This is a genomic window from Skermanella rosea, from assembly GCF_016806835.2.
Lineage (GTDB): Bacteria > Pseudomonadota > Alphaproteobacteria > Azospirillales > Azospirillaceae > Skermanella > Skermanella rosea.
Window position 1 is genome coordinate 173,625 of the sequence record NZ_CP086111.1, and the last position, 55,358, is coordinate 228,982.

Below are 55,358 nucleotides of genomic sequence, written 5' to 3' on the forward strand. Positions count from 1 at the left end.
CGGCCGACAATTCCCTGCGCATCGAGTCGCGATCCTCCCGCCCCGAGGGCGCCTTCGTCGCCGTGGAATATGACGGAGCCTGGTACTATGTTCGCAACGACGATTTCATGTCGAAACGGGTCTTCGGCCTGCTGATGCTGCTGGCGGCGGTCATGCAGACATCGGGGACTTCGCCCCTTCCCGTCATCACCATCCCGTCGGGCTGAGAGACCGGGATCCCGGAGGATTGACGACCGTGACCGCCGAGGAACTGCGCGCGCGGGTGCTCCACCTGGACCACGACGTGCTGATCCTGGACAAGCCCGCCGGGCTGCTGGTCCATCCCGGCCCGCGCGGGCAGGGCAGCCTGGGCGACTTCCTGCCCGACCTGTGGTTCGAGATGGCCCGGCCGCCGGCGCTCGCCCACCGGCTGGACCGCGACACCAGCGGCTGCCTGGTCCTGGGGCGCCACCAGAAGGCGCTGATGAAGCTGGGGCGGCTGTTCGCGCGCGGGCTGGTCGGCAAGACCTACTGGGCGGTCGTGCGCGGGCGGCCGCCGGCCGACCGGGGGCGCATCGACCTGCCCCTGCTGAAGGTGCTGCCCGAGACGGGCGGCTGGAGGATCAGGCCCGACCCGGCCGGGCTGCCCGCGGTGACCGAGTACCGCGTGATCGGCGTCGCACCGGGGATGAGCTGGCTGGAACTGAACCCCCTGACCGGCCGCACCCACCAGCTCCGCATCCATTGCGCGTCGCTCGGCACGCCGATCCTGGGAGACCCGTTCTATGGCGCCGAGGCGGAGTGCTGCGCCGGCCCGCTGCGGCTGCTCGCCCGCTCGGTCACCCTGCCGCTGCATCCGGGAGTGCCGCCGATCTCCGCCGTGGCGCCGCCGCCGGCCCATATGCGCGACGATTTGGCTGCCTGCGGTTATCTTTGACAACGATCTCATTCACGATTAGTTAACCGGTGCTTCCTCACCAATTCCATAAATCGGCGGGCGCGCCCGGAGCAGAACATGAATGTCAGGACTGTTCGCCGACGCCCGACGATGCCTGAAGAGAACATACCCGAGAATTCTCCCGCGATCCCGGCCCGGCCGGCCGGGCAGTCCCTGAAGGTGGTCTTCTTCGTCTCGGAGGACTGGTGGTTCTGCCTGCACTGGCTGAACCTCGCGGTCCGGCTCAAGGAGCGAGGGTACGGGATCACGGTGATCTGCAATGTCGGGACCGACCGCGCGCGGATCGAGCAGGCGGGCTTCGAAGTCGTCCCGCTGCGGCTCGACCGCTCCGGCCTGAACGTCCTGAACGACGTCCGGATCGCGTCGGCCCTGGTGGCCTATCTGAGGCGGGAGCGGCCCCACCTGATCCACTGCGTCGGCATGAAGCCGATCCTGATCGGCACCCTGGCCGCCCGTTTGGTCGGCGGCATCCGCATCCTCGACCATTTCGCCGGGCTTGGATACCTGTTCTCCTCCAGCCACCTGAAGGCGCGGCTGCTGCGGCCGCTGGTGATGCTGGGCATGCGGGCCGCCTTCGCCGGGCACGACGTCCACTTGGTGACCATGAACGGGACGGACCGCGACGTGCTGATGGGCTGGAAGCTCCGCCGGCCCGACCATGTCCACGTGATCGGCGGCACCGGCCTGGATCTCGACCGCTACCCGGTGCTGCCTTTCCCGGCCGGCCCCGTGACGATCGCGATCACCACGCGGATGATCGAGGACAAGGGCCTGGCCCCGCTGGTCGAGGCGTTCCGCAAGGTGCGCGCGGCGGTGCCGGACGCGGAGCTGCTGCTGGTGGGCCGGCAGGACGGCCGCAACCCGACGGCCATCCCCGAGGAACAGCTCGAGGCCTGGAACCGGGAACCCGGCATCACCTGGCTCGGCCATGTCGACCGGATCGCCGAGGAGGTCTGGGCCAGGGCCCATGTCGCCGTGCTGCCGTCCCGCCGCGAGGGGCTGCCGGTCAGCCTGCTGGAAGCGGCGGCGTGCGGGCGCCCGATGGTCGCGACCGACGTTCCGGGCTGCCGCGACGTCGTCCTGGACGGGGTCAACGGACTGACCGTGCCGCTGGGCGACACGGCGGCCCTGGCCAGCGCCCTGGAACGGCTGGCGTCCTCCGACGAGCTTCGCCGGCGCTACGGCGCCGCCGCGCGCGAGCTGGTCGAGACGCGGTTCTCCCTGGCGGTCATCGGCGACCGCGTCGCCGGCCTCTACCGCCGCCTCGTGGACGCCCCCGGCGCGGAGGAAGCGGGCAGGTGAGGGAGGCCGGCATGAGCTTCGCCGTCACGCGGCTGCTGATCCTCCAGCAGCTCGTCCTGATGATCCCGAAGGGATTGAAGGAGACCGTGCGGGCGGTGCTGTTCCCCCCGCGCGAGCCGCTGGCGGCGCCCGTGGAATGGCTCGACGCCCCGCCGGTGCGCCGCCAGGAGCGCCAGCCGCTCGTGTCGGTCGTGATCCCCTGCTACAATTACGGCCGCTTCCTGGACGAGGCGATCGCCAGCGTGCGCGCCCAGACCCTGCGCGACATGGAGATCATCGTGGTCGACGACGGATCGACCGACGGCGTCACCCACGAGGTGCTGAAGGCGCTGGAGGAGGCCGGCGACGTCATCCTGGTGCGGCAGGAGAACCAGGGGGCGCCGGCCGCCCGCAACACCGGCTTGCGGCTGGCCCGCGGGCTCTATGTCTGCTGCCTGGACGCCGACGACACGATGGAGCCCACATACCTGGAGAAATGCGTCCTCCTGATGGAAGGCAACGCGGGCGTGTCGCTGGCCTATTCCTGGCTGCGCGTCACCGGCAGCGAGGAGCGGATCTGGAAATCCGAATCGCTCGATATCGACCGCCTGCGCTACTACAACCATGTCAGCATCTCCGCCGTGTTCCGCCGCGAGGTCGGGCTGTCGGGCGGCGGCTTCTGCGCCGCCATGCGCGAAGGCTACGAGGACTGGGAGTTCTGGCTGCGGCTGGGGGCGGAGGGGCACCGCGGCGAGGTGATCCCCGAGCCGCTGGTCAATTACCGCAGGCATCCGGCCGCCTTCATGAACCGGGCGCGCAAGCGGCACGCCGAGCTGTTCGACCATATCTACCGGCGCAACCGCGAAGTGTTCGAGGATGCCGGCGTCCGCCGGACCATCCGCAGCGGCTACCGCGACCGCCCGGTCGTCGATCCGTTCGCCAACCTGGACGACCGCCGCCAGTACGACCAGGACAGGCCGATGGTGGTGCTTGTCCTGTCCGGCGACGCTCCGCCGGAGCCGGCGGAACGGATCTCCCGCACGTTGGGCGACGGCGCCTCGCTCTGCCTGGTGCGAACCGGCCAGGCCGCCGAATCCGGCCGGTCTCCCGCCCGGGCGGACGGCTACACGCTCGGCCATATCCTGGCCGCCGGCTTCCACGGTCCCTTCATCCGCCACCTGGCCGTGACGAGGCCGGTAAGGGCCGTCCTCTGGCTCGATCCCGGGCCGGAGCCGGTCGGATGGGGCGAGCTTTCGATGCTTCCGGAAAAGCCGCTGCTCGGCGTCGTCACCCTGTCAGGCGAGGCCCAGCCGCGCGGTCCCGGCCTGCGTTTGGTGCTCCGGCCCGACGGCAGCCTCGACGGCGCCGAATCCCTGGTCGCGGCGCTGCGCGCCTGATCCTGTTTCCGGTCGGGCCGGTGCAGACGGGAGGTGGGGATCGTGTCCGCAGTGGTCCGGCACCGCATTTGCCGGATCAACCGAGCGGCGCTTTTCCGGCAGAGCACTTACCCTTCTATCGTCATGACCGGGCTTGACCCGGTCATCGCTTGCAGACTCCATCAGCGCCGCCGTGCAGGGAGATACCCGGATCAAGTCCGGGCATGAGGAAAAAGGGGCGCGTCTGTACATAGCTCATCTTTTTGAGCAGTGAACAACAAGCGGGCCGGACAGCCATGGTCCGATGGACAACGTTCCGGGCAGTGCTACCACTCCGTGCAGGATCATACCCCTTTTGAGAGAATCCATGGCACCTGCAACTAGCTCGCGGGTTAGCTTAAAAAATAATTAAAATGCTTCATGTTCTCCCCGCATTTTCGGATTAGAGCTGGTACAAAGATGGTGCGAACGGATAGGCGATCCCGACCGTTCGATCGGTGAATACAGGACGAGCAAACCAGCCTACCAGCAACAATGGACGCAGCCGAGAAGCAAGTATCAGCCGGCACGTCGACATTACAGCAACCCAAAGGACAGTAGAGTGTCAAACCTGTCATCTGCGGCCCGCGGCGCCGCCACGCCCGGACTTCGTCCGAATTCGGAAGGTCAGACCGGCAAGAGCTTCGCGGCGTTCAAGCGCTGCCTGACGGCGCTGCCACAGGTCCAGCCGGCCTTGACCGAGATCATCGGCTTCAAGGTGCGCCGGATAGACGGGCTGCAGGACCTGGAGTCGCTTCGCTGGAGTTCGGAGACGCTGCTGCTGAGCGTGCGCTCCCTCGACCGGCTCCAGGACATCATTTCGAGCGGCAACGCCGGGTTGATGCGCGGCATCCATACGCTGGGCGTCTTCATGCCGAGCCAACTCGGCCGGGTGCGCGAGTTCGTCACCCTGCTCGACGGCTGGCTGGTCTGGAGCGGCTCGGCCGACGACCTGCGCGCCAAGCTGAACCTGGCCGCCGCCGGCTACGCGATCGTCGCTCCGGCCATGATCTCGGTCATGGCCGCCGACCAGCACCGGCTGAGCCTGCTGGACACCCTGGGCGCGGCGCACCTGGCGCTGCTGCCGCTCCTTGAGCAGGGCATGACCGACGAGGAGATCTCCGGCGCCATCGGCGCCACCCTGCCGACCACCAAGCTCCTGGTGCGCCAGCTGCTGGCGCGGCTGCAATGCCGCAACCGAACCGAGGCCGCGATCTTCGCCTGGCGCCATGGACCCGCCCTGGCGCAGCGCCGGGCCGCCCTGGAGGGCGGCGACCAGAACGCGTGAAGGAGTATCCAATGCCTACCGAGTCCCGGACCGTTTCCAACACGAAAGAGTCCCTTCTGCTGGACCAGGCGCTTGATGCGGTCAACCGGCGCATCGCGGTCCACCAGCCCGCGAGCTTCGCCCAGATCCCGCACCAGCCCGGTCCCGCCCGATCCGGTTTCGCCCGTGCCATCGGCCGGGCACGCGAGCGCGGGGCCGATTTCCGCGCCGAGTACCACCGGCTGTCGATCGAGGCGATGGCCGCGATCGGCGAGCCCGCGGATCCCGCCGACATGCGGAAGCCCGAGCCCGATTCGGCCGCCGATCCGCCCCGCGCACGGTCCGCGGCGGAGACGCCGGCTCCGGCCCCGGCGCCTGCTCCGCCTCCGCCCCCGCCGGCTCCGCCCCCGCCGGCTCCGCCCCAGGACGGCGCGCTGGAGACGACGAAGCTGTTCCTGCAGTTCCTGGACAGCCGCGAGAAGCAGCTTCTCGACCTCATGCGCGCCATGGTGCTTCGTGACCAGCCGCAGGACCGGAACGACCACGAAGCCCGGATCAACGGACAGATCGACCGGCTCGGCAAGGCGGTGACCGACCTGACACAGGTGATCGGCGCCGGCCAGCCCAGGTTCCCCAGGAGCATCTCGTGAACCCAATCCTCCGCCGCATCGCCAGCGCCTCGGCCATCACCGCCGCCCTGCTGACTTCCGCCTGCGTCACCAACCCCGACCCGTATCCGGCCGCCGCGGTTTCCGGCGACGTCGGCCGATGGGTGCCGATCGAGCCGGGCCGCGCCCGCGTGGCGCTCGCCGCCCCGGCTTCCCCGGACGCCCCGGCGTCCCCGGATGCCCTGGCGGCCCGCGAGTTCCGGACCTCCCAGGGCGAGCTGGTCCAGACGCTGACGCTCCCGAACAACACCGCGGTGCCGGGAGACAACGAGCTGGTCGCGGCCTTCGACTACGGCCCGGCCAGCATCTTCCAGGCCGACGTGCATGCCGCCAAGGTCGGCCGCTACGCCATGGAACCGGCGTCGCTGAACCGCCTGATCGGCGAGATGCTGCCGCGCGCCGTCCTCCAGGGCGAACCGCAGATCCGCAAGAACGGCTACGGGCTCTACGGGTACGTCTCGGCGGACTATCCGGGGCAGGCGAAATGCGTCCTGGCCTGGCAGGTGCTCGACGGCGCCGACCTGCGCCAGGTCGGCGGCGGGGCGCCGCGCCGCGCCGGCATCCAGATGCGGGTGTGCGACGCCCGGGCCCAGCCGGCCGAACTGATCGCGGCCTTCGATTCCCTTCGCCTCGACCTGTGAGCCGGGACACCTGACATGAACCATCTCATCTCCACCGCGGCGGCAGCCAAGAAGACAAGGCCCGCCGGAGCCGGCGCGGTCCGCCGGGCACCCGCGCCGCACCGGCGCACGCCGCTGGCCCTGACCTTGCTGTGGACCGTCCACGCCGCGGCCCTGGTCTGGTTCGCCGCCCAGGACGTCGGGCTCGAAGGCCAGTACCTGCTCGGCGCCGCGGCGCTGGCCGGGCTCGCCGTGCTGCATCTGTTCAAGCCGGTCGGCGCGGTCCGCGTCCTGCTGGTCCTCCTGGTCGCCTTCGTGTCGATCCGGTACTTCACCTGGCGCACGCTCTACACCATCCCGCCGGTCGACAGCTCCGGCTTCGTCGCCGGCCTGCTGCTGTACCTGGCCGAATTGCAGGGCATGGTCGTCTACATGCTCGGCCTGTTCGTCAATATCCGGCCGCTGAACCGGGCCGACGCGCCGCTGCCGCAGGACCCGGACCGGCTGCCGACCGTCGATATCCTGGTGCCGAGCTACAACGAGGAGCCGGAGCTGCTGCGCGTCACCCTGATGGCGGCGACCCAAGTGGCCTATCCGGCGGAAAAGCTGGCGATCCACCTGCTGGACGACGGCGGCACCGTGCAGAAGCGCTCCGACGCGGACCCACGCAAGGCGGCCGAAGCGCTGGACCGCCACGAGACCCTAAAGGCCCTGTGCGACGAGCTGGGCGTCAACTACCTGACCCGGGAGCGCAACAACTCGGCCAAGGCCGGAAACATCAACGCGGCGCTGGCCCATACGTCGGGCGACCTGATCCTGATCCTGGACGCCGACCACGTGCCGACCCAGGACATCCTACAGCGCACGGTCGGGCATTTCCTGAAGGACCCGGACCTGTTCCTGGTGCAGACGCCGCACTTCTTCATCAATCCCGACCCGGTCGAGCACAATCTCGGCACCTTCGGTTCCGAGCCCGGCGAGAACGAGATGTTCTACGGCGTGATCCAGAAGGGCCTGGACAGCTGGAACGCCTCCTTCTTCTGCGGTTCGGCCGCCGTGCTGCGCCGGTCGCACCTGATGTCGGTCGGCGGCATCGCCGGCACCTCGATCACCGAGGACGCGGAGACGGCGCTGGACCTGCACGCGAGGGGCTACAAGAGCATCTATGTCGACCGCCCGATGGTGGCCGGCCTGTCGCCCGAGACCTTCTCGTCCTTCGTCGTGCAGCGGACCCGCTGGGCCCAGGGCATGTTCCAGATCCTGCTGCTCAAGAACCCGGCCTTCAAGCGGGGCCTGACGCTGGCCCAGCGCCTGTGCTACCTCAGCAGCTCGACCTTCTGGCTGTTCCCGTTCGCCCGGCTGGTCTTCCTGGTGGCGCCGCTGTTCTACCTGGTCTTCGGCCTGAAGGTGTTCGAGGCGAACCTGGAGGAATTCTACGCCTTCGCGGTCTTCCACGTGGTCTGCTCGCTGACCATGAGCAACTACCTGTTCGGCAGGCACCGCCGGCCCTTCGTCTCCGACCTCTACGAACTGCTCCAGGCGGTGTTCACCTTCGGCGCCCTGCTCTCGGTCCTGGTCAATCCGCGGAAGCCGACCTTCAAGGTGACGCCCAAGGCCGAGACGGTGGACCAGGACTTCGTCTCCCAGCTGGCCAAGCCCTTCGCCGTGATCCTCGCGATCCTGCTCGGCACCACCGCGATCGGCGTCTACCGCTGGATCCACTTCCCGCTGGAGCGGGAGCACCTGATGATCGTCATGGTCTGGCACCTGGTCAACATCGTGCTGGCGACCGGCGCCTTCGGCGTCATGTACGAGCGGGCCCGCCACCAGGTGGCCGGCGCCATCCCCCGGTCCAAGCCGCTGAACCTGATCACCCCCGAGGGCGCGGTCCGGGCGACCCTGGTCGAGACCACGATCGAGACCGGCCGCATCCTGGTCGAGGGCATCCAGGCCCAGGCCCTGGCGCTCGCCGGCGGCAAGGCGGCGGTACAGCTGGTCGTGCCGGGCCGCGACGAGCTGAGCAGCATCCCCGTGATGGTCGTGGGCAGCGCGCCGGCCGCGGGGCACGGCCTGGTCCTGGACGTCCGCTACATGCCGCGCGACGCCGAGGACGACGGCGACCTGGTCCGCCTGTGCTATGGCGACAGCGCGGTCTGGGTCGCGTTCCAGGAGGGCCGCCGGAAGAGGGTCCCGATCCTGGTGGGCGTGCTGCGCCTGTTCCTGCGCGGTCTCAAGCGGTCGCTGGCGATGGCGGGTGCCGCCCGGCCCTCCTCCCGCCGGGCCCAGGCCCTGGGCGCCGCTTCCTTCGAACAGCAGGCCGGTCGCTGACCAGCCGAATACTCCCGGGGCCGAAGGCTCCGGGGAAGTATCTCCAGAGGAATGAGATCATGGTGAACAGACTGTACACCGCCAAGATGGCCCTGATGATCGGTCTGGGCGCCGTCCTGTATCCGAGCGCCGCCGGGGCCGCCGCCACCGCCGCCAACGCACCCGCCGCCGTCACCGAACCGGCCGCAGCCGGTACCGACCTGAGGGTGATCCCGCTGCGGGCGGTGGACAACCAGGGCGGCCAGCTCGAACTGCGCGGCCAGGCCGGTCAGCTCCAGTTCCGCGTGCCGGTCGAGGCCGGTGTCGACGTGCGCGACGCCCGGCTGCGGCTGGTCTACCAGACCGCCGACGCCGTCGTGTCCGAACGTTCCAGGATGTGGGTCTACCTGAACCAACAGGGCATCGCCCAGCTGCCGCTGACCGGCGGCGACGACGCGCTGCGGGCCGACATCGTCCTGCCGCCTGAGCTCCTGGTGCCCGGGCAGAACCAGCTGTCCCTGTGGGTCCAGCAGGAGAACAGCCGGGGGTGCGACGCCGACAGCTCGGCGGCGCTGTGGACCCGGCTCGATCCGGCCAACTCCTACATCGCGCTGGAGACGCTCCATGACGGACGCGACCGCACCCTTGCCGGGCTGACCGACCCGGCCTCCTTCTTCGGGGCCGGCGCCGAGCGGATCGAACTGCTGACCCCCGCCGGACGGACCGGGGCCACGCTGAAGGCCGGCGCCCTGGTCGCCCAGGGTTTCTCCCTGCGGATGCCGGACAGCGGCATCGCGGTGCGCCACCGGACGGCGGAAGCCGGAACGCTGGCCGGCCGCGACGGCAAGGTGCTGATCGGCACCGTCGAGGCGCTGCGCGGCCTTATGGCCGCCTTCGGCGACCTGGAGATGGCCGGCATCGGCGACCTGGACATGGTCGCCGGGCCCCATGTCGCCCTGCGCGGCATGCCGGGAGCCGGTCCGCTGCTGATCGTCACCGGGCGGAACGATGCCGAGGTCCTGGCGGCGGCAAGCGCGTTCGCCGACCCGTCGGCGGTCCTGCCCGCCGCGGCGGACTGGGAAGCCGCGGCGGTCCGGCAGCCCGAGCGGCGCGCCCGCCCGCTGCAGGAGCCCGGCCGCAGCTACCGCTTCCGGGAACTGCAGACGGTTTCCGGCGGGATCAGCAACGGCACCGAGGCGCGCACCGGCCTGGAGCTGAACCTGCCGGCCGACACGCTGCCGGCCGGCGGCCGGAAGATCCTGCTGGAGCTGGACTACACCTACGCGCCGAACCTGTCGCCCAATTCCGTCGTGAACGTGCTGGTCAACGGCCGTTACGCCTCCATGGTCGCCCTGAACGATCCGCACGGCGCGACCGTCACGAAGCAGCGGGTCCTGCTGCCCATCGACCGGCTGCGGCCGGGCACCAACACGATCGCCTTCGAGCCGATGATCGGCAGCGACGGGTCCTCCGGGTGCCTGGTCCGCCCGGGCGCCGGAAGGAGCGTCGCGATCTCCGGCGAGTCGGTGGTCACGATCCCGGACATGCCGCGGGTGGCCTCGCTGCCGGACCTGCAGCTCTTCGCGTCGGGCGGCTTTCCCTATACCGGGGTCTCGGATGCCCGTTCCGGCCCCCGCCGGGAGTTCGACGTGGTGCTGACCGCCGAAGACGACGCCACCATCGGCGGCGCCTGGACGCTGCTGGCCAAGCTGGCGCGGACGGCGGGCCATCCGATCGACAATTTCGCCATCGGGTCGACCTCCCGGTACGCGGGCGACGTGCTGATGGTCGGCCCGGCCGGCGCCCTGGACGGCCGGATCGCGTCGGGCCTGCCGGCGGCCGCCGGCACGGTCCGCGACGCCCTGCTCCCGGCGCTCTCGCCGTTCGAACCGGCGTCGCCGTTCCTCACGGGGCTTTCCTCCGGCCCGGGCGGCGTCCCGGTCACCGCCTCCCCCGGGGCGTCCCGGGGAACCATGACCGCTTCCATGGCGGATTTCCGGGTGGTGGAGCAGGCGATCGACTGGACCGCCGAGATGTCCCGGGAGTTCCGCGAGGCCCTGTGGCCGGATCGCTACGGACGGACCGCGTCGAGCCTGTCGGCGATCGACGAGGGCAGCGCGCTGATGACCGCCTTCGAGAACCCGCTACGGCCGGAGGGCACCGTGACCCTGGTCACCGCGGCGTCCGGCGCGGCGGTGGAGGAGGGTATCGCGGCCCTGGTCCGGCCGGCCCTGTGGGACCGGCTGTCGGGCGGCACCGTCGCCTGGAACCCCGGCACCCTGGCGATGCAGTCCTGGGCGGCCGAGGAGAGCTATCGCGTCGGCACCCTCCCGGACAGCTGGGGCCAGCGCATCCTGTTCGTCAACGCCCTGTTCGCCCGCAACCCGGTGGCCTGGACCTTCCTGGCGCTGGCCGGCCTGCTGGTGATGACGGTCCTGACCCAGGCCGCGCTCAGCCGGCGGCAGGACTCCTGAGCCATGCGGAAGATCCTCCTCATCCTGGCGCTGCTGGGCGCCACCCTCGGGGGCGCCGGCGCCGCATCGGCCGGCTCTCCCCTCCACCGGTCCGAGTGGCAGGCCTTCGCGACCCGCTTCGTCCTGCCGGAAGGGCGGGTGGCCGATACCGGCAACAAGGGCATCAGCCACAGCGAGGGCCAGGGCTACGGCATGATCATGGCCACCGCCTATGGCGACCGGGAGACCTTCGAGCGGCTGTGGCGGTGGACGGCGGCGAACCTGCAGGTCCGCGGCGACCACCTGTTCGCCTGGAAATGGGAGACGGGACCGGCCAGGGCGACCGACCTGAACAGTGCGTCCGACGGCGACATCCTGATCGCCTGGGGCCTGCTGCGGGCGGCCGACCTGTGGCAGGACGAAGGCTACGGCGCGGCGGCGCTGGCGATCCTGGACGACGTCCGGGACCGGCTGGTGGTCGAGACCTCCCTCGGCAAGGTCCTGCTGCCCGGCCCGGAGGGCTTCGTCCGGGACGGGTCGGTGGTGCTCAACCCGTCCTACTGGGTTTTCCCGGCGCTGGACGCGTTCGCCCGCCGCCATGACCGGGACCTGTGGCGCGCCGTGTCGGACAGCGGCCGGGCCCTGGTCGCTCGGGCCCGGTTCGGCGAGGCCGGGCTGCCGCCCGACTGGGTCGAGCTGGCTGGCACCGAGCTGCGGCTTCCGTCTGGGTTCGAGACCGTCTTCGGCTTCAACGCGATCCGCGTGCCGCTCTACGCGATCTGGGGCGGCCTGGACGACGCCGACGCGCTGAACCGGCCCGTCGTCTCCTGGTGGAGCGGCCATGACGGCGCCCCCTTCATCCCGGCGACGGTCGACCTCGCCACCGGTGCCAAGGCGCCCTACGGCCTGTCCGGCGGCGGCCGGGCGGTGAGCGTGCTGACCCGGTTCGGCGGCGAGGCGCTGCCCATGCTGCCGAGCGTCGGCGATACCGACGACTATTACTCCGCCACCCTCATTCTGCTCACGAAAATCGCTTTCTCCGAAAGGTTCATGTGATGAGCTCCCTCGCTCCGCGGACCGCGTCCGCCCTGGCGGCCCTGCTGCTGGCCGCCGCCCCCGCCGTCTTCCCCGCCTCGGCCGAGGCCCAGCTGGACAACCGCTACCGCGCCATGCGCCAGGGCGTGACCGTCGACCTGACGGTCGAGCGCGCCGGTCCCGCGGACGGGGCGCTCCAGGGGCAGGAGGCCGGCGCCGACGTGGATGTCTCGCTGCTGCGGGCCTACGCCACGCGCTTCGATTACCAGCGGGTGGACGACGAGATCCGCCGCCTGAAGGCGCTGCATCCGGGCTGGTCGCCGCCCACCGACCTGTTCGCCCCGAAGGCGGCGGCGGTGGACGAGCGCGGGCTGTGGGCCAGCTGGGAGCGCGGCGACCTGGCGGCGGTGGACCGCGAGACCGCGATCCTGCGCAGCCTCAATCCCGGCTGGACGCCGCCGGCCCGCCTGACCGAGCTGGTGGACGCCCGGCGCACCCGCGACGCGGTCGCGGCCGCAAGCGGCGCCGGCGACTGGGGCGCCATCGTGGAGCTGGCCGCCGGCAAGCCCGAGCTGTTCACCTGCCGCCACGTCGAGAACCTGTGGGACCTGGCGGAGGCCCAGTTCAAGGCCGGCGACGCCAAGGCGGCCTATGTCACCTACGGCGGCGCCCTGGCGACGTGCCCGACCGCCGACCTGCGCCTGTCCACCCTTCAGAAGGCGCTCGCCAACCGGGACACGGCGGCCTTGAAGGCGCTGATCGAGCAGGAGGCGGAACTGCCGAAATCGGCCGAGCAGCAGGTCCGCTTCGCCGCCATCCAGAAGGATTTCGGCGGGGCCGGCAATGCGGGCGGTGCCGGCGCCCGGACGGCGGCGGCGCAGGACAGGCTGGGCGAGGCGCTGGGCCGGCTGGCCAAGGGGCGCTCGGACGCGGCCGAACTGGACTGGATCGGCCGGACCGCCCGCGACCGGCGCGATGCGCGCGCCGCCCAGGCGATCGGCTGGCATCACTTCAACGCGAAGAGATGGGACGAGGCCGGAACCTGGTTCAAGACGGCGCTGGACTGGAAACCTTCGGGCAAGGACGGGGCAAAGGCGGCGGAAGGGCTGGTCTATACCTACCAGAAGCTCGGCCGCGCCGAGGAGGCCCGGACGCTCGCCGCGGCCTGGGCCGGCAAGGCGCCGAAGCTGAAGCAGGTCCTGGAGGGCGGAGGCGTTTCCGGCGCCGCGGCGGCCTTCAAGGCGGGCGACTACGCGACCGTGCTGAGCCTGACCGAACCCGGCCGCGGCCCGGAGGCAGCGACCGGCCAGAGCCTGCGCGGCTGGACCCTGATGAAGCTTGACCGGCATGCCGAGGCGGCCCGCGCCTTCGAGGCCGCCCTGAAGCAGGCCGGCTCCGATCCGGCCCGGGCGTCCGACGCGGCCCAGGGACTGGCGCTGGCGAAGAACGCCCAGGGCCTGTCGCGCGAGGCCCGCGCGGTGGTCGAGGCCCATGCGGTGGCGCCGGAGAAGTCCGCCCGGATCGAGGCCGGCATCGTGAGCCAGGACGCCCTGGCGGCGTTCAACCGGGGACAGTATGGCGAGACGCTGCGGCTGGTCGCGCAGGTGAAGCGCCTCGCCCCCGAGGACCGGTCGCTCGCCATGATAGAGGCGTGGAGCCTCTATAAGAGCAACCGCTTCGCCGAGGCCGAGACCGCCTTCCGCCGCCTTGCCGACGTCTACGGCAGCGCCGAGGCGAAGGAGGGGTTGCGGCTGGCGACCGCGCAGGTCAACCGGCGCTGGGATTGAACGGAGGGAGGGCGGATCAGGCGGGCTCGGCGTACTCGACCTGATCCGCATCGACGGCGTGGACCTGCCCGGACGGGTCCTCGACCAGGGCCCATCCTTCGAACAGTTCGACCAGGACGACGGGAGTGGGGACGTTCGGCACCCACACGAGCTTCCGGTCGGACGCGCCGGCCGTGGAGGCGGTGGTCGAAGGGCCGGGTTTCTTCATAAGCGTAGCATACATTCGGAATGTGCCTGAAAAATGTGCCGCAGCCCCTTCCTAACAAACTCATTCGGGGAACGTTCACCCTTTCAGATATGTTCAGCCTACCGACTTGTTTTTGTCACATAGCCATCAGGATACCCGGCCCTATGGCGAAGGTGCATCCCGCCTGTCCCGATGCGCCGGTGCATGGCGGAGGCGGATGGGAATCGAACCCACCGCACGCTTGGGGCGTGCCGCTGGTTTTGAAGACCAGGAGGGCCACCAGACCCTTGTCGCCTCCGGTGTGGCATGTGCCAATCAGCACATGCGAACCGGTTCAACGATTTCAAGGGTTTGTTGGTTCGACGTCATATCGCCGGTTAGTGAACAGGATGATGTCCCCGTTGGGCGGACGCCTGTACGGGGCATGCCGCTGGCGAAAGCGGATGGCCCTCGCTACTCGGATACCAGCCTGAAAACGAACTGGTCCATGAGATGGACCAGATTGTGAGGACCAAAAGCCTTGTAGCGCATGTCGCGGATCAGGGTCTGGAGCACGGACTTGCCATCCGATCCGAGCCTCTGGTTCAGGTACCTGTCGACCGCGGCGTCGAACCTGGCTCTGTCGTAGACGTACGGCCTGTCCATGCCCTGCGAGGCATCGTAGACGAAGATCGACTTGCCTTGTGCGAAATCCGCTAGGCACTCGAACGCGAGAAGGATGGCTACGCGCTCGTTTATATCGACGATTTCTTTGGAAGAGGGTACCGCGTGCCCAGACGACCGCGCTGCTCTTATGTCGGCTTCCCGGTAGGCTGCGGACACCGGCTTGACCTTCCTGATCCAGAACATCAGGTAGGCGATCAGACGGGCCGGACGAACACCCTTGGTTTCGTCCAGCTTGATCCGGTCAAAGTCCCGAAACCAGTTCACGGCGATGTCGAGGAAGAGTTGCCTGGACAGATCGGCCCGAATGTCCATGCGCTCTCTAAGCAGTTTGCCCGTGGCGCGCTGGAGATTTATCGCGAGATCCATGGCTTTCGCCGGGTCCGAGCAGAGCGGAGACGTCATTCCGGCAAACCGATCAGTCGAGCAGGCTGTTTATTTTTTCTGCGACGGTGAGGTTTCCCGCAGCGACACGCCTGGTGACATCGACGATGCTATCGACCGCCACGCCAGCGTTCTCGTTGCTGTTCTGGGAGGTGGCGTTGAGTTCCATCACCCGGATGCACTCGTCACGCTCGGCCTGATCGGGATCCCATGGCTCCATACCATTATCGATCAAAGCGAAATCCCTGCTGCCGGGCTTGTCCACGACTGGCACGGTCATTCCACCACCTTCATCCCGTTCGAGCGTACTTGGAAGCGTGTCTCTTTCGGGAATATCAATATTGACGTGCATGAGGACGGGTTCCCGTTCGGAGCCTGTCGCACAAGATGCCGGATACTGCTTACCACCGCGGGCATTTGCAAGACAATCTTTGATAAAAAAGAGCGATCCTGTCGTCGACATGCGCCCTGATGCTTATCCGGTGGACTCGTGAGAATCGGGTTGTCCGCGCAGGTTCGATGATCAAGACAAGCGAGGGTGGTCCTGCGGCCGGGGAAATCCCGGCCGCCGGGTCAGGAGGCTTCCAGGCTCTTGGACGCGATCTCGAACACGTCGCGGGACAGGCCGGGGGTGCCGACGATGCGTTCCAGCTCGGCGCGCATCAGGGCTTGGCACTGGGGGTCGTACTTGCGCCAGCGGGCGAACATCTTGACCATGCGCGACGCCACCTGCGGGTTGAGACGGTTCAGCGCCAGGACTTGGTCGGCCAGGAACCGGTAGCCGCCGCCGCCCGCGTCGTGGAAGCGCACCGGGTTGCCGCCGGCGAAGCCGCCGATCAGGGCGTAGACCTTGTTCGGGTTGCGGATCTCGAAGGCGGGGTGGGCGAGCAGGGCCGTGACCTCGTCCAGCGTCTCCGGCCGTTCCGACATGGCCTGGATCGAGAACCATTTGTCCACCACCAGCGGCTCGTCCTTCCACAGGTCGTAGAAGCGCCGGAGCGCCGCCTCCCGCTGAGGCAGGCGGGTGTCCGCCAGCAGGCCCAGCGCCGCGATCACGTCGGTCATGGCCTGGGCGTTGTGGAACTGGCCGACGCAGAGCTCGACCGCTTCGGCGTCCTCAAGCGCCATCAGGTATCCCAGTGCCAGGTTCTTCAAGGCGCGCCGGCCGATCGCGGCGGCGTCGATCGAGAAGGGCTCGTTGCCGCCCATCGCGCGGTACGTGGCGAGCAGGTCGTCGCGCAGCCGCCCGGCGATGGCGCGCCTGGCGAAGGTCCGCACCTCGTGGATGCCGTCGACGTCGATCACCGGCATCTGCTGGCCGAGATATCCCTCGGACGGCAGGGTCAGGGCCTGCGCCGCGAAGGCGGGGTCGAGGTCCGGGTCCCTGATGATCCGGGAGAAGGCGTCGATGAAGCCGGGCGACAGCTCCAGCGGCCGGTTCTCCGCCCGGTCGGCGACCAGGTCGAGCAGCAGCCGGGTCGCCAGGGTCTGGCCCGCCTCCCAGCGGTTGAAGGCGTCGCCGTCATGCGCCATCAGAAAGGTCAGGTCGTCGTCGGTATAGGGGGCGCGCAGCTTGACCGGGGCGGAGAATCCCCGCAGCAGCGACGGCACCGGCTGCCGCGGCACGTCGACGAATTCGAACACCTGCTCGGGCTCGGTCACGTCGAGCACGCGCGAGGTGCCGGCGGGTCCCGGCTCGCCCGCGAGGCGGAGGGGGATGTCGGCGCCCGACGGATCGAGCAGGCCGAGGGCCAGCGGGATATGGAACGGCAGCTTGGTCGGCTGGCCCGGCGTGGGCGGGCAGGACTGCCGCACCGTCAGGCGGTAGGTGCGCGCGGCGGCGTCGTACTCCCCGGTCACGGCAAGCTCCGGCGTCCCGGCCTGCGAGTACCAGCGGCGGAACTGCCCCAGGTCCTTGCCGGTTGCGTCCTCCATCGCGGCGACGAAGTCGTCGCAGGTGACGGCCTGCCCGTCGTGGCGCTGGAAATAGAGGTCCATGCCCTTGCGGAAGCCATCGGCCCCCAGCAGCGTGTGGATCATGCGCACGACCTCGGCGCCCTTCTCGTAGACCGTGGTCGTGTAGAAATTGTTGATCTCGATATAGCTGTCGGGGCGCACCGGGTGCGCCATGGGGCCGCTGTCCTCGGGGAACTGGGCGGCGCGCAGGCGCTGCACGTCGGCGATCCGCTTGACCGGGCGGGAATGCATGTCGGACGAGAATTCCTGGTCCCGGAACACGGTCAGCCCTTCCTTGAGGCTGAGCTGGAACCAGTCGCGGCAGGTCACCCGGTTGCCGGTCCAATTGTGGAAATACTCGTGCGCCACCACCGCCTCGACGCCCAGGAAGTCGGTATCGGTCGCGGTCTCCGGCTTGGCCAGCACGTACTTGGTGTTGAAGACGTTGAGGCCCTTGTTCTCCATGGCCCCCATGTTGAAGTCGCCGACCGCGACGATCATGAAGATGTCCAGGTCGTATTCCAGCCCGAACACCTCCTCGTCCCAGGCCATCGACTTCTTCAGCGAGGCCATGGCGTGGCCGCACTTGTCCTGGTTGCCCGGCTCGACATAGATCCGCAGGGTCACGGTCCGGCCGGAGCGGGTGACGTAGGTGTCCTCCACATGGACCAGCACGCCGGCGACCAGGGCGAACAGGTAGGAAGGCTTGGCGAAGGGGTCCTCCCAGGTGACGGTGTGCCGCCCGTCCCCTTCCATCTTCGAGGAGGCCACCAGGTTGCCGTTGGACAGCATCACCGGATACTTCAGCGCGTCGGCGGTGATGGTGGTGCGGTAGCGCGCCATCACGTCGGGACGGTCGAGGAAATAGGTTATCTTGCGGAAGCCCTCGGCCTCGCACTGGGTGCAGAAATTGCCGCTGGTCCGGTACAGGCCGGACAGGGAGGTGTTCTCCTGCGGCTTGAGCTCGGTCACCACTTCGAGGGAGAAGGCTTCCGGCGGGCCGGGGATGGTCAGGCTCTCCGGTCCGACCGAGTATTCCGGCGGGTCCAGCGTCCGCCCGTCGAGCGCCACCGAGACCAGCCGCATGTCCTGGCCGTCCAGCACCAGCGTGCCGGCGGGGGAGGCGGCATTGGGATTGGCCCGTATCGCCAGCCTGGAACGGACCCGGGTCACCTCCTCGCCGAGGTCGAAGGCGAGATCGACGGTATCGATCAGGTAGGGCGGCGGGGCGTAGTCCTTCAGGTGGATGGCCTGGGGAGTGCTCTTGTCCATGGGGGTCTCGCGCTTGCTTCCGGTACGGCGGGCCGTAGGGGCATCCTAACAGGGCGGACGGCCTATTGTCGCATGCCGACTGGGCGAAGGGCCGCGCTATCCCGAAAGCCGTGCTTTCCGTAACCGCGCCGGCGATGTATAAACGGGGTTGTGGTTACCACCATCGGATGGAAGATTTTCGGGCCATGACCGCGGCTGACCAGCTTTCGCAGGCGACCGGCACGACGCCGGCGGCGGACCCTGATTCCGATGATCGAAGCCAGACCTTCCAGTTCGAGCACAAGGTATTCTCGATGGACGGGGGGTATTTCTCCTATGTCAAGAACACCCAGGAGGCGGCGTTCCACATCCCGCTCGGCGACCTCAAGGGGTCGATCGCGATCCCGGTGCTGCGGTCGGAGTTCGACCTGAACGCGGACACCAAGGACGGCAAGCTGCTGGGCATCGTCGAGAAGGCGCTGCGCTACGTGCGCGAGATCCGGCCGAACGACTCGATCCCGCACGAACTGCTGGACGGCACCGCCTCCTGGACGGTCGAGGAGAAGCACCGGACCATCGCGCGCAACCGGCTGACCATGCAGCTGGTGTCGTGGCTGAGCGGCGGCGAGACGCAGGTGGTCGACCTGACCCAGTTGGAGCAGCTGTCCGAGGACCCGCAGACCAAGGCCCGCGTGCAGGAGGCCTTCTCCCGCGCGGCCGAGAAGTTGGGCATCGGCACCGACCGCAAGCAGGAAGTCGTCGACATGATCGACAAGCTGGCCCGCGAGCTGTCCTACATCGAGGCGCTGCGCGACCGGTACACCCGGGTGCAGTATATCGGCGCGCAGCTGGGCATCCTGTCGAAGCTCTACAAGCGCGAACCCGGCGTGCGGAACGAGATCTTCCGCATGCAGGTGCTGATCCGGGCGCCGCTGGCCGATTTCGACAGCATGTTCACCCAGGCCGACGCGCAGACCGGCGAGATCCTGGCCGTGCTGCGCAACATCGGCGCCCAGACCAAGTTCATCCGCGAGATGCGCGACGAACTGCATCACCGGCTGATGCTGTGGGACGAGATGATCAATCCGTGGGCCGCCGTGACGGTCGAGCGGTCTCCCGAGATCGAGGCGCTGCTGAAGGACACCTACCGGTTCCTGGCGCGCAACTTCTCGATCAGCAACGACTGGCCGCTGGCCGGGCGGCGGGGCCGCTGACGGACCCTTCCGTCCGCAAAAAGGTGTTATACGGCCCGGAAGCGGGCTTGATATGCGGCCCGGATCGGCGCATTATACTGCCCATGTTCGGACCGCATAGGACGGCCCGCCCGGTTCGAGAGTTCCGCCAGCATGCAGTTCCGCGAGCGCCGCCGCGTCATCCAGGTCATCCGCACCACCTATGACCCCGCCGTCAAGCGCGGCCGGTCCGAGGTGGTCGGCAAGATCGACAAGGACGCCCCGGTCATCCCGGAGAAACTGCGCAAGGCCTGTACCCAGGCCGAAGTGGCGGAAATCGAAACCTGGCTTGCCGAACGGGAAACCGCCTTGCGGACCGAAACGATCCGGGACGACACCGGCACCCTCGCGGAGCGGATGCGCCGAGCGGCCGACTACTTCCGGCATCACGCCACCGGTTCCGAGGGCGATGAGCAGGCCGCCGTCCATGCGGCGGACATCTGGCTCGCCTGGGAGGACCTGAAGAAAGCCATGCGCAAAGCGGGATACACAGAATCCAGGCTGGCGGAAGAACAAAAAGAACGGAGTTCGCCATGACCACCCAGCAATTCGCATCCGAGGTTCTCACTTCCGTGCGCGACTGCCGCCGCGGCTTCGGCCGGGTGGAACTCGGCCTCGAGATCGCCCTGGCGCTGAGCGCCGGCCTGCTGCTCCTGGTGCTGTTCGCGGGGGCGTGACGGGAACCGGCCGTTCCCGGCGCGGATTCCTTACGGGTCCGTGTCCGGGACGAGCCGGTCGAGATGCTGCCGGATATGGGCCGCTTCCGCCGCGGTGTTGGCCAGCGCGATCGCCCGGTCCAGGGCGCAGCGGGCATCGTCGGCGCGGCCGAGCTGCATCAGGAGCGCGCCCTTGACCCCGAAGAAATGGAAATAGCCGGATAGGCGGGATTCCAGCGGCTCGATCAGAGCGAGGGCAACCTCCGGCCCCCGGGTCTTGGCGACCGCGACGGCCCGGTTGAGCGTCACGACCGGCGACGGCTGGAGCCGCTCGAGCGTGGCGTAGAGCCGGTCGATCTGCGCCCAATCCGTTTCCTCCGGCCGGGACGCCCGGGCATGGAGCGCCGCGACGGCGGCCTGGACCTGGTAAGGGCCGGTCCGCCGGTGGCGCATCGCCTTGTCGATCAGGGCCAGCCCCTCGGCGATCATCTCCCGGTTCCAGAGCGCGCGATCCTGGTCCTCCAGCAGCACGACGGCGCCCGCGGCGTCGAAGCGCGCGGGGGTGCGGGCATGCTGGAGCAGCAGCAGGGCGGTCAGCCCCATGATCTCGGGCTCGGCGGGAAACAGCCGCAGCAGCAGCCGGGCGAGCCGGATCGCCTCGTCGCACAGGGGCGCCCGCCGGGGCGTTTCGCCGGCGGCGGAATACCCTTCGTTGAACACCAGGTAGATCATGGCGGAGACGGCGGCGAGCCGTTCCGCGCGCTCGACCGGACCCGGCGCCTCGAAGGGCACGTCGGCGCCGGCGATGCGGGCCTTGGCCCGGGTGATCCGCTGCTCCATGGCGCTCTCGCCGACCAGGAAGGCTCGGGCGATCCGCCTGACCGGCAGGCCGGAAACGATGCGGAGCGCCAGCGCGATCTGCTGGGTGGCGGGCAGGCCGGGATGGCAGCAGATGAACAGGAGCCTGAGGATGTCGTCGCGGTAGTGCGAGCCGTCCAGGCGCTCGGCCATGGCGGCTTCGGAGTCCTCCAGGTCCGATATCAGCTCGTCGGGCGGCAGCGGCTGCTGCCTCGCCCGGTGGCGCACCTGGTCGATCGCGGCGTTCCGCCCGACGAGGATCAGCCAGGCCGCGGGGTCGCGCGGCGGACCTTTGCGCGGCCAGTTCCCCAGCGCGCGCAGGCAGGCTTCCTGGAAAGCCTCCTCGGCGGCGTCGAGGTCGCGGAAATAGCGGAGCAGCGCCCCGAGCGCCTGGGGGCGCGCCGCGGTCAGCGCCGCGTCGATCCAGGCGAGGTCCGTCACGCCCCGAGGTCTCCCGGCCGGAAGACGGCGAGCGGGCGGAGCTCGTAGGCGCCGGACGAGCTGCTGGCGCGCGCCAGGTCGCCGGCGGTCTCGATCGCCTGGTCCAGCGTCTCGCATTCGACGATGTAGAAGCCCAGGAGCTGTTCCTTGGTCTCGGCGAAGGGGCCGTCGATCACGAGGGGTTCGGCGCCCTTGCGGACGGTCGTCGCCGCCGTCGTGGGCAGCAGGCGCGCGACCGGCCCCAGCCGCCCCTCGGCTGCGAGCTTCCGCTGGACCGCTCCGAGCCGGGCCATGGCGGCGTCGTCCTGCTCCTTCGTCCAGGAACAGACGACGTCTTCGGAATCGTAGCAAAGGATGGCGTAGAGCATCTCGGGTCCTTTCATGGTCCTGCAACCGAGGACGGACGAGTATGCCCTCGGCCGACAGGGAGCGGCGAAAAAACGCACGACCCTGCTTTATCGGCCAATACGCGAGCAGTGGTAGGTACACGGTGGCTTGAGGTTGCATTTAGTGCCGGGATAATGCCGGGAATCACGCATCTGTGTGGACCTGATCGGCGGTCGCGTGTAAAATAACGACGAATCTTGGAGTTGAAGATGAGCGACGGCGATAGGGTCACACGTCTGGCTGTCAGCACCTTAAGCCTCGGGCAGAAGGTCGACATGATTTTGGACGTCCAGGCGGAGCACACCAGGAAGCTGGACGACCACACCACAAAGCTGGATGAGCACAGCAGGAAGCTGGACGACCACGGCAGAAAGCTGGATGAGCACACCAGGATATTGGATGAGCATACCAGGATATTGGATGAGCACACGAGAACCTTGAACGAGCACACCAGGATCCTGGGGGAGCACACCAGGACCCTGGGAGAGCATGGCGAGATGCTGGCGACCCATACCAGGCAACTGACCAATCTCGAGAACGGGCAGGCCACGCTGATCGACAACCAGTTCCAGATGAACCGGAGCCTCGATGCGATCCTGGCCCATCTCGGCATACCGAAGCCGGCTTGAAATCCCCCTGAAGCCCCGGAGCCGTCCGGTCGCCTTCAACCGCTTCGGGTGAAGCCGTCGACCGACCGCTCGATGTCCTGGATCGTGTAGGGCTTCCGGATCCGTGGATAGTCCGCCAGATGGGCCGGAACGCTGAGGCCTCGGTCATATCCGGAGGCGAAGACCAGGGCAATGCCCCGGGCGTCCAGGATCTCCGCGATGGGATAGACCAGTTCGCCGGCCACGTTGATGTCGAGGATGGCGCCGTCCAGCGGCTCCTCGCGGGCCAGGGTCAGGCCGCGGGCGACCTTGGCGACCGGGCCGACCACTTCGCAGCCGATCGACATCAGCATATCCTCGAGATCCATGGCCACCAGGGTCTCGTCCTCCACCACGAGGATGCGGCGCGCGGCTTTCGGGGCGTGGGGCGGTGTCGTCGCGGAGATCGGCATGGCCCGGGTTGATGAGGGTGCTGAACACTCACATAACCTTAGCCTACCGTGAGGTCAGGGGAAAGGGAGCACCCGCTCCGCCGGAAGGCGGACTGTCACCCGCGTGCCGGCATCCAGGTGACTGTCGACCGACAGGAGGCCGCCGTGCAGGTCGACCAGGGTTCGCACGATCGACAGCCCCAGCCCGGACCCGCTCTCGCCCGTCCTGCCCGCGTTGCTCGCCTGGCTGAACGGTTCCAGGACGGTGGCCAGTTCCGCCGACGGGATGCCGATACCGGTGTCGGCGACCACGAGCGCCAGCCCGCCGAACCCGTCGGGGGCGGCCGACAGCTCGACGCACCCGCCCGGGGGCGTGTACTTGACCGCGTTGCCCAGCAGGTTGACCAGGACCTGGGTCAGCGCCATCTCGTCGCCCCGGACCCGCATGTGCCGGTCCATCCTGACGGTCAGGGAAATGCCTTTCCTGGACGGCCGGTCGCCGAGCAGCTGGACGGCACCGCTCGCCAGGGCCGGCAGGTCGATCTCCTTCTCGGTGAGCACGTAGCGGCCGGTCTCGGTCTTGGCGAACTCGAGGATGCCGTCGATCAGGCTGAGCAGGTGACGTCCGCTGGTTTCGATGTCGCGGCAATAATCATGGTAGCGGGGCGAGCCCAAGGGGCCGAAATACTCCGCCCGCATCACGTCGGCGAAGCCGATCACGGCTGTCAGCGGGGTGCGCAGCTCGTGGCTGACCAGGGCGAGGAAATCGGACTTCGCGCGGCTCGCCGCTTCCGCTTCGGCGCGGGCGTGTTCCAGCGCGTCGCGGGCTTCGGCAAGCTCCCGCTCCCGCGCGCGGCGCGCGGTCACGTCGACGCCGATCCCCCAGCCGCCGGGATAGTCGGCGATGGGAAAATCACGCGCGATGCAGGAGATCGCGATGGTGCGCACCTGCCCGTCCTTGCAGGTGATCTGCCGCTCCCAGTCGCGGCAGCACAGGTCGGCGCGGCGGAAGGTGGCCGCCGTCGCCCGGCGGTAGTCGGGATCGGGCAGCAGCTGCGACAGGAGCTGGGGGTTGCCGATCGCCTCCGCGGCGCTGTAGCCGGTGATCCGCTCCGCCTCCCGGTTCCAGAGGGCGAGCCGTCCCTCCTCGTCCAAGGCTGCCACCAGCACCGGCATGTTCTCCAGCATGACCAGGAGACGCGCCTGATCCTGGCGCAGGACGACTTCGGCGCGCGCGGCGGACCCGATATGCCGGATCAGCGCGTGGAGCAGCAGCGACGTGATCAGGATGAAGGTCAGGCCCTTGACGGTCTGCGACAGGGACAGGACCAGGGACGCGGCGTTCCCGAACAACAGGTTCAGCAGGGCGTCGGACAGCAGGATCCAGAAGGCGGCGGCGAGCGCGTAGGCGATGGTCACCTTGAGCGCCCGGCGCCGTCCGGCCCGTTCAAGCGCCGGGCCATCCATCCGGTCGCAGGCGGGATCGCCGAGACCGCCGCGGGGACGGGTGGAAGCGAAAAGGGAACGACTTACGCTGATCATATCCCGGTATGCATACCCCATGACCTTCTGGTAATAGGATAATACATATACTTTAGGGCATAGACACCATCGAGGAACTCCTTCGCTTCGGGCCGGCATCGGACGACGGCATCCGCGCATGAAAAAACCCGGGCTCGAAAGCCCGGGTTTCCTCAACAACCGTCGGCGTCGGGGACGCCCGATGCGGCTTGTTTATTCGCGGTTGCCGAAGAGCGACAGCAGCATCGTGAAGAGGTTGATGAAGTTCAGGTACAGCGACAGGGCGCCCATCAGGGCCATCTTGCCGAGCGACTCGGAGCCGTAGCCTTCGCTGTACTCTTCCTTGATGCGCTGCGTGTCATAGGCGGTCAGGCCGGTGAAGACCAGGACGCCGATGACCGACACGGCGAACTGCAGGGCGGTCGAACCGATGAAGATGTTGACCACGCTGGCGATGATGATGCCGATCAGGCCCATCATCAGGAACGAGCCCATGCCCGACAGGTCGCGCTTGGTCGTGTAGCCCCACAGGCTCATGCCGCCGAAGGTCGCCGCCGTGATGAAGAACACCCGCGCGATGCTGGCGCCGGTGAACACCAGGAAGATCGACGAGAGCGACAGGCCCATGACCGCGGCGAAGGCCCAGAAGGTCATCTGCGCCGTCGACATCGACATGGAGTGGATCTTCGCCGACAGGAAGAACACGAAGCCGAGCGGGGCCAGCATGACCACCCACTTCAGCGGCGAGCCGTAGAGCGCCTGCGCGAAGGCCGGGTTGGAGGCAGCCAGCATGGCCGTCGCGAAGGCCACCACGCCGGTCACGCCGAGGCCAACCATCATATAGTTGTACACGCTCAGCATGTGCTGACGCAGGCCTTCGTCGTACTGGGCCTGATCGACCGCGCGGCCGGGGGTCGCGTACCGATTGAACATGCCGTTTGCCATGTGATCCTCAATCCGAAAGGTAGATGTCACTTGAGCAAGGATATTGGGGAGCGGCCCGCTCAATTCAACAAAAATCGGATTCTTCGAAAGTTCCTGCCCGAGCGTGCAACCCTTTGACCTGCATCGCTTAAACTGGCTCGGCCTGCGCTACGCGCGAGCCGTTTCTTTAATCCCGGAATTTTTACGGGGACGCGCGTTTTCCGCCGTCAATCGTTCCGCAGCAGCGGTGCGGCCGGCTGGCCGAGCGCGCGCCAGGTGCCGACGAAGCCGAAGGCCAGCGTGATCGCGGTGCAGAGCGCCGCCGTGACCAGCACGGCCGACGGCAGGAAGGTCCATTCCCAGTCCATCACCTGGGTCAGCACCGCCCAGGCGGTGACGGTCCCGATGGCGCCCGCGATCGCCGCGGTGATCAGGCCCAGCAGGCCGTACTCGACCAGGAAGGCCTTCAGCACGTCGGCGCGGGTAGCCCCCAGCACCTTCAGCACGACCGAGTCGTAGACCCGGCGCCGGTGCCCTGCGGCCACGGCGCCGGCGAGCACCAGGGTGCCGGCCAGCAGGGTGATCGCGGCGGTGACCCGGACGGCGGTGCCGATGTTGCCGAGCAGCTCGTTGACCGTGTCGAGCGCGTCCTTGACCCGGACCGACGTGATGTTGGCGAAGCGATCGGTCACCGCCCGCTGGATCAGCGGCTCCGCCTGCGGCGTGGCGCGGACGGTGGCCAGGAAGGTCTGGGGGGCGCCGTCCAGGATGCCGGGGGAGAAGATCATCGTGAAATTGATGTTCATGGTGGAGAAGTCGATCGCCCGGATGCTTGCGACTTCCGCCGTCAGGTCGCGGCCCAGCACGTTGACGGTGATCGTGTCGCCGAGCTTGAGGCCGAACGCCTCGGCGATGTCGGAATAGATCGAGATCAGCGGCTTGCCCCGGTAATCCTCCGGCCACCATTGGCCGGCGATGATTTCCGCGTCGACCGGCGGGCGCGCCGAGTAGGTGATGCCGCGGTCGCCGCGCAGCACCCAGGAATGCTCCGGGTTGACGATCGCCTGCTCGGCGTCCACGCCCTTGGCCTTGGTGATCCGGCCGCGCAGCATCGGCACTTCCCGCAGGTCGGTGGCGCCGGGCACGCCCAGCACGGTCGCGTTGAACGCTTCCCGCTGGTTCGGCTGGATGTCGATGAAGAAGTAGGCCGGGGCGTCCTTCGGGATGCTCTCGTTCACGCGGGCGGAGAAGTTGCCTTCGATCAGGGCGATGGCGACCAGGACGGTCAGCCCCAGGCCCAGCGACAGCACGACGCTGCCGGTCGGGTTGCCCGGCCGGTGCAGGTTGGCGAGCGCCAGCCGGAAACCCGGATGGCGCGGCCGGCCGGCCCGCGCCGCCGCCCAGGTGACGCCCTGGGCCGCCGCCCGGAACGCCAGCAGGGTCACGAAGGCACCGCCGACGAACCAGGCGGCGAACAGCTTCTCCTGCGCGGTCAGGATCGCGAGCGCCGCCAGCGCCAGCCCGGACAGCACGCCGGCCACCAGGTAGGCCCCGCGCGGACGTCCGCCCGCGGGAGAGACCACGTCGCGGAACAGCGCGCCGGCCGGCACCTCGCGCGCCCGGCCCAGCGGCCATAGGGAGAAGGTCAGGGCGGTCAGGAAGCCGAAGGCGGCGGCGATGGCGAGGCCGCCGGGATAGACCCCGATGCGGGCGGTGATCGGCAGCACGTCGGCCAGCACGGCCGCCGCGACCAGGGGCGCCACGGCGCCGATGACCAGGCCGAGCGCGATCCCGAGCGAGGCGAGGACCAGGATCTGGAGCAGGTAGGCCTGGAACACCAGCGGTCCCGGCGCGCCGACGCATTTCAGCGTCGCGATGGTCGCGACCTTGCCGTCGAGATAGCTGCGCACGGCGTTGCCGACGCCGACGCCGCCGACCAGCAATGCCGTCAGCCCGACCAGCGTCAGGAACAGCGTCAGGCGGGTGATGAAGCGCTCGATCTGCGGGGCCGCGTTGGTGAAGTCGCGCACCCGCCAGCTCTGCTCGGGGAAACGGGCCTGGAGGTCCGCCTGCCATGCCTGGAGGTCGGTGCCGGGGGCCAAGCCGATCCGGTAATGCCAGTAGATCATGCTGCCCGGCTGGATCAGGCCGGTGCTCTCCAGCGCGTCCAGATCGATCAGCAGGCGCGGGCCCAGGGTGAAGCCTCCTCCGCCGGCCCGGTCGGGCTCCCGCAGGATGGTGCCGCGGATCCGGAAGGATGTCTCGCCGACCCGCACCGTGTCGCCGACGGCGACGTCCAGGCGCTGGCTCACGGTCTCCTCGACCACGGCGCCCCAGACGCCGTCCCGCCGGCCGATCGCGTCCGGCAGGCTGCCGCCTTCGCGCAAGGTGAAGTCGCCGTAGAGCGGATAGGTGTCGTCCACCGCCTTCAGCTCCACCAGGGTGGAGCGGGCGCCGTCCTCGCGGCGCGCCATGGCCCGGGCTTCGGCCGAGGCCGAGACGCGGCCCTGGCCGTCCAGGTAGGACCGCTCGGCCTCGCCGATGGGGGTGTAGAGGACGCGCAGCGCCACGTCGCCGCCGAGGATCGCCCTGCCGTCGGCGCGCAGCCCCTCGATGATGCCGCCGGACAGCGACTGGACGGTCGCGATGGCCGCGACGCCCAGGGTCAGGCAGGCCAGGAAGATCCGGAAGCCCTTCAGCCCGCCGCGCAGTTCCCGCCGCGCGATGGTCCAGGCGACGGACAGGGAAGACAGGGACATGGCGTTCATCTCGGGTGCCGGGGCGGGTGTCGGGGGCGGATAGGCGGGCGCCGGGGGTCAGATGCCCGAGGCGCGGACGGGGCGGAGCTCGGCCTTGGCGTCGCCGGCGCTCTCGATCCTGCCGTCGGCGACCCGGATCGCCCGGTCGCAGCGGGCGGCGAGGCCGGTGTCGTGGGTGATCAGCACCAGGGTGGCGCCCCGGTTGGCGGCGAGGTCGAACATCAGCCTGATGACCTGGGCGCCGGTCTCGCCGTCCAGGTTGCCGGTCGGCTCGTCCGCCAGCAGCAGCGACGGTTCGGCGGCGAAGGCGCGGGCGAGCGCCACGCGCTGCTGCTCGCCGCCGGAAAGCTGGCCGGGATAATGGGTCACGCGGTGCTTCAGGCCCACCGATTCCAGCCCGGCGCGGGCCCGGTCGAAGGCGTCGGACATCCCGGCGAACTCCAGCGGGATCGCCACGTTCTCCAGCGCGGTCATGGTCGGGATCAGGTGGAACGCCTGGAAGACGATGCCGACATGGTCGCGCCGGAAGCGGGCCAGCCTGTCCTCGTCCAGGGTCCCGAGGTCGTTCCCGGCGACCCTGACCAGGCCGCTGGTCGGCCGCTCCAGCCCCGCCATGATCATCATCATGGTCGACTTGCCCGAGCCCGAAGGACCCACGACGCTGACCGTCTCGCCGCGCCTGACGGTAACATCTATGCCTCGCAGGATGTTGACGGGACCGGCGGCACTGTCCAGCTTTAGGTGGACGTCGGCCAGCTCGACGATCAGGTCATCCCGAGAAGCAGCATCGGACTTCGCCATGGGTCTTCCAGACATTCGTGACAGCTCAAGCGGATATGGCATGCGCCACCGGCTTTTCAACGCAGGTGCGAAAGCCGCCGCCGCGGCGGGACTGGCGCTGCTGGCCCTGGTCGCGGTGCCGGAGGGGCGCCTTGCGGCGGCCGCGGAGCCGGTCAGGATCCTGGCGCTGGGCGACAGCCTGACCGCCGGCTACGGTCTTCCCGAGCAGGACGGCTTCACCGCGCGGCTCCAGCGGGCGCTGCGCGACAAGGGTTACCAAGCGGACGTCATCAATGCCGGGGTGTCGGGCGACACGACGGCCGGCGGACGGGCGCGGCTGGAATGGGCCCTGGCCGACCAGCCCCAGGCCGTGGTGGTGGCGCTGGGCGCCAACGACGGGCTGCGCGGCATTGATCCGGCCTCCACCCGCGAGAACCTGGACGCCATCCTGGCCACCCTGAAGGAGCGCGAGGTCCCGACCCTGCTCGCCGGGATGTACGCGCCGCCCAACCTGGGGCGCGACTATGGCGAGCGATTCAACGCGATTTACCCGGAGCTCGCGGCGAAATACGATGTTCCCCTCTATCCTTTCTTCCTGGAAGGGGTGGCGCTCGACCGGAAGCTGAATCAGGAGGACGGCATGCATCCCAATGCCCAGGGCGTGGCGATCATGGTGGACGGCATCCTGCCCCATCTGACCGGGCTGCTCGACGATCTCCCGCGGCGGGACGTGAAGGGATGAGCGGGATGGAAGCCCCCACGGGGGCGCGTTTCGCCGCGGCCTCCGCCACCGGCGAGGATTGGCGCACGACGGTCAAGGCCTGCCTGGACAAGCTGGGGCCGGTCGAAGGCTGCAATCTGGGCTTCCTGTACATATCGGACGCGCTGGCGGCCGACGCGGTCAGCATCGTGACGCTGATGCGCGGCGTCACCGGCATCAAGGACTGGGTCGGCACGGTCGGGATCGGCGTCTGCGCCACGGGCGAGGAGCTGTTCGACCGGCCGGCCATCGCGGTGATGACGGCCCAGCTTCCGCCCGGCAGCTTCCACCTGCCGGCGCCGATCACCGAGAGCATAGAGGGGTTCGAGCCCGAGACGGCGGAGTGGCTGAAGACCCACGCCCCGGTCCTGGGGCTGGTCCACGGCGACCCGCGCAATCCGCAGACCCACGAGATCATCCCCGAGCTGTCCGACGCGCTGGGAGGGTTCCTGGTCGGCGGGCTGACCTCGTCGCGGACCAACTACGGCCAGTTCGGCGGCCGGCCCGGCACGGCGCCGGTGATCGAGGGGGGCGTGTCGGGCGTGCTGTTCTCCGACCAGGTGCCGGTGGCGACCGGCCTGACCCAGGGCTGCACGCCGATCGGGCCGATCCGCAAGATCACCCGCGCCCAGAACAATATCATCGTCGAGATCGACGGAAGGCCCGCGCTGGAGGTCTTCAAGGAGGACATCGGCGAGCTGCTGGCGCGCGACCTGCGCCGCGTCGCCGGCTACATCTTCGCGGCCCTGCCGATCACCGGGTCCGACACCGGCGACTACCTGGTGCGCAACCTGGTCGGCATCGACCCCAACCACGGGCTGATCGCGATCGGCGACATGGTCGAGCCGGGCCGAAGCATCATGTTCGCGCGGCGCGACCGGGCGAGCGCCGAGGCCGACCTGGAGCGCATGCTGACGATGCTGAAGAAGCGGCTGAAGGGGCCGCCGCGCGGCGGCATCTACGTGTCGTGCCTGGCGCGCGGGCCGGCGCTGTTCGGCGAGGACAGCGAGGAGCTGAAGGCGATCCGGGACCAGCTGGGCGATTTCCCGCTGGTGGGATTTTTCGCCAATGGGGAGATTTCCCACAACAGGCTCTACGGCTATACCGGCGTGCTCACGCTCTTCCTCTGAGACGTCCCGCCGGGGCCGCGAACCTTCAAGTCCGGAAATCAAGGCCGGAAGCCAAGGATAGACATGGAATACCGTCGTTTGGGCCGCACCGACGTGCAGGTCAGCGCGATCTGCCTGGGCACGATGACCTGGGGCCGCCAGAACACCGAGGCCGAGGGCCACGCCCAGATGGACTACGCGCTGGAGCGCGGCGTCAATTTCTGGGACACGGCGGAGATGTACGCGATCCCGCCGATCGAGGAAAGCTACGGCTCGACCGAGCGGATCATCGGTTCCTGGTTCGCCAGCCGGGGCGGGCGCGACAAGGTGGTGCTGGCGAGCAAGGCGATCGGCCGCTCGCCCGGCGGCTTCGCCTGGGTCCGCGGCGGCAAGGCCCGGCTGGACCGGGAGAACCTGGTGCGCGCGGTCGAGGACAGCCTGACCCGGCTGCGCACCGACTATATCGACCTGTACCAGCTCCACTGGCCCGACCGGACCACCGCCCGCTTCGGCGCCCGCGGCTGGAAAGGCGGCGCCAACGAGGGTGCCACGCCCATCGAGGAGACCTTGCGGGCGCTGGACGAACTGGTCCGTTCGGGCAAGATCCGGCATGTCGGCCTGTCCAACGAGACGCCCTGGGGCACCATGGCCTTCCTGCGGCTGGCCGACGAGCTGGGGCTGCCGCGGGTGGTCAGTGTCCAGAACGCCTATAACCTGCTGAACCGGACCTACGAGGACGGGCTGGCCGAGGTGTCGATCCGCGAACAGTGCGGGCTGCTGGCCTATTCGCCGCTGGCGGCGGCGACGCTGACCGGCAAGTACCTGGACGGCCGGATCCCGCCGGGGACCCGGCGCGCGCTGGACCACCGCAAGTCGCGCTACGACACGGTCAACGCCGACGCGGCGGTGCGGGCCTATCTGGACGTGGCGAAGCGCCACGGGCTGGACCCGGCGCAGATGGCGCTGGCCTTCGTCACCCGGCAGCCCTTCGTGACGTCGAACATCATCGGCGCGACGTCGATGGAGCACCTGAAGACGAACATCGATTCGATCGGGATCACGCTGGACGAAGAGGTGTTGAAGGATATCGAGGAGGTCAACGCCCGATTCCCGAACCCCTGTCCCTGATCCCGGTACCCAAGACGCCTTGCCATGATCCGTCTGCCATGATCCGTCTGCCATGATCCGTCTGCCATGATCCGTCTGCCATGATCCGCCTGTTCGTCGCCCTTGAACTGCCCGAAGCCGTCCGCGAGCGATTGGCCGGCCTGGGCGGCGGCGTGCCCGGCGCCCGCTGGACCGAGCCGGAGAACCTGCACCTGACCGTCCGCTTCATCGGCGAGGTGGAGAACGGCCTGCTGCCCGACATCGACGCGGCCCTGGGAAGCGTCTCGGCGCCGGCCTTCGACCTCGTCCTGGACGGGGTCGGGCAGTTCGGCAGCGGCAGCCGGTCGCGCGTGCTGTGGGCCGGGGTGGAGCGCAACGACGCGCTGGTCCACCTGAACCAGAAGGTCGAATCGGCGCTGGTCCGGGCCGGGCTGCCGCGCGAGGAGCGGCGCTACAGCCCGCACGTGACCCTGGCCCGCCTGCGCGACGCGCCCCAGGAGCGGGTCGGACGCTTCATCCAGGACCGCGGGCTGTTCCGCGCCGGTCCGATCCGGGTGGAGCACTTCACCCTGTTCGAGAGCCGTCCGGGCAGCGGCGGACCGGTCTATGACCCGTTGAGGGAGTACCCGCTGGGGTGAGGCGAAAGGGACGCTTTACAAAATGCGGGAGCCTTGGTAACAGACCGGTCATGAACCGTTCGCGCGCCATCAAGACTACCATCTCCAAAACGACCCGCTGCGGCGGGCCGTCGGTCGGTGGTATGCGTTTGATCGGTTAGAGACGCTTCATCCACCACGAAGGCCCCGCCGGACACGGACGGGGCCTCGTCGTATCGGGGGTTCGTCCTGCGCTCAGTACGGGCATGCAACAGGACGGAACTTGATCCCATGAGCACCTCATCGAACCACTCCCCCCGCCGTGTCGCCATCGTCGGCGCCACCGGCGCCGTCGGCCGCGAAATGGTCAGCGTGCTTCACCGCCGCGCCTTCCCGGTGGGCGAGCTCGGCCTGTTCGCCTCGGAGCGCAGCGCCGGCCGCACCTTGGAAACCCCGTTCGGCGTCAAGACGCTGGCCGCCTTCGACGCCGACGTGGTCAAGGGCTATGACATCGTCCTGATGGCGGTGTCCGGCGACTTCGCCAAGGAGCACGCCCCGACGCTGGCGTCGGCCGGCGCCGTCGTGATCGACAATTCCTCGGCCTTCCGCTACGACCCCGAGATCCCGCTGATCGTGCCGGAGATCAATGCCGGGGCGCTCGGCACCAGCCGGCTGATCGCCAACCCCAACTGCACCACGGCCATCCTGGTGCTGGCCCTGGGTCCGCTCCACCAGGCGTTCGGCCTGAAGCGCGTGATCGTCTCGACCTACCAGGCGACCAGCGGCGCCGGGGCGGAGGGCATGGCCGAGCTGGAGGAGCAGACCCGCAACCAGCTCTCCGGCCGCCCGGTCACCAACAGCTTCTTCCGGCACCCCATCCCGTTCAACGTCATCCCCCAGATCGACGCCTTCCAGGACAACGGCTACACCAAGGAAGAGATGAAGGTGACGTGGGAGAGCCGGAAGATCCTGGGCATCCCGGATCTGCCGGCGAGCTGCACGGCGGTGCGCATCCCGACATACCGCGCCCATTCCGAGAGCGTCACCATCGAGACCCTGCGCCCGGTGACCGCCGACGCCGCCCGCGAGGTGCTGGCCGAGGCCCCCGGCGTCAAGCTGGCCGACGATCCGGCCAACGGCGTCTACCCGATGCCGCTGACCGCGACCGGCGAATTCGACGTCGAGGTCGGCCGCATCCGCGCCAACCCCGTGTTCGGCGAAAACGGCCTGGACTTCTTCGTCTGCGGCGACCAGTTGCTCAAGGGCGCGGCGCTGAACGCGGTGCAGATCGCGGAGCTGACGCTCTGAGCGGACGGCGGCGGAACATGGAGTGAGCGAGGCGGGTGGCCGGGAGGTCACCCGCCTTCTTCATGACCGGGCCATGCGGAACCTCGTCCCCGGGGATCGCTCCCGGACCGGAAATGCCAGCGGCGGAATGCCGCAGTCTGCTGCTGTGCCCCGAAAGCCCCACAAATGCGGTGGGTCTTTCGCGAACACGCTGAAAGGCCTATGATAAGGCCACCTTCCGCCTTGACTTTCGGACCGCGCTCCTCACTTAATCAGTACCAGATTGGTACGGATTGGGGCGCCGATATGATCAAGCTCAGCAAGATGACGGACTACGCGGTGGTCGTGATGGCGCGGATGGCGCGCGACGGCGCCTGCGTCCAGACCGTCCCGCAACTTGCCGAGCGCACAGGCGTACCGGCTCCCACCGTCGCCAAGCTCATGAAACTTCTCGCCCCCGCCGGCCTGATGGAATCCCATCGCGGGGCCGCCGGCGGCTACCGGCTGACCCGTGCTGCCGAGGGAATCTCGATCGCCGAGATCATCAGCGCGGTGGACGGTCCGATCGCCCTGACCGCCTGCGTCGACGGCGCGGAGGGGCATTGCGACGTCGAGAGCCTGTGCCCCATGCGCGGCAACTGGGACAAGGTCAACCGCGCGGTACGCCGCGCGCTGGAAGAGGTTTCGCTGGCGGACATGACGGCGGTGCCGACATTCCTGCCGCTCCCCGAGGTGGGGCCTGACATGACAATGAATAACCGTCGGACCGGACGGACTATGAGGGAAATAGGAGAGAAGCATGGCTGCGACGCTTGAGACTGTCGAACAGGTCCGGGCCGTTACGGAACAGAAGTACAAGTACGGGTTCTTCACGGACATCGAGTCGGAGACCGCTCCGAAGGGCCTGAGCGAGGACATCGTCCGGTTCATCTCGGCGCGCAAGAACGAGCCGGAATGGCTGCTGGAATGGCGACTGAAGGCCTATCGCCACTGGCTGACCATGGAGGAGCCGGACTGGGCCAAGCTGGGCTATCCGGCGATCGACTACCAGGACGCCTACTATTATTCGGCGCCCAAGGTGGCGTCCAAGCCCAAGAGTCTGGACGAGGTCGACCCGGAGCTTCTGCGGACCTACGAGAAGCTGGGCATCCCGCTGAAGGAGCAGGCGATCCTGGCCGGCGTCGAGGGCGCCGGGGACAGCCCGTCCGTGGCGGTCGACGCCGTGTTCGACAGCGTGTCGGTGGCGACGACCTTCAAGAAGAAGCTGGAAGAGAAGGGCATCATCTTCTGCCCGATCTCCGAGGCGGTGCAGAACCACCCGGAGCTGGTCAAGAAGTACATGGGTTCGGTGGTGCCGTACTCGGACAACTTCTTCGCGACGCTGAACTCGGCCGTCTTCACCGACGGGTCGTTCGTCTACATCCCCAAGGGCGTCCGCTGCCCGATGGAGCTGTCCACGTATTTCCGGATCAACGCCAAGAACACCGGCCAGTTCGAGCGGACGCTGATCATCGCCGACGAGGGCAGCTACGTCAGCTACCTGGAAGGCTGCACGGCGCCCCAGCGCGACGAGAACCAGCTGCACGCCGCCGTGGTCGAGCTGATCACCCATGACGACGCGCAGATCAAGTACTCGACCGTCCAGAACTGGTATCCGGGCGACGAGAACGGCAAGGGCGGCATCTACAACTTCGTGACCAAGCGCGGCGCCTGCCGCGGCAAGAACTCGAAGATCTCGTGGACGCAGGTCGAGACCGGTTCGGCGATCACCTGGAAGTATCCGAGCTGCATCCTGCAGGGCGACAATTCGGTCGGCGAGTTCTATTCGGTCGCGATCACCAACAACCGCCAGCAGGCCGATACCGGGACCAAGATGATCCATATCGGCAAGAACACGAAGTCCACCATCGTGTCGAAGGGCATCTCGGCCGGCCGGGCGCAGAACACCTATCGCGGTCTGGTCAAGATCCTGCCCAAGGCGGAGGGTGCGCGGAACTTCACCCAGTGCGACAGCCTGCTGATCGGCGACAAGTGCGGCGCCCACACGGTCCCGTACATCGAGAGCCGGAACCGCAGCGCCCGCGTCGAGCACGAGGCGACCACGGCGAAGATCAGCGAGGACCAGATGTTCTACTGCCAGCAGCGCGGCCTGTCCTCCGAGGACGCCGTGTCGCTGATCGTCAACGGCTTCTGCAAGGAGGTCCTGAAGGAGCTCCCGATGGAGTTCGCGGTCGAGGCGCAGAAGCTGGTCGGCATCAGCCTGGAAGGCAGCGTGGGATAACCGGCCATGACAGGGCAGCCCGCATCCAAGCCCGAAACCAAGTATGAGACGGACTATGTGGCGTGGACGCGCGAGCAGGCCGAAATGCTCCGCTCCCGCCGCTGGGACAGCCTCGATCTTGACCATCTGATCGAGGAGATCGAAGACTTGGGCGGAAGCGATCTGGCCGCGGTGGAAAGCCATCTCGTGCGGGTGGTCGAACACCTGCTGAAGCTGGAGCATTCGCCGGCCCGGAACCCGCGCGACGGTTGGGAAGACAGCGTCGATACCCACCGCGCGCTGACGGAACGGCGGATCGCCCGGAGCAAGTCCCTGGTCCGGCGGATCGATCTGGACGGCATCTATCGTACCGCCCGCCGGCTGGCGGCGAAGAGCCTCCAGCGCCACGACGGCATCGATCCGGCCGTCCTGCCGATGGAGTCCCCCTACACGCTCGACCAGATCCTCGACCCGGACTGGCTGCCCGAGAATACCGCCTTCCCCGAGCGCGCCTGACGGCGCCGCCACCAACCCAATCCGATACGGAACCGCAACGATGCTCGAAATCAAGAATCTCCACGTCAACGTCGCCGACAAGCCGATCCTGAAGGGCCTGGACCTGACCATCGGCGCCGGCGAGGTCCATGCCATCATGGGGCCGAACGGCGCCGGCAAGAGCACGCTGGGCTACGCGCTGGCGGGCCGCGACGGCTATGAGGTCACCGAGGGCAGCGTGACCTACAAGGGGCGGGACCTGCTGGAGATGGAGCCGGACGAGCGCGCCGCCTCGGGCGTGTTCCTGGCCTTCCAGTACCCGGTCGAGATCCCCGGCGTGTCCAACACCACCTTCCTGAAGTCGGCGGTCAACTCCATCCGCAAGGCGCGCGGGGAGAAGGAGCTGGACGCCATGGAGTTCCTGAAGCTGATCAGGGCCAAGACCAAGCAGCTCGGCATGACCGACGAGATGCTGAAGCGCGCGGTCAACGTGGGCTTCTCCGGCGGCGAGAAGAAGCGCAACGAGGTGCTTCAGATGGCCGTGCTGGACCCGGCGTTCTGCGTGCTGGACGAGACCGACAGCGGGCTCGACATCGACGCGCTGCGCATCGTGGCCGACGGCGTCAACGCGCTGCGCGGCCCGGAGCGCGGCATCCTGGTGATCACCCACTATCAGCGCCTGCTGGACTACATCGTTCCGGACAAGGTCCACGTGCTGGCCAACGGCCGCATCGTGCGCACCGGCGACAAGAGCCTGGCGCTGGAGCTGGAAGAGAAGGGCTACGCCGAGTTCGGCGTGGACGAGGCCGCCTGATGGCGAAGAATTCGATGACGACCGATACCAACACGATCCAGCCCTATCTGGACCACCATGGCCGGGTGGCGGCCGCCCTTCCCGGCGGCGAGCTGCCGTGGCTGGCCGGGCTGCGCGAGACAGGCCTCGCCCGGTTCAGCCGGCAGGGTTTCCCGACCGCCCGGGTCGAGGCGTGGCGCTACACCAGCCTGCGCCCGCTGGAAAAGGTCGCGTTCGAGCCGGCGTCCGCCGCGGGAGGTGCCTTGTCGATCGACGTGCTGCCGACCGTCATGCCGGCCGGGCAGGCGTCGCACCGGCTGGTGTTCGTGGACGGCGCGTTCCGCGCGGACCTCTCCTCCGTCGGCGCGTTGCCGGAGGGGGCCGTCGTGACCTCCCTGAGGCAGGCGCTGACCGGGCATGCCGCCTTGCTGGAGCGCTACCTGGGCCATGTCGGCGTGACCGACGCCAACCCGTTCCAGGCGCTGAACACCGCGTTCCTGGCCGATGGGCTGGTCGTCCACCTGCCCAAGGGCGTCGCGGTGAGCGAGCCGATCGAGGCCGTGTTCGTCGGCAGCGGCGGCGGTGCGGGAACCGGCAAGCCGACCATGCATCATCCGCGCATCCTGGTGGTGGCCGAGGCCAACGCCGAGGCGACGCTGGTCGAGCACCATGTCGGGCAGGGGGACGGCGTCTATTTCGCCAACCTCGTGACCGAGATCGTGGCCGGCGAGGGCGCCCGGCTGCATCATTACAAGGTGCAGCGGGAAAGCCGCGAAGCTTTCCACATGGCGACGGTCACCGCCGACCTGGCCAAGGACGCCAGCTACGACAATTTCGTGCTGACCATGGGCGGACGGCTGTCACGCAATGAAATCAAGCCTGTGTTGAACGGCACGGGCGTCGAATGCCGGCTGTCGGGTTCCTACATGGTGAACGGTCAGCAGCACTGTGACACCACCACGGTGATCGACCACGCCCAGCCCCACTGCACCAGCCGCGAAGTCTACAAGGGCGTCATCGACGGCAATGCCAAGGCGGTGTTCCAGGGCAAGATCATCGTGCGACCGGACGCGCAGAAGACCGACGGCTACCAGCTGAACCGGGCGCTGCTGCTGTCCGACACGGCCGAGATCGACAGCAAGCCCGAACTGGAGATCTATGCCGACGACGTGAAGTGCAGCCACGGCGCCACCGCCGGCGAACTGGACGACGATCAGCTGTTCTATCTGCGCGCCCGCGGCATCGACCTCGAGAGCGCCCGGAACCTGCTGATCTCCGCCTTCCTGGCGGACGCGATCGAGGAGGTCCGGATCGACACGGTGCGCGAGGCATTCCAGGGCATGGTTACCGGCTGGCTGAAGACCCAGCGAGTCTGAGGCTTCCAGGGATCAGGAAACGACATGAACGAGATCACCAAGGTGCGGCAGGGTTTCGATAGCGGAACGGCGACGGGATACGATGTGGAGGAGGTCCGCAAGGACTTCCCCATCCTGTCGCGCACCATCTACGACAAGCCGCTGGTCTATCTGGACAGTGCCGCCAGCGCCCAGAAACCGCGCCGGGTGATCGACGCCATGGTTTCCTGCATGACGGAGGAATACTCCAACGTGCACCGGGGCGTCCACTGGCTGAGCGCCACCGCGACCACGCGGTTCGAGGCGGCCCGGAAGACCGTGCAGCGTTTCATCAACGCCCGCGAGGACCGCGAGGTGGTCTTCACCCGCAGCGCCACCGAGGCGATCAACCTGGTGGCGTCGAGCTGGGGGCGGACCAACCTGCGGGAAGGCGACGAGGTCGTCATTTCGCAGATGGAACATCACGCCAACATCGTGCCGTGGCAGATGCTCCGGACCGAGAAGGGCATCGTCCTGAAGATCGTGCCGATCGACGAGGCCGGCACCCTGCTGATGGACGAGTACGAGAAGCTGCTGGGGCCGAAGACGAAGCTGGTCGCCATCAGCCACATGTCCAACGCGCTCGGCACCATCAACCCGGTCAAGGACATCGTCCGGATCGCCCATGGCAAGGGCATCCCGGTGCTGGTCGACGGCTGCCAGGGCATCACCCACCTGGGCGTGGACGTCCAGGACCTGGACGCCGACTTCTACGTCTTCTCCGGCCACAAGCTGTACGGGCCGACCGGGATCGGCGTGCTCTACGGCAAGGCGGAGATGCTGGAAGCCATGCCGCCCTACCAGGGCGGCGGCGACATGATCGCCCGCGTCACCTTCGAGGAGACGACCTTCAAGGGCATCCCGCACCGTTTCGAAGCCGGAACGCCGGCGATCGTCGAGGTGATCGGGCTGGGCGCCGCGCTGGAGTACCTGATGGAGCTGGGGCTGGACAGGATCGCCGCGCACGAGCGCGACCTGCTGGCCTACGCGACGGCGCAGCTGTCGGAGATCCCGGGGCTGCGGATCTACGGCACCTCGCCCGACAAGGCGAGCATCCTGTCCTTCACGCTGGGCGACGCCCATCCGCACGACATCGGAACGATCGTCGACCGGGCCGGCGTCGCGGTCCGGGCGGGGCACCATTGCGCCCAGCCGCTGATGGATTTCTACAATGTGCCGGCGACGGCGCGGGCTTCCTTCGCGCTCTATAACACCTTCGACGAGGTGGACGCGCTGGCGGCGTCGCTCCGCCGGGTCCAGGAGATCTTCGGGTGATGACGGGAGCGACGATGGACGACCTGCGGGACCTGTACCAGGAAGTCATCCTGGACCACGGCAAGAACCCCCGGAACTTCCGCCACCCGGAGGACAGCAACCGGGAGGCGCGCGGCGACAACCCGATGTGCGGCGACAAGGTCACCGTCTACCTGAAGGTCACCCCCGACGGCATCGTCGAGGACGCGGCCTTCGAGGGGCGGGGCTGCGCCATCTCCACCGCCTCGGCCTCGATGATGACCGAGCTGGTCGCCGGCCGGACCGAGGCGGAGGTGAAGGCCCTGTTCGAGCGCTTCCACGAGATGTGCACCAAGGACGACCACGAGCACGTCCATGGCGGCGGCGTGGACGGGGAGGCCCTGGAGCGGCTCCAGGTGCTGGCGGGGGTCCGCCAGTTCCCGATGCGGGTCAAGTGCGCCACCCTGGCGTGGCACACCCTGGACGCGGCCCTGGCGGGCGGCGCCAAGGCTTCTACTGAATGAACGGGCGGCAGGTTCGAGGAGGCGATGAAATGCCAGACGATGTGAGCGGCCAGGTGCTGGAGCAGACCGGCGTGGTGGACAACGAGACCCTGATGGACCAGGTGATCGACGCGATCAAGACCGTCTACGACCCGGAGATCCCGGTGAACATCTGGGAACTGGGGCTGGTCTACCGGGTCAACGTGGACGCGGAGAAGAATGTCGAGGTCGACATGACCCTGACGGCGCCGTCCTGCCCGGTGGCCGGCGAGATGCCGATGCAGGTGCAGCAGGTCATCGAGAATCTCGACGCCGTGAAGTCATGCCGCGTCGAACTGGTCTGGGAACCGTCCTGGCATCCCGGCATGATGTCGGAAGAGGCCAAGGTGGCCCTGGATATGTTCTGATGCCGCGGATCGGCACTGGAATCGGCACCGGACAGAGCATGCAGAAGTCGGAGTAGAACGAGATGGCACTTCCCAAGGCAATGACGATCACCGACGCCGCCGCCGAGCGGGTCAAGCAGATCATGGCGAAGTCGGACAAGCCGGCCCTGGGGCTGCGCGTCGGCGTCAAGTCGCGCGGCTGCTCCGGACTCAGCTACACCGTCGAATACGCCGAGGAGATCAAGAAGTTCGAGGAGGTCGTCGAGGACAAGGGCGTCAAGATCCTGATCGATCCGGCCGCCACCATGTTCCTGATCGGCACCGAGATGGACTATGTGGACGACAAGATCCAGTCGGGCTTCGTCTTCAAGAACCCCAACGAGAAGGCCCGCTGCGGCTGCGGCGAGAGCTTCAGCGTCTGACCGGTCCGATGATCAGAAGGTCGGCGGCGTGTTGACCCATAGCACCCGGGTGGTCGTATCCCCCGGGTTGCGGTAGCCGTGGCTGAGGTCGGACCGGAACACGAACGAGTCGCCGGCCGACAGGCTGTGGACCTGCCCGCCGACGGTCAGCTCCAGCGCGCCTTCCAGGACATACCCGACTTCCTCGCCGTCGTGCTCGATCTCGCCGTCGCTGCCGCTGCCCGGATCGATGATGTGGATGTTCGCCTGGAGCAGGTGGCCCTCCGCATAGGGTATCAGCCGTTCCAGGCGGATGCCGGGGGCGTTGCGGAGCGGGTCGGTGGTGATGACCGGGCGCTCGCCGGCCCGCGCCACCGGGCCGGCGGAGTCGCCCGCATCGGCGAACAGATAGGCCACGTTGGTCTCCAACGCGGCCACCAGCTTGTGGAGCATGACGAAGGACGGCTTCGCCTTGTCATGCTCCAGCTTCGAGATCAGGCTTTCCGAGCAGCCGACCCGCCGCGCCACGTCGCTCATCCGCAAGCCCCTGACGAGGCGGGCATGGCGCAGCTTGACCCCGATCCGGATGTCGGGAGAGTCGGTTCCGGAGGCATGTTTGGCACCGGTCAAGATCGTGTCGCCTTCGGCAGCGGGAACAGCGTCCTCTCTACACCGTCTCAGCCCGGAAGGTTGAGAGGTTTCGACACGGGACGCCACGCCGCTCAGGCGTCGTACACGGCGAAATGCGCGTCGGTCGGCGAGCAGGCGGTGCCGTTGATCGGCAGGATGTCTTGCGGGCAGGCCGAGAACGCGATCACCAGGTCCATCTCGGCACGCAGCACCACGTAGCCGCCCTTGACCGGAGCGGGCGGCGCCTGGAACGACAGGGTGTCGTCGGCGGCCACGGGGATGTTCATGAACAGGTTCAGCGGACTCGGCGTCTCCGGCGGGGTCAGGCCCAGTTCGGACAGGCCCGACGCGAGATTGTCGGTGCAGTTGTCGTGATGGCCCTCGCAGCCCAGCATCTCGTACCGGTAGCGGTCGCAGGCGGCGATCAGCATGTCGTGGATGCCGCCGGAGGTATCCTCCACCAGCGTCAGGATCGGCCGCCGCCGGTTGGTCAGCAGCGCGTCGCCGACCTTGGGGATGATCTTCAGCATATGGGCGCGGGTATGCTCGTTCGACATGAACTCCGACATGTCGTCGCGCCGGAACGCCCAGGTGTCGACGACCTGCTCGCCGTGGGTGTTGACGACCTTGACCAGCTGCCCCTTGGCGACGAAGGCGGCCTTGCCCTTGCGGGCGGGAATGGTCACGAGCTGTTCAGCGGGCATTGATCTGGTTTCCTTCTCGAAGATGTTGGTCCGCCGCGCCCGACATGAGCGTGGCGAAGCCGGCGTTGCGCTGCCTCCAGGTCTCCAGGAACTGGCGAAGCCGGGGATGGGAGGGGGCTCCGAACAGGGACGAGGGCGGCCCCTGCTCGACGATGCGGCCGGCGTCCATGAACACGACCCGGTCGGCCACCTCGGCGGCGAAGCCCATCTCGTGGGTCACGACCACCATGGTCATGCCCTCCGCCGCGAGGCCGCGCATGACCTGGAGCACTTCGCCGACCAGTTCCGGGTCGAGCGCCGAGGTCGGCTCGTCGAACAGCATGATGGAGGGCTGCATCGCCAGCGCGCGGGCGATCGCGACCCGCTGCTGCTGCCCGCCGGACAGGCGGGCGGGATACTGCCCGGCCTTGTCGGACAGGCCGACCTTGGCCAGCATCTCCGCCCCGAGCGCGTCGGCCGCGGCTTTCGGCATCTGCTTGACCAGGCGCAGCGCGGCGGTGACGTTCTCCAGCGCGGTCATGTGGGGCCACAGGTTGAAGTGCTGGAACACCATGCCGACGCCGCGCCGGGTCTCGTCCACGACCACGTCGCGGTCGCGCACGCGCTTTCCCCCGGCGTCCTGCGAATAGCCCAGCAGTCGCCCGTTGATGACCACCTCGCCGCCGTCATACTCCTCCAGGAAGTTCATGCAGCGGAGCAGGGTGCTCTTGCCCGATCCGGACGGGCCGATGATGCAGATCACCTCGGAACGGTGGACGTCCAGGTCGATCCCGTCGATCACGGTATGGTCGCCGAAGCTCTTGCGCACGCCGCGCAGGCCGAGCACGGCGGCGCCCTGCGTCCTGGTCATGGGGTCAGGCCCTTGGTGGTTGTCAGGTGGCGGCCGGCGGCGCGTTCCAGCCACCGGCCGCCGCGGGCCGTCGCCTCGACCAGCAGCCAGTAGAGCAGCGCCAGCAGCAGATAGGGCTCGGCGAAATTGAAGGTCTCCGAGACGACCCGGGTGGCGACGGTGGTCAGTTCCGGCACGGTGATCACGGACAGCACGGCCGATTCCTTGATCAGGATGATGCACTGGTTGACCGATGGCGGAAGGATCAGGGCCGCCATCTGCGGCAGTTCCACGTTGCGGAGGATCTGCCCCCGGTCGAACCCCAGCATCCGGGCGGCCTCGACCTGGCCGCGCGGCACGGCCTCGAAGCCGGCGCGGAAGATCTCGGCGAAATAGGCGCTGCCATAGACGCTCAGCCCGATCAGCGCGGTCGTCGTGGCGGACAGCCGGATGCCCAGGCCGGGGCCGCCGTAGTACAGCAGGAACACCTGGATCAGGAACGGCGTGCCCCGCAGCAGCCCGACATAGCCGTCGTAGAACCAGCGGGCCGGCGCGAAGGGCAGGCGGCGCACCAGGAACAGCGCCAGCCCCAGCGCCACGGCGGCGCAGATGGAGACGCCGCAGATCCACGCCGTGGTCAGGAAGCCGTCGAGGAACCGTTCCGCGTAGCGCAGGGTGACCGACTGGTCGGGCATGGGCGTCACCTGGACAGGCTGAGCCGCCGGCCGGCATGGCGTCCGGCATAGGCGATGAGGGAGACCAGCAGCAGATACATCAGCGCCGTCGCCGCGTAGGCCTCCAGCGGGTGGTACGTGGCGGCGGCGACCTGCCGGCCGCGCCGCAGCAGCTCGGACACGGCGATGACCGACACCAGGGAGGAGCTTTTCAGGATGTCGATCGCCTCGTTGGTCAGGGCCGGAAGCGTGACGCGCAGCATCTGCGGCACCAGCACCCGGCGGCGGACCTGGCCGTGGGTGAAGCCCAGCATCCGCGCGGCCTCGACCTGTCCGCGCGGGATCGCCTGGAGGCCGCCGCGGAAGATCTCCGCCTGGAACGCCGTGGTGTTCATGGTCAGCACCGCGACGGCCGTCAGGTAGGCCGGCAGCTCAAGTCCGTAGGCCGGCGGGATGTAGAAGAAGACCAGGAGCTGCACCAGCAGCGGCGTGCCCCGGAAGAAGCTGATATAGACGGCGGCCGCCGTCGCCGCCGCCCGTCCCCGGCTCTGCCGCAGGAAGCACAAGGCCAGCCCGCAGGGGATGCCGAGCAGGATCGCCAGGATCGATACCGCGAAGGTGATTCCAGCGCCCTCGATCAGGGTCGGCAGGTACGGGACGATGACGGCGGGATCGAACATCAGGGGTTCCCCGGGTGCGCGCGGCGCCTGATCACATCGTCGGCTCGGGCACCGCGTCGGCCGGCACGTCCATGGTGAAGCCGAACCACTTCATCTGAAGCTCCGCCATCTTGCCGGAAGCGTTGGCCTTGGCGATGCCGTCGCTGAACAGCTTCACCAGGGAGGCGCTGGCCGGGTCCTTGCGGCCGGCCCAGGCATAATAGGTCTTGGGGCCGATGGTCGGCCCGACGATCTCGAACATGTCGCCGCGCGCCTTGACCAGCGGGGCCAGGTTGGACAGCGCCTGCGACACGGCGTCGATCCGGCCGGCGGCGAGGTCGGCATAGGCCTCGTCGAAGCTGACATATTCCGTGATCGCGTCCACCCCCGCGCCGGTGCCGCGGAGCTTCTCGTCGAACGCCTGGAGCGCCTTCAGCTGGGCTGACGCGGTCTGGGAGCCGACGGCCTTGCCGGCGATGTCCTCCGGCTTGGTGATGGAGGCGTCGCCCTTGCGCTTGACCAGGGCGACCGTGGCCTCGGCGATCGGCACGGTGAAGGCGTACTGCTCGGCCCGCTCCCTGGTCACGGTCACGGAGGTGACCACGAAGTCGAACTTGCCGGCGCTGAGGCCCGGCAGGATCGCCGGCCACGGCACGTCCAGCTGGTTCAGCCTGACGCCCGGCAGGTCGGCCGCGACCAGTTGCAGGAGGTCGCTGGCGTAGCCGACGATCTTGCCGTCCTCCAGGTATTCGAAGGGCGGGAACTGCGCCTCGGTCCCGATGACGATCTCCTGCTTTTTCCGGATGTCGTCGAGTTGGTCGGCGAAGGCGGGGGAGGAAGCGGCGCCGGCGGCGGCGAACACCACGGCCGCGGTCTTGATCAGGCGGGCGAACTGGGAAAGGGGCACGGCACTCTCCTGTGCGGGATAGGGCATGACGCCTGGACCGGCGCTCCGGGTGTCTCCAGCAACTTGCATGCCATTCAAGTGACTTGAACCATGATCCCGGTGCATTCACGCCGGCCGGCGCCCCCGGCGGCAGGGGCCGATGAAGTGCCGGCAGGCGGAAGGCGTTTCGATGCCTAATCTTTAGGCGCCGCTTCTACGACTGCACGGTTTTTCGGCTCATGCCCTCGGCCATCACGCAGAGCAGCTCGAACATCAGGGTCGCGGCGGTCAGCGCCGTGGCGCCCGAGGGGTCGAAGGGCGGCGAAACCTCGACCAGGTCGGCCCCGACGATGTCCAGCCCGCGCAGCAGCCGGATCATGGCCTGGGCCTCGCGCGACGTGATGCCGCCGATCTCCGGGGTGCCGGTGCCGGGCGCAATGGACGGATCGAGGATGTCGATGTCGAACGACACGTATGTCGGCCGGTCGCCGACGATCGCCCGCGCCTCGGCCATGACCTCCTTCGGGCCGCGCTCGTCGAACTCCTCGATGAAGATCAGGCGGATGCCGTTGGCCTTGGCGAAGTCGTAGTTGGCGGCGTCCGAGATCGCCCCGCGCAGCCCGATCTGCACCATGCGCTTCGGATCGAGCAGCCCTTCCTCCACCGCGCGCCGGAATGGGGTGCCGTGGTTGTAGCGATTGCCGAAGAAGCTGTCGTAGGTGTCGGAATGGGCGTCGAAATGGATCAGCCCGACCGGACCCTGGTCGATCAGCCCGCGCAGCACCGGCAGCGTGATCAGGTGGTCGCCGCCGACCGTCAGCGGCACGGCGCCCGCCCGGCGCACCCCGGCGAAGTAGCCGGAGATCAGGTCTATGCTTTCCATCAGGTCGAGCGGGTTGACCGGCGCATCGCCGCAGTCGCCGACGCGCACCAGGTCGAACGGGCAGATGCCGGTCGCGTGGTGGACCCGGCGGACCAGGCTGGACTGGTTTCGGACCTCGCGCGGGCCGTGGCGGGGCCCCGGCCGGTTCGTCGTGCCGCCGTCGAACGGGACGCCGACCAGGGCCACGTCCACCTCCTCCGGCGAGGCCACGGGCAGCCGCATGAAGGTCGGCAGCCCGGCGAACCGGGGCACCGCGGCGGAATCGAGGGGCTGGAACCGCTTGTCGCTCATTGTCTGCTCAAACTCCGAATTCGGCTCGGACGGCCCGGGTGATCCGCTCGACATGGTCGTCCATCAGGAGCTGCCCCTTCTCGGCCGAGGCCCCCTGGGCGCGGGCCAGGACGCCGGAGGCCGGGACGAACCCCTCCGGCACGGGATGGCGGTCGTATGTGGGGAACTTGGCCGGCCCGTCGGACGGCACCTTGTCCATGTCGACCAGGTCGGGCCGCAGCAGCAGCATCAGCGACGTCTCCAGCAGGCTGGCATGCTCCAGCTCGGTGCCGGGGAACCCCTCGGGGAAGAGCCGGTCCAGCGTGTCGCGGCCGATGAAGTCCCAGTATTCCAGCCGCATCACCTGCATGTCGGGGATCCCGTCGCGGCGGAGCTCGCGCAGGCCCAGGTCGACGCCCTCGACCGCCGGCCAGCAGTTCTCGAAATGCCCGTTCACCACCACCAGCCGGCGCACGCCGTCGGTGCCGAGGCTGCGGATCACGTCGCGCACGACCAGCGAGAAGGTGTTGGCGTCCAGGCTGGTGGTGCCGGGGAACGCCTCGCCGCCGCCCGAGCGGGGCTGCGACTTGTAGCCATAGGGGATCGTCGGGGCGACGATGCCGCCGACGTTGCGCGCCACCCGCTCGCACACGGCGGTGGGCAGCACCACGTCCACGTTCATCGCCATGTGGGGGCCGTGCTGCTCGGTGGTGCCCAGGGGCAGGAAGACGGTGACGCCCTCCGCCACCTTGGCGGCGAACTCCGGCCAAGTCAGTTCGGCCATGAAGACGCTTTGGACCATGGTTCTTTTCCTCTCAGTGCATCGCCGCGCCGCCGTCGACGCTGATGCATTGTCCCGTGATGAAGCTGGCGGCGGGGGACGCCAGGAAGAGGATCGCGGCGGCGACCTCCTCCGGGCGGCCGATGCGGCCAAGGGGGTTGGCGCTCTCCAGCGCCTTCTGGGCGTCGGTCATGCGCTCGAAGCCCAGCAACGGGGTGTCGGTCGGGCCGGGGGCCACGGCGTTGACCAGGATTCCGGGCGCCAGCTCCCGTGCCCAGGACCGCGTCAGCGACAGCATCGCCCCCTTGGTGGCGCAGTAGCCCGAAGCGCCCTGGCGGCCGAGATACGCGAGTTCCGACGCGATATTGACGATGCGGGCACCCGCTTCCATGGCCTTCAGGGCCTCCCGCGTCACCAGGATCGGACCGCGCAGGTTGACCGCGTACATGCGGTCCATGTCGGCGATGTCGATCGCGCGGAGCGGCGCCTCGATCTCGATGCCGGCGCAATTCACCAGCAGGTCGAGGCCGCCCAGGCGCGCGGCGGCCAGGGCGACCGCCTCGATCACCTGGCCCTCGTCGGTCACGTCGGCGACCACCCGGCCGGCGTCGTCGGCCGGGGCCGGCGCGCGGTCCAGCCCGACCACCCGGGCGCCGGCGCCGCGCAGGGCCTCGCAGGCGGCGAGGCCGATCCCGCTCGCGGCGCCGGTCACCAGCGCCCTGAGCCCGTTCAAACCTGTCACCACGGCACTTCCCCCCGGTCGGCTCCGAGGCTCTGGCCGGTGACGTTGGCCGCGAGGTCGGAGGCAAGGAACAGATAGGGACCCGCCATGTCCGGCGGCTCCATGAGGCCGGGCAGCGCCTGCCCGGCGATGATGTCGTCCAGAAGATCCGCTTCCCCGCGGCCCGCCCGTTCCGCCATCCGGCCGAGCGAGCGCATGGAGGCTTCCGTCCTCACCCAGCCGGGGCACACAGCGTTGACCCGGATGCCGCTGGGCCCCAGCTCCTTGGCCCAGGTCTTGGTCAGCCCGATCACCGCGTGCTTCGACGCGACATAGGCGGAGAACAGCGGCTCCGCGACGCGGCCCCAGACCGAGGCCGTGTTGACGATGGCGCCGCCCGCGCGCATGCCCGGCACCACGGCCCGGGTCACCAGGAAGGTGCCCAGGATGTTGATCTCGATGATGCGCCGGAAGGCCGCCTCGTTCTCCGCGCCGGCGTCGTCCAGCGGGGTCATGAGCTCCAGGCCGGCATTGTTGACCAGCACGTCCACGGCGCCGATGCGGGCCGCCATGGCGGCCACCTCGTCGCCCCGGGTCACGTCGGCCCGGTGCGCCATGGCGCCCAGCGCCTCCGCCGCGGCGTGGATCGCGTCGTTCTCCGCCGCGACGTGCAGGTCCGCCCCGGCGGTGGCGAAGGCCTGGGCGATGCCGAAGCCGATGCCGCGGCTGGCGCCGGTGACCAGCACCGTGCGGCCGTCGAAACGGGGCAGGGTCATTCCTCGTCTCCCGCGGCTTCGCGCAGCAGTTTCAGGACTTCGCTCCGAAGCCGGAAGAATTCCGGGCTGTCCCGCAGCTCCAGCGGGCGGTCGGGGCCGAGGCGCCCGGTGATGTCGATGTCCGCCATGACCCGCGCGGGCCGCTTGGAGAACACGATGACCCGGTCGGCCAGGAACACCGCCTCCTCCACGTCGTGGGTCACGAAGACGATGGTCTTGGCGTCGCGCCGCTGGATGCTCCGCAGCTCGACCTGGAGCCGTTCCCGGCGCTGCGCGTCCAGGGCACCGAACGGCTCGTCCATCAGCATCACGTCCGATCCGGCCGCCAGCGTGCGGGCGATCGCCACGCGCTGGCGCATGCCGCCGGACACCTTGTTCGGATAGGCGTCGGAGAACTCGTAGAGCCCGACCAGTTCCAGGTAATGGTCGCGGCGGGCCAGTTTCTGCCGCTCCGTCAGGTCGCGGCGATAGCGCATGCCGAAATGGACGTTCTCGGCGACGGTCAGCCACGGGAAGGACGAGTAGGACTGGAAGACCATGCCGCGCCGGTGGTCGGGGCCGCCGACCGGCGCGCCTTCGAGGCGGATCGTCCCGGTGGACGGCGTGTCCAGCCCGCCGATCATGCGCATCAGCGTGGTCTTGCCGCAGCCGGACGGCCCCAGGAAGACGACGAACTCGTTGCGGGCGATGGTGGCTTCGAAGGGTTGGGCGACCACGTCGAGGTCGCCGAACCGCTTGGTGACGCCGTCGAAAGCGAGATAGGGCTGTGTCATGAACTGTGTCATGGGGGGCCTGCTCACAGGTAGCGGAAGGCGCGGCGGTGGGCCGCCCGGAGAAGCTGGTCGGTGACCAGCCCGATCACGCCGATCACCACCACGCCGGCCATGACCTCGGGCGTCTTCATGTAGCGGCGGGCCGTCCAGATGACGAAGCCGATGCCGCTGTCGGCGGCGACGATCTCGGCGATGATCAGGTAGGTCCAGCACCAGCCCAGCGTGATCCGCAGATTGTCCACCAGTCCCGGCAGCATCGCCCGGAACGCCACGTCGCGCAGCATCTGCCGGGTGTTGGCCCCGAGGGTATGGGCGATCTCGATATATTCCTGCGGCACGCGGCGCATGTCGTCGGCGACCAGCAGGACCAGCTGGAAGAAGGTGCCGAGCCACAGCAGGTACAGCTTTGTGCTTTCGCCGACGCCGAACCAGATGATCGAGAGCGGCACCAATGCCGGCACCGGCAGGTAGCGGATGAAGTCGATGATCGGCTCCAGCGCCGCGCCCACGACGCGGTAGCTGCTCATCAGGATGCCGATCGGGATCGCCATCGCCGCCGCCAGCGCGAAGGCGGCCCAGACCCGCAGGGTCGAGACGCCGGCATGCCACAGCAGGTCCTGCTTCTGGACCATGACCAGCATGGCGCCCAGAACCGTGCTGGGCGCGGGCAGGAAAAGGCTGTTCACCAGCCCCAACCGGGCGACCGCCTCCCACGCCAGCAGCAGGCCGACGCTGGCCGCCACGCCGATCCCGACCTGGGCCGGGCGCGACAGGGTTCCGCGGAAGGCCCAGAGGGACGAGCGCCGGGGAGGCGGCGCCGTCCTGGCGGCCCTCGTTGCGGTGTCCATGGCCTGGAGGTCCGAACCGCGAAGCGCCGTCGTCTGCCCCGGGGTCACGGGGAAACCTGGGAGATCACGGAGGCGTCGATCTGGCTGGCGGCGGTCAGCTTGGTGTCGGCGGCGCCGTTCTCGATGTTCAGCTGCATGACGGTGTCGAAGATCCCGTGCAGGCGGCCGGGCCGGTCCGGAGTGCCGATCAGGTCCTTGGCCTCGGCCAGCGGCGTGTAGGCCAGGCTGGTGTCGATGATCTCCTTCACCTCGTCCTCGCCGAGGTTGTAGTGCGGAGCCGCCAGCTCGATGAACTCCTCCGGGTTCGTCCTGTAGAGATCGATCGCCCGGTAGATGCCGGCCAGGAAGTTCCGGTACTTCGTCGGGTTCTTCTTCAGGTCGTCCTGGCGGGCGGTGATCACGTCGATGATGATCTCGCTGTCCACCGACGACAGCAGGACCTTGCCCTTGCGGTCCGGCAGGGCGGTGATGGCCTGGGACTGGAACGGCTGGTATGTCCCGACCGCCGCGATCGAGCTGTCGGCGAAGACGGCGATCGTGTCGGCGGTCGCGATCTCCACGATCGACAGGTCGTCCAGGCTCATCCCTTCCTTCTTCAGGGCGAGTTGGAGCAGCAGGCGGGCCGGGATGTTGGGTTCGACCGCGATCTTCTTGCCGCGCAGGTCGGCCACCCCGCCGATCGACCCGTCCGCGATGACCCCGTCGCCGCCGACCGACTTGTCGATCGTGCCGATGATGACGCCCGGCGTGGTCTCGTCGCGCGGGCGGCCCTGGTGCTCGCCGACGGTGCGCATGTCGACCTCGATGTCGCCGCGCATCATGGCCGCCATGACGTTGGCCCGGTCGTCCTCGAACTTCATGTCGACCGTCAGCCCGAGTTCCTTGAAGTAACCCTTGTCGGCGGCCACGAACACGGGCGCGAAGCCGGGCCAGGTGGGCGACAGCACCCGGATCGTATCGGCTGCCCAGGCCGGTACCGAGACGGTCGCGAGGAGCAGGGCGGCGGCTGCAAGTCGGCTTGTGCGGAGCATCGGTGACCCTCATCGCTGGACTGGTTCGCGGGGATCATCGCCCAGGTTTACATCTATAAAAATCAGGTTTAATAGACGGATATATTGAAAATCATCGATGTGAAATTGGCACCGGGACCATGAGACGCCTCGACAACATCGACCTGCGCCTGCTGCGCGTGTTCGTCACCCTGGCGGATTCCGGCGGCTTCGCCGATGCCCAGATCGTGCTCAACCTGTCGCAATCGACGCTCAGCACCCATCTGGCGGCGCTGGAACGGAAGCTGGGGGCGCCCCTGTGCGAGCGCGGGCGCCGCGGCTTCCGCCTGACCGAATTCGGCGAGGCGACCTACGACGCGGCCAAGCGGCTGTTCGTGGAGATCGACGCCTTCCAGTCGCGCATCGGCCGCGACCGGGGCAAGCTGATGGGCCAGCTGCGCGTCGGCATCGTGGACGGCGTGGTGACCTCGCCGGAACTGGGCATCCAGACGGCGCTGAGCCGCTACTGCGAGTACGCGCCCGACGTCTTCGTGGACCTGCTGCTGGGTACGCCGACGGAGCTGGAAGCCGCGGTCGCCGACGGCTCGCGCGACGTGGTGGTCGGCCCCATGTCGCAGAAGGTCCCCGGCCTGACCTACCAGCCCATCTACCGCGAGCCCCACTCCCTCTATTGCGGCAGCGGGCATCGACTCTACGGCATGCCGGACGACAGGATCGACCGTACGGCGATCGAGGAGGCGCCTTTCGCGGTGCGCGGCTACCTGCATTTCGACGACCTCTACCGCGCCAACCACCCGCGTCCCTGCGGGACGGTCATGCATATGGAGGCGCAGGTCATGATGATCCTGTCCGGCCGGTTCATCGGCTTCCTGCCCTGCCATATCGGCGAGGACTGGATGCGCCGCGGCCTGATGCGTCCCCTGAAGCCGAAGACCTACAACTTCGCCTCGACCCACTTCGTCGCGACCCGCAGCGCCGATGCCGGACGCGCCCTGGTGCAGAGCTTCGTGCGGGAGATCAAGCGGCAGGCGGCGTCATCGGAACCGGGACGGATCGCCAGCCCGGCGTGATGGAACGGTATTTGCAAGAGCTTCCAGCCTGTACCTCGGCAGGAGAACAGGTTTGGCTTACCTACGGCATCCCAACGTGGATTGGGGGAAATCCCGGCTCCGATCGCTCGCCGCGGCCTTGCACCGGCTGCTGAGCGCCCGTGCCCAGGCGATGCATCCGGCACTGTTCAAGTCACCGGGACCAGTGAAACGGCCGGGGAAGGCTCGCTGACCGGTTCCGGGGCGTGGAGGGCCGCCTCCCGCCTCGCGGCGATCTTGGCCTCCAGGGGTAGGTCGTAGGTCACGGTCGCCCCATAGGCGCCCGGTTCCTGGGGATCGACGCGGACCTTGTCGAAGGCGAGCACGCGGGTCGCCAGGGTGAATCCTTCCTTCAGGTCGTGGGTGACCATGAAGATGCTCATCTTGTGCTTGTCCCACAATCCCAGCAGCAGCTCGTACATCTGGGCCTTGGTGCCGGCGTCCAGCGCGCCGAACGGCTCGTCCAGCAGCAGCACCTTGGGCTTCCGGATCAGCGCCTGGGAGATCGCCAGCCGCTGCTGCATGCCGCCGGACAGCTCGGCGGGGTACTTGTCCCGGTGGGCGGACAGGCCGACCGTTTCCAGGATCCCGGAAGCCTCCTGCTCGGCGGCGCGCCGCTCCCGGCCGAACAGTTTTCCCAGGAACCTCGAGCGCTCGAACTCGCGCCCGATGATCACGTTCTGGAGCACCGTCAGGTGCGGGAACACCGAGTAGCGCTGGAACACCACGCCCCGGTCCGGGCCGGGCTCGGCGACCAGCGGCTTGCCGTCCAGCTCGATGGTGCCGCGGGTCGGGCTCTCCTCGCCCAGCAGCATGCGCAGGAAGGTGGTCTTGCCGCAGCCCGACGGGCCGACCAGGGCGCAGAACTCGCCCGACGCGATCTCCAGCGATACCCGCTCCAGCACCACTTGGCCGGGATATTCCTTCCACAGGTTCGTGACAGATATCCGGCTCATGACTGCCCCTTTCCGGCCTTCAGCCACGGGAAGAAGCGGGCGTTGACCCAGCGCAGCCCGGCGTCCGACAGGAAGGCCAGCAGCGTGATCCAGGCGACGTAGGGCAGGATGACGTCCATCGCCATGTAGCGGCGCACCAGGAATATCCTGTAGCCCAGCCCCTCCGTCGCGGCGATCGCCTCGGCCGAGATCAGGAACAGCCAGGCCGGCCCCAGGGACAGACGCACCGCGTCGATCAGCCGGGGCAGCATCTGGGGCAGCACCACGCGGACCACGATCTGCCAGGTGGAGGCCCCCAGCGTCTGCGCCTTGATCAATTGCTCGCGCGGCAGGTCGCCGACCTTCAGCGCCAGGTCGCGCACCAGGAACGGCGCCACGCCGAACACGATCAGCACCACCTTGGACAGCTCGTCCAGGCCGAAGACGATGAACAGGACCGGCAGCACCGCCATCGGCGGGATCATGGAGACCACGCCGACGAAGGGCGACAGGCCCGCCCGCACATAGGGAATCAACCCGATCGCCAGACCAAGGACCAGCGCCAGGGCGGTCGCAACGCCCAACCCCATCCCCAGCCGCTGAAGGCTGGCCAGCGTGTCCACCCACATCAGATAGTCGCCGGTCCGCGCATCGGGATTGAGCGCCAGCCGGCCGATGGCCGCCGCGAAGCTTTCCAGCTGCGGCAGCAGCTTGTCGTTCGGGTTGGCCGCCAGCCGGGCGGACGAGGCCAGGGCGTAGGCGACGCCGGCCGCCAGGAACGGCAGCGCCCCCCACAGCACGATGCCGCCCCGGCCGGGACGCAGGTTGATGATCCGGCGCATGGGTCAGAGCTTCCCTTCCTGGGCCATCCTCATGTGATCGGCATCGAAGCGCAGCTTGACGTTGCCGGCGTCGCCCAGCACCGTGCCGCCGGGAAAGGCGATCCCGACCGCGTCCACCGTCCGGGCGCCTTCGCCCAGCAGCCCGTGGTCGAACGAGAAGGTGCGGACCAGGTCCATGCCCTTGACCAGCTCGGGGCTTGACGCGAACGCCACCGCCTCGGCCGGGGTGTAGAACATCTTCGTGGTGGCGAGCTGCGCCTTGTAGCCTTCCAGGTCGGTGCCGGCCGCGGTCGCCATGGCGGTCAGTGCCTCCGTGCCCTTCGGCCCGGCGTCCCGCATCAGCGCCAGCGTCTCGTACCAAGCGCCGACCAGAGCCTTGCCCAGCGACGGGTTGTCCTTCAGCGTCTCCGTGTTGACGACCATCAGGTCGATGATCTCGCCGGGGACCTTGCTGCTGTCGAACACCATCGCGGCGCCTTCGGCCTTGCGCACCTCGCTGAGCTGCGGGTTCCAGGTCACGACCGCGGTCACGTCGGGCGACGCGAAGGCGGAGACGATGTCGGCGTCGGCCGTGTTGACCACGCGGACGTCCCGTTCCGACAGTCCGACGCTGTCCAGCGCCCGGGCGAGCAGGTAGTGGGAGACCGACAGCTCCACCAGGTTGACGTCCCGGCCCTTGATCTCGGCGAGGCTGCCGCCGCCCTTCAGCACCACCCCGTCGTTGCCGTCGGAATAGTCGCCGGAGATCAGCGCGGTGGAGTCGACGCCGCCGGCCGCCGGGATGGTCAGCGCGTCCATGTTGGTCATGACGCAGCCGTCGAACGCCCCGGCGGTGTACTGGTTGATCGATTCCACGTAGTCGTTGATCTGGACGATCTCGACCGAGATGCCGTACTTGTCGGCCCACTTCTTCATGA

General features: G+C 68.5%; 57 protein-coding genes and 1 tRNA gene (2 of these 58 cut by a window edge). 30 read left to right on the forward strand and 28 right to left on the reverse strand.

Features of this window, described 5'->3' with window-relative positions; translation table 11 throughout:
- From JL101_RS00775 to JL101_RS00825, 11 genes are all read left to right on the forward strand, one after another.
- A protein-coding gene (locus tag JL101_RS00775; RefSeq protein WP_228435226.1) for a hypothetical protein crosses the window boundary here: on the forward strand, window positions 1-206 show its end. Its footprint begins 880 nt before the window's first position; only the last 206 of its 1,086 coding nucleotides appear in the window; its start codon lies beyond the left edge, outside the window; its stop codon occupies window positions 204-206.
- Between the two features lie 29 nt (window positions 207-235).
- On the forward strand, window positions 236-916 hold the full coding sequence (locus tag JL101_RS00780; RefSeq protein WP_203096954.1) for an RluA family pseudouridine synthase: 681 nt from the start codon (window positions 236-238) through the stop codon (window positions 914-916).
- Window positions 917-1,027: 111 nt separating this feature from the next.
- Window positions 1,028-2,239: a glycosyltransferase family 4 protein gene (locus JL101_RS00785; protein ID WP_203096648.1), complete on the forward strand. Its 1,212-nt coding sequence runs from the start codon at window positions 1,028-1,030 to the stop codon at window positions 2,237-2,239.
- Between the two features lie 11 nt (window positions 2,240-2,250).
- Window positions 2,251-3,615 carry a glycosyltransferase family 2 protein gene (locus JL101_RS00790; protein WP_203096650.1) on the forward strand — a complete coding sequence of 455 codons (1,365 nt, stop codon included), beginning with the start codon at window positions 2,251-2,253 and terminating at the stop codon, window positions 3,613-3,615.
- A gap of 580 nt (window positions 3,616-4,195) precedes the next feature.
- Window positions 4,196-4,921, forward strand: a complete 726-nt coding sequence (locus JL101_RS00795) for a helix-turn-helix domain-containing protein (RefSeq protein ID WP_203096652.1) — start codon at window positions 4,196-4,198, stop codon at window positions 4,919-4,921.
- An 11-nt stretch (window positions 4,922-4,932) separates the two neighbouring features.
- Window positions 4,933-5,550 carry a hypothetical protein gene (locus JL101_RS00800; RefSeq protein WP_203096654.1) on the forward strand — a complete coding sequence of 206 codons (618 nt, stop codon included), beginning with the start codon at window positions 4,933-4,935 and terminating at the stop codon, window positions 5,548-5,550.
- On the forward strand, window positions 5,547-6,209 hold the full coding sequence (gene bcsN / locus JL101_RS00805) for a cellulose biosynthesis protein BcsN (RefSeq protein WP_203096655.1): 663 nt from the start codon (window positions 5,547-5,549) through the stop codon (window positions 6,207-6,209). Before JL101_RS00800 ends, bcsN begins: the two co-directional genes overlap by 4 nt.
- Window positions 6,210-6,224: 15 nt before the next feature.
- Window positions 6,225-8,516: a UDP-forming cellulose synthase catalytic subunit gene (gene bcsA / locus JL101_RS00810; protein WP_203096656.1), complete on the forward strand. Its 2,292-nt coding sequence runs from the start codon at window positions 6,225-6,227 to the stop codon at window positions 8,514-8,516.
- Between the two features lie 59 nt (window positions 8,517-8,575).
- Window positions 8,576-10,969, forward strand: a complete 2,394-nt coding sequence (locus JL101_RS00815; protein WP_203096658.1) for a cellulose biosynthesis cyclic di-GMP-binding regulatory protein BcsB — start codon at window positions 8,576-8,578, stop codon at window positions 10,967-10,969.
- A gap of 3 nt (window positions 10,970-10,972) precedes the next feature.
- Window positions 10,973-12,004 (forward strand): glycosyl hydrolase family 8, encoded by a 1,032-nt coding sequence (locus JL101_RS00820; RefSeq protein WP_203096659.1) that lies wholly within the window; start codon window positions 10,973-10,975, stop codon window positions 12,002-12,004.
- The gene (locus JL101_RS00825) at window positions 12,004-13,770 is read left to right on the forward strand and encodes a hypothetical protein (protein ID WP_203096661.1); all 1,767 of its coding nucleotides are present in this window, start codon (window positions 12,004-12,006) and stop codon (window positions 13,768-13,770) included. The genes JL101_RS00820 and JL101_RS00825 overlap by 1 nt, the downstream gene beginning before the upstream one ends.
- 16 nt (window positions 13,771-13,786) lie before the next feature.
- Here the strand turns inward: JL101_RS00825 and JL101_RS00830 are convergent, their stop codons facing one another.
- From JL101_RS00830 to pepN, 5 genes are all read right to left on the reverse strand, one after another.
- Window positions 13,787-13,993 (reverse strand): hypothetical protein, encoded by a 207-nt coding sequence (locus tag JL101_RS00830; RefSeq protein ID WP_203096663.1) that lies wholly within the window; start codon window positions 13,991-13,993, stop codon window positions 13,787-13,789.
- A 169-nt stretch (window positions 13,994-14,162) separates the two neighbouring features.
- Window positions 14,163-14,255, reverse strand: a tRNA-Sec gene (locus tag JL101_RS00835).
- Window positions 14,256-14,410: 155 nt separating this feature from the next.
- On the reverse strand, window positions 14,411-14,989 hold the full coding sequence (locus JL101_RS00840; RefSeq protein ID WP_203096664.1) for a hypothetical protein: 579 nt from the start codon (window positions 14,987-14,989) through the stop codon (window positions 14,411-14,413).
- A 49-nt stretch (window positions 14,990-15,038) separates the two neighbouring features.
- Window positions 15,039-15,467: a hypothetical protein gene (locus JL101_RS00845; RefSeq protein WP_203096666.1), complete on the reverse strand. Its 429-nt coding sequence runs from the start codon at window positions 15,465-15,467 to the stop codon at window positions 15,039-15,041.
- 110 nt (window positions 15,468-15,577) lie between these two features.
- Complete coding sequence (gene pepN, locus JL101_RS00850; protein ID WP_203096668.1) at window positions 15,578-18,232, reverse strand: aminopeptidase N; 2,655 nt, start codon at window positions 18,230-18,232, stop codon at window positions 15,578-15,580.
- Between the two features lie 185 nt (window positions 18,233-18,417).
- On the opposite strand from pepN, the gene JL101_RS00855 reads away from it, so the two are divergent.
- The 3 genes from JL101_RS00855 to JL101_RS00865 all read left to right on the forward strand — a co-directional run bounded on the left by JL101_RS00855 (window position 18,418) and on the right by JL101_RS00865 (window position 20,120).
- Window positions 18,418-19,425, forward strand: coding sequence for a hypothetical protein (locus tag JL101_RS00855; protein ID WP_203096669.1), 1,008 nt, complete (start codon window positions 18,418-18,420; stop codon window positions 19,423-19,425).
- 132 nt (window positions 19,426-19,557) lie between these two features.
- Window positions 19,558-19,980, forward strand: a complete 423-nt coding sequence (locus JL101_RS00860) for a hypothetical protein (protein ID WP_203096670.1) — start codon at window positions 19,558-19,560, stop codon at window positions 19,978-19,980.
- Complete coding sequence (locus tag JL101_RS00865) at window positions 19,977-20,120, forward strand: hypothetical protein (protein WP_203096671.1); 144 nt, start codon at window positions 19,977-19,979, stop codon at window positions 20,118-20,120. The genes JL101_RS00860 and JL101_RS00865 overlap by 4 nt, the downstream gene beginning before the upstream one ends.
- 30 nt (window positions 20,121-20,150) lie before the next feature.
- On the opposite strand, the gene JL101_RS00870 is transcribed toward JL101_RS00865, so the two are convergent.
- Both JL101_RS00870 and JL101_RS00875 read right to left on the reverse strand, forming a co-directional pair.
- Window positions 20,151-21,398, reverse strand: coding sequence for an RNA polymerase sigma factor (locus tag JL101_RS00870; protein WP_228435227.1), 1,248 nt, complete (start codon window positions 21,396-21,398; stop codon window positions 20,151-20,153).
- Window positions 21,395-21,781 carry a YciI family protein gene (locus tag JL101_RS00875; RefSeq protein ID WP_228435228.1) on the reverse strand — a complete coding sequence of 129 codons (387 nt, stop codon included), beginning with the start codon at window positions 21,779-21,781 and terminating at the stop codon, window positions 21,395-21,397. Before JL101_RS00875 ends, JL101_RS00870 begins: the two co-directional genes overlap by 4 nt.
- A 213-nt stretch (window positions 21,782-21,994) precedes the next feature.
- Between JL101_RS00875 and JL101_RS00880 the strand changes: the two genes are divergently transcribed.
- The gene (locus JL101_RS00880) at window positions 21,995-22,414 is read left to right on the forward strand and encodes a hypothetical protein (RefSeq protein WP_228435229.1); all 420 of its coding nucleotides are present in this window, start codon (window positions 21,995-21,997) and stop codon (window positions 22,412-22,414) included.
- 35 nt (window positions 22,415-22,449) lie between these two features.
- On the opposite strand, the gene JL101_RS00885 is transcribed toward JL101_RS00880, so the two are convergent.
- The 5 genes from JL101_RS00885 to JL101_RS00905 form a co-directional block, all read right to left on the reverse strand.
- Window positions 22,450-22,845, reverse strand: a complete 396-nt coding sequence (locus JL101_RS00885; protein ID WP_203096674.1) for a response regulator — start codon at window positions 22,843-22,845, stop codon at window positions 22,450-22,452.
- 54 nt (window positions 22,846-22,899) lie between these two features.
- Complete coding sequence (locus tag JL101_RS00890) at window positions 22,900-24,366, reverse strand: PAS domain-containing sensor histidine kinase (protein ID WP_203096675.1); 1,467 nt, start codon at window positions 24,364-24,366, stop codon at window positions 22,900-22,902.
- A 192-nt stretch (window positions 24,367-24,558) separates the two neighbouring features.
- Complete coding sequence (locus tag JL101_RS00895) at window positions 24,559-25,290, reverse strand: Bax inhibitor-1/YccA family protein (protein WP_201074783.1); 732 nt, start codon at window positions 25,288-25,290, stop codon at window positions 24,559-24,561.
- A 206-nt stretch (window positions 25,291-25,496) separates the two neighbouring features.
- Complete coding sequence (locus JL101_RS00900; RefSeq protein ID WP_228435230.1) at window positions 25,497-28,028, reverse strand: ABC transporter permease; 2,532 nt, start codon at window positions 28,026-28,028, stop codon at window positions 25,497-25,499.
- Between the two features lie 57 nt (window positions 28,029-28,085).
- Window positions 28,086-28,829 carry an ABC transporter ATP-binding protein gene (locus JL101_RS00905; RefSeq protein WP_203096677.1) on the reverse strand — a complete coding sequence of 248 codons (744 nt, stop codon included), beginning with the start codon at window positions 28,827-28,829 and terminating at the stop codon, window positions 28,086-28,088.
- Between the two features lie 40 nt (window positions 28,830-28,869).
- Here JL101_RS00905 and JL101_RS00910 point away from each other — a divergent pair, with 40 nt between their 5' ends.
- The 14 genes from JL101_RS00910 (at window position 28,870) to JL101_RS00975 (ending at window position 41,153) form a co-directional block, all read left to right on the forward strand.
- Entirely contained in the window at window positions 28,870-29,550 is a 681-nt protein-coding gene (locus JL101_RS00910; protein WP_203096678.1) for an arylesterase, read from the forward strand.
- A 5-nt stretch (window positions 29,551-29,555) separates the two neighbouring features.
- On the forward strand, window positions 29,556-30,698 hold the full coding sequence (locus tag JL101_RS00915; RefSeq protein ID WP_203096679.1) for an FIST signal transduction protein: 1,143 nt from the start codon (window positions 29,556-29,558) through the stop codon (window positions 30,696-30,698).
- A 63-nt stretch (window positions 30,699-30,761) separates the two neighbouring features.
- On the forward strand, window positions 30,762-31,805 hold the full coding sequence (locus JL101_RS00920; protein WP_203096680.1) for an NADP(H)-dependent aldo-keto reductase: 1,044 nt from the start codon (window positions 30,762-30,764) through the stop codon (window positions 31,803-31,805).
- Window positions 31,806-31,885: 80 nt separating this feature from the next.
- A complete protein-coding gene (thpR, locus tag JL101_RS00925; protein ID WP_201074769.1) occupies window positions 31,886-32,422 on the forward strand; it encodes an RNA 2',3'-cyclic phosphodiesterase in 537 nt (178 codons plus the stop codon).
- A gap of 249 nt (window positions 32,423-32,671) precedes the next feature.
- The gene (locus tag JL101_RS00930; RefSeq protein WP_203096681.1) at window positions 32,672-33,688 is read left to right on the forward strand and encodes an aspartate-semialdehyde dehydrogenase; all 1,017 of its coding nucleotides are present in this window, start codon (window positions 32,672-32,674) and stop codon (window positions 33,686-33,688) included.
- A 285-nt stretch (window positions 33,689-33,973) separates the two neighbouring features.
- Entirely contained in the window at window positions 33,974-34,483 is a 510-nt protein-coding gene (locus JL101_RS00935; RefSeq protein ID WP_203096682.1) for an SUF system Fe-S cluster assembly regulator, read from the forward strand.
- Window positions 34,467-35,948, forward strand: coding sequence for a Fe-S cluster assembly protein SufB (gene sufB, locus JL101_RS00940; protein ID WP_203096683.1), 1,482 nt, complete (start codon window positions 34,467-34,469; stop codon window positions 35,946-35,948). Before JL101_RS00935 ends, sufB begins: the two co-directional genes overlap by 17 nt.
- Before the next feature lie 6 nt (window positions 35,949-35,954).
- Window positions 35,955-36,443 carry a DUF29 domain-containing protein gene (locus tag JL101_RS00945; RefSeq protein WP_203096684.1) on the forward strand — a complete coding sequence of 163 codons (489 nt, stop codon included), beginning with the start codon at window positions 35,955-35,957 and terminating at the stop codon, window positions 36,441-36,443.
- 40 nt (window positions 36,444-36,483) lie between these two features.
- On the forward strand, window positions 36,484-37,236 hold the full coding sequence (gene sufC / locus JL101_RS00950) for a Fe-S cluster assembly ATPase SufC (RefSeq protein ID WP_203096685.1): 753 nt from the start codon (window positions 36,484-36,486) through the stop codon (window positions 37,234-37,236).
- Window positions 37,236-38,591 carry a Fe-S cluster assembly protein SufD gene (gene sufD, locus JL101_RS00955; protein WP_228435231.1) on the forward strand — a complete coding sequence of 452 codons (1,356 nt, stop codon included), beginning with the start codon at window positions 37,236-37,238 and terminating at the stop codon, window positions 38,589-38,591. Before sufC ends, sufD begins: the two co-directional genes overlap by 1 nt.
- Before the next feature lie 24 nt (window positions 38,592-38,615).
- Window positions 38,616-39,884, forward strand: a complete 1,269-nt coding sequence (locus JL101_RS00960; RefSeq protein WP_203096686.1) for a cysteine desulfurase — start codon at window positions 38,616-38,618, stop codon at window positions 39,882-39,884.
- Window positions 39,884-40,366, forward strand: a complete 483-nt coding sequence (gene sufU, locus JL101_RS00965) for a Fe-S cluster assembly sulfur transfer protein SufU (protein WP_228435232.1) — start codon at window positions 39,884-39,886, stop codon at window positions 40,364-40,366. The genes JL101_RS00960 and sufU overlap by 1 nt, the downstream gene beginning before the upstream one ends.
- A gap of 29 nt (window positions 40,367-40,395) precedes the next feature.
- Window positions 40,396-40,752 (forward strand): SUF system Fe-S cluster assembly protein, encoded by a 357-nt coding sequence (locus JL101_RS00970; RefSeq protein ID WP_228435233.1) that lies wholly within the window; start codon window positions 40,396-40,398, stop codon window positions 40,750-40,752.
- 62 nt (window positions 40,753-40,814) lie between these two features.
- Window positions 40,815-41,153, forward strand: a complete 339-nt coding sequence (locus JL101_RS00975; RefSeq protein ID WP_202680725.1) for a HesB/IscA family protein — start codon at window positions 40,815-40,817, stop codon at window positions 41,151-41,153.
- Between the two features lie 12 nt (window positions 41,154-41,165).
- On the opposite strand, the gene JL101_RS00980 is transcribed toward JL101_RS00975, so the two are convergent.
- The 13 genes from JL101_RS00980 to JL101_RS01040 all read right to left on the reverse strand — a co-directional run bounded on the left by JL101_RS00980 (window position 41,166) and on the right by JL101_RS01040 (window position 51,597).
- Window positions 41,166-41,762, reverse strand: a complete 597-nt coding sequence (locus JL101_RS00980; RefSeq protein ID WP_203096687.1) for a cupin domain-containing protein — start codon at window positions 41,760-41,762, stop codon at window positions 41,166-41,168.
- A gap of 92 nt (window positions 41,763-41,854) precedes the next feature.
- Entirely contained in the window at window positions 41,855-42,466 is a 612-nt protein-coding gene (locus JL101_RS00985; protein ID WP_203096688.1) for a DUF1989 domain-containing protein, read from the reverse strand.
- Window positions 42,456-43,316: an amino acid ABC transporter ATP-binding protein gene (locus JL101_RS00990; protein ID WP_203096689.1), complete on the reverse strand. Its 861-nt coding sequence runs from the start codon at window positions 43,314-43,316 to the stop codon at window positions 42,456-42,458. The genes JL101_RS00985 and JL101_RS00990 overlap by 11 nt, the downstream gene beginning before the upstream one ends.
- Window positions 43,313-43,990: an amino acid ABC transporter permease gene (locus tag JL101_RS00995; RefSeq protein ID WP_203096690.1), complete on the reverse strand. Its 678-nt coding sequence runs from the start codon at window positions 43,988-43,990 to the stop codon at window positions 43,313-43,315. Before JL101_RS00995 ends, JL101_RS00990 begins: the two co-directional genes overlap by 4 nt.
- Before the next feature lie 5 nt (window positions 43,991-43,995).
- A complete protein-coding gene (locus JL101_RS01000; protein ID WP_203096691.1) occupies window positions 43,996-44,649 on the reverse strand; it encodes an amino acid ABC transporter permease in 654 nt (217 codons plus the stop codon).
- 31 nt (window positions 44,650-44,680) lie between these two features.
- Window positions 44,681-45,535: a transporter substrate-binding domain-containing protein gene (locus JL101_RS01005; RefSeq protein WP_203096692.1), complete on the reverse strand. Its 855-nt coding sequence runs from the start codon at window positions 45,533-45,535 to the stop codon at window positions 44,681-44,683.
- 193 nt (window positions 45,536-45,728) lie between these two features.
- Entirely contained in the window at window positions 45,729-46,688 is a 960-nt protein-coding gene (gene speB / locus JL101_RS01010) for an agmatinase (RefSeq protein WP_203096693.1), read from the reverse strand.
- A gap of 7 nt (window positions 46,689-46,695) precedes the next feature.
- Window positions 46,696-47,469 carry a creatininase gene (locus JL101_RS01015; protein ID WP_203096694.1) on the reverse strand — a complete coding sequence of 258 codons (774 nt, stop codon included), beginning with the start codon at window positions 47,467-47,469 and terminating at the stop codon, window positions 46,696-46,698.
- Window positions 47,470-47,482: 13 nt separating this feature from the next.
- Window positions 47,483-48,190: an SDR family NAD(P)-dependent oxidoreductase gene (locus tag JL101_RS01020; protein WP_228435234.1), complete on the reverse strand. Its 708-nt coding sequence runs from the start codon at window positions 48,188-48,190 to the stop codon at window positions 47,483-47,485.
- Window positions 48,187-48,945, reverse strand: a complete 759-nt coding sequence (locus JL101_RS01025) for an SDR family NAD(P)-dependent oxidoreductase (RefSeq protein ID WP_203096696.1) — start codon at window positions 48,943-48,945, stop codon at window positions 48,187-48,189. The genes JL101_RS01020 and JL101_RS01025 overlap by 4 nt, the downstream gene beginning before the upstream one ends.
- Window positions 48,942-49,730 carry an ABC transporter ATP-binding protein gene (locus tag JL101_RS01030; protein ID WP_228435235.1) on the reverse strand — a complete coding sequence of 263 codons (789 nt, stop codon included), beginning with the start codon at window positions 49,728-49,730 and terminating at the stop codon, window positions 48,942-48,944. The genes JL101_RS01025 and JL101_RS01030 overlap by 4 nt, the downstream gene beginning before the upstream one ends.
- Before the next feature lie 11 nt (window positions 49,731-49,741).
- Window positions 49,742-50,566: an ABC transporter permease gene (locus JL101_RS01035; RefSeq protein ID WP_203096697.1), complete on the reverse strand. Its 825-nt coding sequence runs from the start codon at window positions 50,564-50,566 to the stop codon at window positions 49,742-49,744.
- A gap of 44 nt (window positions 50,567-50,610) precedes the next feature.
- Window positions 50,611-51,597, reverse strand: coding sequence for an ABC transporter substrate-binding protein (locus JL101_RS01040; RefSeq protein WP_203096698.1), 987 nt, complete (start codon window positions 51,595-51,597; stop codon window positions 50,611-50,613).
- Window positions 51,598-51,716: 119 nt separating this feature from the next.
- Between JL101_RS01040 and JL101_RS01045 the strand changes: the two genes are divergently transcribed.
- On the forward strand, window positions 51,717-52,646 hold the full coding sequence (locus JL101_RS01045; protein WP_203096699.1) for a LysR family transcriptional regulator: 930 nt from the start codon (window positions 51,717-51,719) through the stop codon (window positions 52,644-52,646).
- Window positions 52,647-52,813: 167 nt separating this feature from the next.
- On the opposite strand, the gene JL101_RS01050 is transcribed toward JL101_RS01045, so the two are convergent.
- The 3 genes in view from JL101_RS01050 to JL101_RS01060 are tightly spaced (at most 3 nt apart) and all read right to left on the reverse strand, a layout consistent with a single transcriptional unit that may run on beyond the window.
- A complete protein-coding gene (locus JL101_RS01050) occupies window positions 52,814-53,620 on the reverse strand; it encodes an ABC transporter ATP-binding protein (RefSeq protein WP_203096700.1) in 807 nt (268 codons plus the stop codon).
- Complete coding sequence (locus JL101_RS01055; RefSeq protein ID WP_202682304.1) at window positions 53,617-54,441, reverse strand: ABC transporter permease; 825 nt, start codon at window positions 54,439-54,441, stop codon at window positions 53,617-53,619. The genes JL101_RS01050 and JL101_RS01055 overlap by 4 nt, the downstream gene beginning before the upstream one ends.
- Before the next feature lie 3 nt (window positions 54,442-54,444).
- Window positions 54,445-55,358 carry the 3' portion of a putative urea ABC transporter substrate-binding protein gene (locus JL101_RS01060; RefSeq protein WP_203096701.1) on the reverse strand. The gene runs 166 nt beyond the window's last position, so only the last 914 of its 1,080 coding nucleotides appear in the window; its start codon lies beyond the right edge, outside the window — the gene reads right to left on this strand; its stop codon occupies window positions 54,445-54,447.

Excerpts from the sequence above, each read along its gene's own strand:
- JL101_RS00785 (WP_203096648.1), top strand. The coding sequence starts at position 1,028 with ATGCCTGAAGAGAACATACCCGAGAATTCTCCCGCGATCCCGGCCCGG.
- JL101_RS00790 (WP_203096650.1), top strand. The coding sequence starts at position 2,251 with ATGAGCTTCGCCGTCACGCGGCTGCTGATCCTCCAGCAGCTCGTCCTG.
- JL101_RS00800 (WP_203096654.1), top strand. The coding sequence starts at position 4,933 with ATGCCTACCGAGTCCCGGACCGTTTCCAACACGAAAGAGTCCCTTCTG.
- bcsA (WP_203096656.1), top strand. The coding sequence starts at position 6,225 with ATGAACCATCTCATCTCCACCGCGGCGGCAGCCAAGAAGACAAGGCCC.
- JL101_RS00815 (WP_203096658.1), top strand. The coding sequence starts at position 8,576 with ATGGTGAACAGACTGTACACCGCCAAGATGGCCCTGATGATCGGTCTG.
- JL101_RS00820 (WP_203096659.1), top strand. The coding sequence starts at position 10,973 with ATGCGGAAGATCCTCCTCATCCTGGCGCTGCTGGGCGCCACCCTCGGG.
- JL101_RS00825 (WP_203096661.1), top strand. The coding sequence starts at position 12,004 with ATGAGCTCCCTCGCTCCGCGGACCGCGTCCGCCCTGGCGGCCCTGCTG.
- JL101_RS00830 (WP_203096663.1), bottom strand. The coding sequence starts at position 13,993 with ATGTATGCTACGCTTATGAAGAAACCCGGCCCTTCGACCACCGCCTCC.
- JL101_RS00840 (WP_203096664.1), bottom strand. The coding sequence starts at position 14,989 with ATGGATCTCGCGATAAATCTCCAGCGCGCCACGGGCAAACTGCTTAGA.
- JL101_RS00845 (WP_203096666.1), bottom strand. The coding sequence starts at position 15,467 with ATGTCGACGACAGGATCGCTCTTTTTTATCAAAGATTGTCTTGCAAAT.
- pepN (WP_203096668.1), bottom strand. The coding sequence starts at position 18,232 with ATGGACAAGAGCACTCCCCAGGCCATCCACCTGAAGGACTACGCCCCG.
- JL101_RS00855 (WP_203096669.1), top strand. The coding sequence starts at position 18,418 with ATGACCGCGGCTGACCAGCTTTCGCAGGCGACCGGCACGACGCCGGCG.
- JL101_RS00860 (WP_203096670.1), top strand. The coding sequence starts at position 19,558 with ATGCAGTTCCGCGAGCGCCGCCGCGTCATCCAGGTCATCCGCACCACC.
- JL101_RS00865 (WP_203096671.1), top strand. The coding sequence starts at position 19,977 with ATGACCACCCAGCAATTCGCATCCGAGGTTCTCACTTCCGTGCGCGAC.
- JL101_RS00875 (WP_228435228.1), bottom strand. The coding sequence starts at position 21,781 with ATGAAAGGACCCGAGATGCTCTACGCCATCCTTTGCTACGATTCCGAA.
- JL101_RS00880 (WP_228435229.1), top strand. The coding sequence starts at position 21,995 with ATGAGCGACGGCGATAGGGTCACACGTCTGGCTGTCAGCACCTTAAGC.
- JL101_RS00885 (WP_203096674.1), bottom strand. The coding sequence starts at position 22,845 with ATGCCGATCTCCGCGACGACACCGCCCCACGCCCCGAAAGCCGCGCGC.
- JL101_RS00890 (WP_203096675.1), bottom strand. The coding sequence starts at position 24,366 with ATGATCAGCGTAAGTCGTTCCCTTTTCGCTTCCACCCGTCCCCGCGGC.
- JL101_RS00895 (WP_201074783.1), bottom strand. The coding sequence starts at position 25,290 with ATGGCAAACGGCATGTTCAATCGGTACGCGACCCCCGGCCGCGCGGTC.
- JL101_RS00900 (WP_228435230.1), bottom strand. The coding sequence starts at position 28,028 with ATGTCCCTGTCTTCCCTGTCCGTCGCCTGGACCATCGCGCGGCGGGAA.
- JL101_RS00905 (WP_203096677.1), bottom strand. The coding sequence starts at position 28,829 with ATGGCGAAGTCCGATGCTGCTTCTCGGGATGACCTGATCGTCGAGCTG.
- JL101_RS00910 (WP_203096678.1), top strand. The coding sequence starts at position 28,870 with ATGCGCCACCGGCTTTTCAACGCAGGTGCGAAAGCCGCCGCCGCGGCG.
- JL101_RS00915 (WP_203096679.1), top strand. The coding sequence starts at position 29,556 with ATGGAAGCCCCCACGGGGGCGCGTTTCGCCGCGGCCTCCGCCACCGGC.
- JL101_RS00920 (WP_203096680.1), top strand. The coding sequence starts at position 30,762 with ATGGAATACCGTCGTTTGGGCCGCACCGACGTGCAGGTCAGCGCGATC.
- thpR (WP_201074769.1), top strand. The coding sequence starts at position 31,886 with ATGATCCGCCTGTTCGTCGCCCTTGAACTGCCCGAAGCCGTCCGCGAG.
- JL101_RS00930 (WP_203096681.1), top strand. The coding sequence starts at position 32,672 with ATGAGCACCTCATCGAACCACTCCCCCCGCCGTGTCGCCATCGTCGGC.
- JL101_RS00935 (WP_203096682.1), top strand. The coding sequence starts at position 33,974 with ATGATCAAGCTCAGCAAGATGACGGACTACGCGGTGGTCGTGATGGCG.
- sufB (WP_203096683.1), top strand. The coding sequence starts at position 34,467 with ATGGCTGCGACGCTTGAGACTGTCGAACAGGTCCGGGCCGTTACGGAA.
- JL101_RS00945 (WP_203096684.1), top strand. The coding sequence starts at position 35,955 with ATGACAGGGCAGCCCGCATCCAAGCCCGAAACCAAGTATGAGACGGAC.
- sufC (WP_203096685.1), top strand. The coding sequence starts at position 36,484 with ATGCTCGAAATCAAGAATCTCCACGTCAACGTCGCCGACAAGCCGATC.
- sufD (WP_228435231.1), top strand. The coding sequence starts at position 37,236 with ATGGCGAAGAATTCGATGACGACCGATACCAACACGATCCAGCCCTAT.
- JL101_RS00960 (WP_203096686.1), top strand. The coding sequence starts at position 38,616 with ATGAACGAGATCACCAAGGTGCGGCAGGGTTTCGATAGCGGAACGGCG.
- sufU (WP_228435232.1), top strand. The coding sequence starts at position 39,884 with ATGACGGGAGCGACGATGGACGACCTGCGGGACCTGTACCAGGAAGTC.
- JL101_RS00970 (WP_228435233.1), top strand. The coding sequence starts at position 40,396 with ATGCCAGACGATGTGAGCGGCCAGGTGCTGGAGCAGACCGGCGTGGTG.
- JL101_RS00975 (WP_202680725.1), top strand. The coding sequence starts at position 40,815 with ATGGCACTTCCCAAGGCAATGACGATCACCGACGCCGCCGCCGAGCGG.
- JL101_RS00985 (WP_203096688.1), bottom strand. The coding sequence starts at position 42,466 with ATGCCCGCTGAACAGCTCGTGACCATTCCCGCCCGCAAGGGCAAGGCC.
- JL101_RS00990 (WP_203096689.1), bottom strand. The coding sequence starts at position 43,316 with ATGACCAGGACGCAGGGCGCCGCCGTGCTCGGCCTGCGCGGCGTGCGC.
- JL101_RS00995 (WP_203096690.1), bottom strand. The coding sequence starts at position 43,990 with ATGCCCGACCAGTCGGTCACCCTGCGCTACGCGGAACGGTTCCTCGAC.
- JL101_RS01000 (WP_203096691.1), bottom strand. The coding sequence starts at position 44,649 with ATGTTCGATCCCGCCGTCATCGTCCCGTACCTGCCGACCCTGATCGAG.
- speB (WP_203096693.1), bottom strand. The coding sequence starts at position 46,688 with ATGAGCGACAAGCGGTTCCAGCCCCTCGATTCCGCCGCGGTGCCCCGG.
- JL101_RS01015 (WP_203096694.1), bottom strand. The coding sequence starts at position 47,469 with ATGGTCCAAAGCGTCTTCATGGCCGAACTGACTTGGCCGGAGTTCGCC.
- JL101_RS01025 (WP_203096696.1), bottom strand. The coding sequence starts at position 48,945 with ATGACCCTGCCCCGTTTCGACGGCCGCACGGTGCTGGTCACCGGCGCC.
- JL101_RS01030 (WP_228435235.1), bottom strand. The coding sequence starts at position 49,730 with ATGACACAGTTCATGACACAGCCCTATCTCGCTTTCGACGGCGTCACC.
- JL101_RS01035 (WP_203096697.1), bottom strand. The coding sequence starts at position 50,566 with ATGGACACCGCAACGAGGGCCGCCAGGACGGCGCCGCCTCCCCGGCGC.
- JL101_RS01040 (WP_203096698.1), bottom strand. The coding sequence starts at position 51,597 with ATGCTCCGCACAAGCCGACTTGCAGCCGCCGCCCTGCTCCTCGCGACC.
- JL101_RS01045 (WP_203096699.1), top strand. The coding sequence starts at position 51,717 with ATGAGACGCCTCGACAACATCGACCTGCGCCTGCTGCGCGTGTTCGTC.
- JL101_RS01050 (WP_203096700.1), bottom strand. The coding sequence starts at position 53,620 with ATGAGCCGGATATCTGTCACGAACCTGTGGAAGGAATATCCCGGCCAA.
- JL101_RS01055 (WP_202682304.1), bottom strand. The coding sequence starts at position 54,441 with ATGCGCCGGATCATCAACCTGCGTCCCGGCCGGGGCGGCATCGTGCTG.